This window comes from uncultured Alsobacter sp. (genome assembly GCF_945952055.1).
Lineage (GTDB): Bacteria > Pseudomonadota > Alphaproteobacteria > Rhizobiales > Beijerinckiaceae > Alsobacter.
This window is the reverse complement of the sequence record NZ_CAMFHB010000048.1, coordinates 1-47540: the sequence shown is the minus strand read 5'-3', so window position 1 is coordinate 47540 and position 47540 is coordinate 1. Positions and strand designations below refer to the sequence as shown.

44 protein-coding genes are annotated in these 47540 nt (G+C 68.1%); 17 read left to right on the top strand and 27 right to left on the bottom strand.

All coding sequences use genetic code 11. From position 1 onward, the window contains the following. The 4 genes from Q0Q47_RS25520 to rimP form a co-directional block, all read right to left on the bottom strand. Positions 1-195: translation initiation factor IF-2 associated domain-containing protein (locus Q0Q47_RS25520; protein ID WP_293866862.1), on the bottom strand; the 195-nt coding region annotated here is incomplete at its 3' end. Beyond that, a complete protein-coding gene (locus Q0Q47_RS25515; protein WP_293866859.1) occupies positions 192-902 on the bottom strand; it encodes an RNA-binding protein in 711 nt (236 codons plus the stop codon). The genes Q0Q47_RS25520 and Q0Q47_RS25515, both read right to left, overlap by 4 nt. Positions 903-924: 22 nt before the next feature. After that, positions 925-2508 carry a transcription termination factor NusA gene (gene nusA / locus Q0Q47_RS25510; protein ID WP_293866856.1) on the bottom strand — a complete coding sequence of 528 codons (1584 nt, stop codon included), beginning with the start codon at positions 2506-2508 and terminating at the stop codon, positions 925-927. Positions 2509-2513: 5 nt separating this feature from the next. Next, positions 2514-3221, bottom strand: coding sequence for a ribosome maturation factor RimP (gene rimP / locus Q0Q47_RS25505; protein WP_293866853.1), 708 nt, complete (start codon positions 3219-3221; stop codon positions 2514-2516). A gap of 214 nt (positions 3222-3435) precedes the next feature. Here rimP and Q0Q47_RS25500 point away from each other — a divergent pair, with 214 nt between their 5' ends. Continuing rightward, on the top strand, positions 3436-4533 hold the full coding sequence (locus Q0Q47_RS25500; RefSeq protein ID WP_293866849.1) for a DUF2336 domain-containing protein: 1098 nt from the start codon (positions 3436-3438) through the stop codon (positions 4531-4533). A 120-nt stretch (positions 4534-4653) separates the two neighbouring features. After that, the gene (locus Q0Q47_RS25495; protein WP_293866846.1) at positions 4654-5775 is read left to right on the top strand and encodes a DUF2336 domain-containing protein; all 1122 of its coding nucleotides are present in this window, start codon (positions 4654-4656) and stop codon (positions 5773-5775) included. Positions 5776-5786: 11 nt separating this feature from the next. Here the strand turns inward: Q0Q47_RS25495 and Q0Q47_RS25490 are convergent, their stop codons facing one another. The 13 genes from Q0Q47_RS25490 to Q0Q47_RS25430 all read right to left on the bottom strand — a co-directional run bounded on the left by Q0Q47_RS25490 (position 5787) and on the right by Q0Q47_RS25430 (position 17580). Beyond that, entirely contained in the window at positions 5787-6476 is a 690-nt protein-coding gene (locus Q0Q47_RS25490) for a tRNA (guanosine(46)-N(7))-methyltransferase TrmB (RefSeq protein WP_293866843.1), read from the bottom strand. 11 nt (positions 6477-6487) lie between these two features. After that, positions 6488-7678, bottom strand: coding sequence for a methionine adenosyltransferase (gene metK, locus Q0Q47_RS25485; RefSeq protein WP_293866840.1), 1191 nt, complete (start codon positions 7676-7678; stop codon positions 6488-6490). Positions 7679-7807: 129 nt separating this feature from the next. Beyond that, the gene (locus Q0Q47_RS25480) at positions 7808-8269 is read right to left on the bottom strand and encodes a helix-turn-helix transcriptional regulator (RefSeq protein WP_293866871.1); all 462 of its coding nucleotides are present in this window, start codon (positions 8267-8269) and stop codon (positions 7808-7810) included. Positions 8270-8422: 153 nt separating this feature from the next. Next, a complete protein-coding gene (gene lnt / locus Q0Q47_RS25475) occupies positions 8423-10015 on the bottom strand; it encodes an apolipoprotein N-acyltransferase (protein ID WP_293866837.1) in 1593 nt (530 codons plus the stop codon). Next, a complete protein-coding gene (locus Q0Q47_RS25470) occupies positions 10012-11007 on the bottom strand; it encodes a hemolysin family protein (protein ID WP_293866834.1) in 996 nt (331 codons plus the stop codon). The genes lnt and Q0Q47_RS25470 overlap by 4 nt, the downstream gene beginning before the upstream one ends. Before the next feature lie 132 nt (positions 11008-11139). Beyond that, a complete protein-coding gene (gene ybeY / locus Q0Q47_RS25465) occupies positions 11140-11655 on the bottom strand; it encodes an rRNA maturation RNase YbeY (RefSeq protein WP_293866831.1) in 516 nt (171 codons plus the stop codon). After that, positions 11652-12677, bottom strand: coding sequence for a PhoH family protein (locus Q0Q47_RS25460; protein ID WP_293866868.1), 1026 nt, complete (start codon positions 12675-12677; stop codon positions 11652-11654). The genes ybeY and Q0Q47_RS25460 overlap by 4 nt, the downstream gene beginning before the upstream one ends. Before the next feature lie 76 nt (positions 12678-12753). Continuing rightward, complete coding sequence (gene miaB, locus Q0Q47_RS25455) at positions 12754-14181, bottom strand: tRNA (N6-isopentenyl adenosine(37)-C2)-methylthiotransferase MiaB (RefSeq protein ID WP_293866865.1); 1428 nt, start codon at positions 14179-14181, stop codon at positions 12754-12756. A gap of 108 nt (positions 14182-14289) precedes the next feature. Continuing rightward, positions 14290-15108: a 1-acyl-sn-glycerol-3-phosphate acyltransferase gene (locus tag Q0Q47_RS25450; RefSeq protein WP_293866828.1), complete on the bottom strand. Its 819-nt coding sequence runs from the start codon at positions 15106-15108 to the stop codon at positions 14290-14292. Beyond that, entirely contained in the window at positions 15105-15602 is a 498-nt protein-coding gene (locus Q0Q47_RS25445; RefSeq protein WP_293866826.1) for a GNAT family N-acetyltransferase, read from the bottom strand. Before Q0Q47_RS25445 ends, Q0Q47_RS25450 begins: the two co-directional genes overlap by 4 nt. A 7-nt stretch (positions 15603-15609) precedes the next feature. Next, on the bottom strand, positions 15610-16293 hold the full coding sequence (gene tsaB, locus Q0Q47_RS25440; RefSeq protein WP_293866824.1) for a tRNA (adenosine(37)-N6)-threonylcarbamoyltransferase complex dimerization subunit type 1 TsaB: 684 nt from the start codon (positions 16291-16293) through the stop codon (positions 15610-15612). Positions 16294-16331: 38 nt separating this feature from the next. After that, positions 16332-16937, bottom strand: coding sequence for a malonic semialdehyde reductase (locus Q0Q47_RS25435; RefSeq protein ID WP_293866821.1), 606 nt, complete (start codon positions 16935-16937; stop codon positions 16332-16334). Between the two features lie 76 nt (positions 16938-17013). Beyond that, a complete protein-coding gene (locus Q0Q47_RS25430) occupies positions 17014-17580 on the bottom strand; it encodes a NifU family protein (protein ID WP_293866818.1) in 567 nt (188 codons plus the stop codon). A gap of 156 nt (positions 17581-17736) precedes the next feature. Between Q0Q47_RS25430 and Q0Q47_RS25425 the strand changes: the two genes are divergently transcribed. Further along, positions 17737-18363, top strand: a complete 627-nt coding sequence (locus tag Q0Q47_RS25425; protein WP_293866815.1) for a glutathione S-transferase family protein — start codon at positions 17737-17739, stop codon at positions 18361-18363. A gap of 29 nt (positions 18364-18392) precedes the next feature. Here the strand turns inward: Q0Q47_RS25425 and mgrA are convergent, their stop codons facing one another. From mgrA to Q0Q47_RS25410, 3 genes are all read right to left on the bottom strand, one after another. After that, positions 18393-19436 carry an L-glyceraldehyde 3-phosphate reductase gene (mgrA, locus tag Q0Q47_RS25420; protein ID WP_293866812.1) on the bottom strand — a complete coding sequence of 348 codons (1044 nt, stop codon included), beginning with the start codon at positions 19434-19436 and terminating at the stop codon, positions 18393-18395. Positions 19437-19524: 88 nt separating this feature from the next. Then, positions 19525-20250 (bottom strand): anti-sigma factor, encoded by a 726-nt coding sequence (locus tag Q0Q47_RS25415; RefSeq protein ID WP_293866809.1) that lies wholly within the window; start codon positions 20248-20250, stop codon positions 19525-19527. Further along, positions 20247-20813 carry a sigma-70 family RNA polymerase sigma factor gene (locus Q0Q47_RS25410; RefSeq protein WP_293866806.1) on the bottom strand — a complete coding sequence of 189 codons (567 nt, stop codon included), beginning with the start codon at positions 20811-20813 and terminating at the stop codon, positions 20247-20249. Before Q0Q47_RS25410 ends, Q0Q47_RS25415 begins: the two co-directional genes overlap by 4 nt. A 152-nt stretch (positions 20814-20965) precedes the next feature. Here Q0Q47_RS25410 and Q0Q47_RS25405 point away from each other — a divergent pair, with 152 nt between their 5' ends. The 6 genes from Q0Q47_RS25405 (at position 20966) to Q0Q47_RS25380 (ending at position 27750) form a co-directional block, all read left to right on the top strand. Next, positions 20966-21742 (top strand): DUF4394 domain-containing protein, encoded by a 777-nt coding sequence (locus tag Q0Q47_RS25405; RefSeq protein WP_293866803.1) that lies wholly within the window; start codon positions 20966-20968, stop codon positions 21740-21742. A 152-nt stretch (positions 21743-21894) separates the two neighbouring features. Next, positions 21895-22830 carry a 5-dehydro-4-deoxyglucarate dehydratase gene (kdgD, locus tag Q0Q47_RS25400; RefSeq protein ID WP_293866801.1) on the top strand — a complete coding sequence of 312 codons (936 nt, stop codon included), beginning with the start codon at positions 21895-21897 and terminating at the stop codon, positions 22828-22830. 109 nt (positions 22831-22939) lie between these two features. Then, positions 22940-24874: an ABC transporter substrate-binding protein gene (locus Q0Q47_RS25395; protein WP_293866799.1), complete on the top strand. Its 1935-nt coding sequence runs from the start codon at positions 22940-22942 to the stop codon at positions 24872-24874. Positions 24875-24945: 71 nt separating this feature from the next. After that, positions 24946-26103, top strand: a complete 1158-nt coding sequence (locus Q0Q47_RS25390; RefSeq protein WP_293866796.1) for an enolase C-terminal domain-like protein — start codon at positions 24946-24948, stop codon at positions 26101-26103. Between the two features lie 49 nt (positions 26104-26152). Then, positions 26153-26905, top strand: a complete 753-nt coding sequence (locus tag Q0Q47_RS25385; RefSeq protein WP_293866793.1) for a FadR/GntR family transcriptional regulator — start codon at positions 26153-26155, stop codon at positions 26903-26905. 350 nt (positions 26906-27255) lie between these two features. Next, positions 27256-27750: an RNA pyrophosphohydrolase gene (locus tag Q0Q47_RS25380; protein WP_293866790.1), complete on the top strand. Its 495-nt coding sequence runs from the start codon at positions 27256-27258 to the stop codon at positions 27748-27750. A 235-nt stretch (positions 27751-27985) separates the two neighbouring features. On the opposite strand, the gene Q0Q47_RS25375 is transcribed toward Q0Q47_RS25380, so the two are convergent. The 6 genes from Q0Q47_RS25375 to Q0Q47_RS25350 form a co-directional block, all read right to left on the bottom strand. Beyond that, positions 27986-30472, bottom strand: coding sequence for a hypothetical protein (locus Q0Q47_RS25375; protein ID WP_293866787.1), 2487 nt, complete (start codon positions 30470-30472; stop codon positions 27986-27988). A 1204-nt stretch (positions 30473-31676) separates the two neighbouring features. Beyond that, a complete protein-coding gene (locus tag Q0Q47_RS25370; protein ID WP_293866785.1) occupies positions 31677-32093 on the bottom strand; it encodes a F0F1 ATP synthase subunit epsilon in 417 nt (138 codons plus the stop codon). 66 nt (positions 32094-32159) lie between these two features. Beyond that, positions 32160-33599 (bottom strand): F0F1 ATP synthase subunit beta, encoded by a 1440-nt coding sequence (gene atpD / locus Q0Q47_RS25365; protein ID WP_293866782.1) that lies wholly within the window; start codon positions 33597-33599, stop codon positions 32160-32162. A 20-nt stretch (positions 33600-33619) separates the two neighbouring features. Continuing rightward, positions 33620-34498: a F0F1 ATP synthase subunit gamma gene (locus Q0Q47_RS25360; RefSeq protein ID WP_293866779.1), complete on the bottom strand. Its 879-nt coding sequence runs from the start codon at positions 34496-34498 to the stop codon at positions 33620-33622. Between the two features lie 39 nt (positions 34499-34537). Then, positions 34538-36067 (bottom strand): F0F1 ATP synthase subunit alpha, encoded by a 1530-nt coding sequence (gene atpA / locus Q0Q47_RS25355; protein WP_293866776.1) that lies wholly within the window; start codon positions 36065-36067, stop codon positions 34538-34540. Beyond that, complete coding sequence (locus Q0Q47_RS25350) at positions 36067-36627, bottom strand: F0F1 ATP synthase subunit delta (protein WP_293866773.1); 561 nt, start codon at positions 36625-36627, stop codon at positions 36067-36069. The genes atpA and Q0Q47_RS25350 overlap by 1 nt, the downstream gene beginning before the upstream one ends. Positions 36628-36947: 320 nt before the next feature. Here Q0Q47_RS25350 and Q0Q47_RS25345 point away from each other — a divergent pair, with 320 nt between their 5' ends. Both Q0Q47_RS25345 and Q0Q47_RS25340 read left to right on the top strand, forming a co-directional pair. Next, positions 36948-37157, top strand: a complete 210-nt coding sequence (locus tag Q0Q47_RS25345; protein ID WP_293866770.1) for a hypothetical protein — start codon at positions 36948-36950, stop codon at positions 37155-37157. Further along, the gene (locus Q0Q47_RS25340; RefSeq protein WP_293866767.1) at positions 37144-37470 is read left to right on the top strand and encodes a type II toxin-antitoxin system PemK/MazF family toxin; all 327 of its coding nucleotides are present in this window, start codon (positions 37144-37146) and stop codon (positions 37468-37470) included. The genes Q0Q47_RS25345 and Q0Q47_RS25340 overlap by 14 nt, the downstream gene beginning before the upstream one ends. Positions 37471-37487: 17 nt before the next feature. Here the strand turns inward: Q0Q47_RS25340 and Q0Q47_RS25335 are convergent, their stop codons facing one another. Further along, complete coding sequence (locus Q0Q47_RS25335; protein WP_293866764.1) at positions 37488-39704, bottom strand: primosomal protein N'; 2217 nt, start codon at positions 39702-39704, stop codon at positions 37488-37490. 423 nt (positions 39705-40127) lie between these two features. Here Q0Q47_RS25335 and mdh point away from each other — a divergent pair, with 423 nt between their 5' ends. From mdh to Q0Q47_RS25305, 6 genes are all read left to right on the top strand, one after another. Further along, positions 40128-41090, top strand: a complete 963-nt coding sequence (mdh, locus tag Q0Q47_RS25330) for a malate dehydrogenase (protein ID WP_293866761.1) — start codon at positions 40128-40130, stop codon at positions 41088-41090. A gap of 105 nt (positions 41091-41195) precedes the next feature. After that, on the top strand, positions 41196-42389 hold the full coding sequence (sucC, locus tag Q0Q47_RS25325) for an ADP-forming succinate--CoA ligase subunit beta (RefSeq protein WP_293866758.1): 1194 nt from the start codon (positions 41196-41198) through the stop codon (positions 42387-42389). A 1-nt stretch (position 42390) separates the two neighbouring features. Further along, positions 42391-42597: a 4-oxalocrotonate tautomerase family protein gene (locus Q0Q47_RS25320; protein WP_293866755.1), complete on the top strand. Its 207-nt coding sequence runs from the start codon at positions 42391-42393 to the stop codon at positions 42595-42597. Further along, entirely contained in the window at positions 42597-43481 is an 885-nt protein-coding gene (gene sucD / locus Q0Q47_RS25315) for a succinate--CoA ligase subunit alpha (protein ID WP_293866752.1), read from the top strand. Before Q0Q47_RS25320 ends, sucD begins: the two co-directional genes overlap by 1 nt. A 155-nt stretch (positions 43482-43636) precedes the next feature. Beyond that, positions 43637-46609, top strand: coding sequence for a 2-oxoglutarate dehydrogenase E1 component (locus Q0Q47_RS25310; RefSeq protein ID WP_293866749.1), 2973 nt, complete (start codon positions 43637-43639; stop codon positions 46607-46609). Between the two features lie 134 nt (positions 46610-46743). After that, the coding region (locus Q0Q47_RS25305) for a biotin/lipoyl-containing protein (RefSeq protein ID WP_293866746.1) at positions 46744-47540 on the top strand (797 nt) is incomplete at its 3' end.

Below are 47540 nucleotides of genomic sequence, written 5' to 3'. Positions count from 1 at the left end.
CGCCGGGGCCGGCTCGGGCTTGCCCTCGCCACCCGGTCCGATGACACGGCGCTTCACCTTCTCGACGACGACGGCCTTGGTGCGCCCGTGCGAGAAGCTCTGACGCACGACGCCAGACTCGACCGGGCGCTTCAGGCTCAACGTCTTCGAAGGGACGTGAAGCGTCTTGTCGCCGCTATTCTTCGTATCGCTCATTCCGCTCTTGTCCTGCGGGTTCCCGGGTCGTCGGTCGCTGATGTGGCACCCGCGTCGGCCACCAGAGGCGGCGAAGGATCGCGGTAGCGCTCCAAGGCCCGCATCCGCGCGATCGCCGCGCGGGATGCAGGCCCGTCCAGAAGCGCAGCATGTATCACATGTGACCGCCCCAATGCCAAATCCAAATCCGCGGAATCGAGCGCGGCGATGACCGGAATTGCTTCGGCTGCATCGCCGAAGCGCCTCCGGAGCGCCTGCCCGACCTTCCGCACCCCGTCCGGGGCCGCATCCGCCGCGTGGACGACGCCCGCCAGAGGCCCCCGACCGATCGCGGCCTCAACCTTCGAGAAGCCCGTGACGACGAGCCCCGCCTTGTTGGCGAGGCTCGCAGCCTCCCGCGCCGCGCGCCGGAGGAGGGCTTCGATGTCGTCCGGCAGCGTGGCCGAGACCTTCACGGCCGCCTTCAGGCCGCGGGCGAACGCCTTCTTGCGCATCGCCTCGGCCACGGCCTGCCGGCTGGCGGTCACCCAGACGCCTCGCCCCGGCAGCTTGTGCCGCAGGTCCGGGGCCAGCGTGTCGTCGGGCGCGACCACGAAGCGGATGAGCTCGTCGATCGGGCGAACCGTCCGCGTGGCGACGCAGGTCCGCAAGGGGCCGTCGCCCTCCGGATCGTCGATCGCGCTCGCCTGCTCGGCCCGACTGCCCACTCCGTCTCCTTCCGCCCTGCGCTCAGGCCTCTGCCGGCTCTTCGTCCTCGACCGGAGCCGGGGCCTCGATCCAGCCAGCCTTGACGCGGGCCGCCATGATCATGGCCTCCGCCTCTTCGCGCGACAGCTCGATGCCGTCCAGGAAGCCGGCGTGACGGACGGTTTCGCCGCCCTTGCGCTCGGTCCAGCCCACCAGGTCGTCGGTGGCGCAGCCGGCGAGATCCTCGACGCTCTTCACGTCGTTCTCGCCGAACTTCACCAGCATCGGGGTGGTGACGCCGTCGACTTCCTTCAGCTCGTCCGCGACGCCCAGTTCCACGCGACGCGCGTCGAACTCGGCCTCGATGCGGGCGAGGTAATCCTGGGCACGCGCCTGGATCTCCTGCGCGGTGTCGTCGTCGAAGCCCTCGATGCCGGCCAGTTCCGCCGGCTCGACATAGGCCAGTTCCTCGACGGAGCAGAAGCCTTCCGAGGCGAGCAGCTGGCCGACGACCTCGTCAACGTCCAGGGCCTCCATGAAGATCCGCGTGCGCTCCAGGAACTCCTTCTGGCGGCGCTCGGACTCCTCGGCCTCGGTCAGGATGTCGATGTCCCAGCCGGTGAGCTGCGAGGCCAGGCGGACGTTCTGGCCGCGGCGGCCGATGGCCAGGCTGAGCTGGTCGTCGGGAACCACGACCTCGATGCGCTCGGCGTCCTCGTCGAGCACCACCTTGGCCACTTCGGCCGGCTGCAGCGCGTTGACGATGAAGGTCGCGACGTCGGGCGACCAGGGAATGATGTCGATCTTCTCGCCCTGGAGTTCACCCACCACGGCCTGCACGCGCGAACCGCGCATGCCCACGCAGGCGCCGACCGGGTCGATCGAGCTGTCGCGCGAGATCACGGCGATCTTGGCGCGCGAGCCGGGGTCGCGGGCGACCGCCTTCACCTCGATGATGCCGTCGTAGATCTCGGGCACTTCCTGGGCGAAGAGCTTCGCCATGAACTGCGGATGGGTGCGCGACAGGAAGATCTGCGGGCCGCGCTGCTCGCGGCGCACGTCGTAGACATAGGCGCGGACGCGGTCGCCGTAGCGCATGGTTTCGCGCGGGATCATCTCGTCGCGGCGGATGATGCCTTCGCCGCGGCCGAGATCGACGATGACGTTGCCGTATTCGACGCGCTTCACGGTGCCGTTGACGATTTCGCCGACACGGTCCTTGAACTCGTCATACTGGCGGTCACGCTCGGCTTCGCGCACCTTCTGCACGATGACCTGCTTGGCCGACTGGGCGGCGATGCGGCCGAAGTCGAACGGGGGCAGCGTATCGGCGATGGTGTCGCCGACCTGCGCGGCCGGGTTGAAGCGCTGCGCGTCGGGCAGCGCGATCTCGATGGCCGGGTTCTCGACCCGCTCCACCACGTGGAGATAGCGGGACAGACGCAGTTCGCCGGTGCGCGGGTTGATCTCGGCATGGACTTCCGTCTCGGTGCCGTAGCGCGAGCGGGCCGCCTTGGCGATGGCGTCCTCCATCGCGGTGAGCACGATCTGACGATCGATCACCTTCTCGCGGGCCACCGCGTCGGCGATCTGCAGCAGTTCCAGCCTGTTGGCGCTGACGGCCATGCGCGTCACTCCTCTTCGGGTCTCGGGCGGGCCTTGCCGGCAGCCTTGCCGCCGGGCGTCCCACGTCCGGCGGGGCCGGGCTTCCTGGGTTTGGGTTGGGGGGCGGCGTCCGCGGCCGGCTCGTCGTCCGGCTCGTCTTCGCCGCCATCGTCGCCGACGGCCGCCTTCTTGGCGGCCTTGTCCCGGCGCAGGGACTCTCGGATCAGCTCGTCGGTCAGCACCAGCCGGGCATCGGCGAGATCGCGCAGCGGGATGGTGATGCGACGGTCCTCGTCGGCCTTGGCGTCGCCGCGCTCGAGCTGCACGGCGCCGTCTTCGACGCCGACGATCATGCCGCGCCACCGCTTGCGTCCGCCGATCGGAAGCGTGGCTTCGATCTTGGCCTCGTGCCCGGCCCAGCGCGCGAAATCGGTGGCGCGGACGAGCGGCCGGTCGATGCCCGGCGACGAGACCTCGAGGTGGTAGGCCCGGTCGATCGGATCGTCCACGTCCAGCGCGGGCGACACGGCGCGGCTCACCGCCTCGCAATCGTCGACGGTGAACGTCCCGTCGGGACGCTCGGCCATGATCTGCACGGTGCAACCGTTGAGAGCCGTGACACGCACGCGCACCAGCCGGAATCCGAGGTCGTGCAGCACCGGCTCGACGATGGCGCCCACGCGGGCGGCCACGCCTCCATCTGCGATCAGCCTGGGTTCTTCGAGTGCGTCCACGCGGGCTCCTGCGGCGAAAGCGATGCGGCTAAGCAAAAAAGAGCGGGTCCCGGGGGCCCCACTCTCTCAATGCGATGTCATATCGCTCTGAGATGTATCGGATGGCGCGCACTATACGCAGCGGCGCCCCGGATGCAAGCGCAATCGCCGGTCCATCAAGGTGAACCTTTTGGTAGAATTTCCGTGCCACACTCCCAGCGACAGGGGAATGTGCATGCAGCCTTTGAATTCACTCGTGCAGGACGTGGAGGACGCGATCGCCAGCGGCGAGGACGCGCGCCGTGCCGACACGCTCCGTCGCCTGACCGGCCTGTTCGTCGACATGTCCCCGCAGTTGAACGAGTCCCATGTGGACGTCTTCGACGAGGTGATCTCGCGCCTCGCCAAGGAAATCGAATTCCGCGCCCGCGTCGAGCTGGCCGAGCGTCTCGCCGACGTCGGCAACGCTCCGCGCCGCACCGTGCGCGACCTCGCCTTCGACGCCTCGATCGAGATCGCCCGGCCCGTCCTCGAGCGGTCCACCCGCCTGGACGAGAAGGATCTCGTCGAGATCGCCCAGCAGAAGGGCCAGGACCATCTGCTCGCGCTGTCCGTGCGCCGCAACCTCACCGAGGCCGTCACCGACGTGCTGGTGGTGCGCGGCGACCAGACGGTCGTGCGCTCGGTGGCCGGCAACCAGACCGCGGCCTTCTCCGACCAGGGTCTCGGCACGCTCGTGGACCGCGCCATGGCGGATCCGCGCCTGAAGGGGATCCTGGACACCCGCAGCGACATTTCGGCCGAGCGCATGTCGGCGCTGGTCGAGGCCGCGAAGGAACGCGCCCGGCGCGGACTGATCGGGACCAGCGGCGGCTCCGACGAGGCGATCGCCGACGCCCTGAACGCCGGCGCCGACATGGTGATGGCGGAGGGGTCCTCGCTGATCCTCGTCGAGGACATCGTCGCGGCCAAGCCGCGCATCGACAAGATGGAGGCCGAGGGCCGGCTGGTCGAGGACGAGGTTCAAAAGCTCATCCGCGACGACAAGATGGCCGACGCCCTCATGGCCCTGGGCCGCCTGGCTAACCTGCCGCCGGAGGTGATGGCGCACGCCTACAGCGCGCCGCACTTCGACCCGCTCCTCTTCGTCGTGCGCGGCATCAAGTTCGGCTGGCCCACCTTCAAGCTGCTGCTGACGGTGAAGTCCGGCCGCAACCCGCCGCAGACGCTGCTCAAGAGCGCCTTCGCCGGCTACGAGGCGCTCTCCATCCCGACGGCGCAGCGCGTCATGCGCTTCGTGCTCGCCAAGCAGAAGATGGCAACCACCCAGTGACCACGACGGGGTCGGAGCGGGCGCCGCGGACCGATCCGTCGCATTCGAACGATCCGTTTCAGCACCCGACAAGCGGCCGCCGTGTAGCTCTGGTCGCCGATTGATTCAGGTGTACAGGACATGGCCGCCCGGCTCGGAACCCAGGATCTTCTCGGGGCTGCGGCCTCGACCGATACGGATCGGAATGCCGAGGCCGTCAAGCGCATCACGGATCTGTTCCTGCGCGATTGCGAGCGGCTGCGCGACGAGCACGTCGCCGTGTTCGATGAAGTCATCGGCATGCTCGCGGCCCGGATCGAGGCGCATGCGCGCGCCGAGCTGGCCGAGCGCCTCGCCGACGTGCCCAACGCTCCGCCCAACCTCATCCGCAAGCTGGCGCGCGACGAGATCCTCGTGGCCCGTCCCGTCCTGTCGCGCTCGGCCCGCCTGACCGACGACGACCTCGTGGACGTGGCCCTCACGCGCGGCCGCAACCACATGATCGCCATCACCGAGCGGCCGACCCTGAGCGAGACGGTCACCGACGTCCTGGTGGAGCACGGCGACCAGGTCGTCGTCCATGCCGCGGCCCGCAACCTGCAGGCCCGTTTCTCGGACCACGGCTTCGGGCGGCTGGTGGAGCGCTCCCGTGGGGACGAATCCCTGCAGCTCACCCTCGGCGACCGGCCCGACCTGCCTCTGGCGCGCCTCAAGGATCTCGTCGGGCACGCCAAGGCGGCGGCCAAGCAGCGTCTTCTGGCGGCCCTGGGGACCCGTTCGGCCGCGCTGGTCGAGGAGGCGGTGGAGAACGGGGCCGCCCAGGTGGATGCGGACGCCTACCAGGCGCTGTGGAACCGGCTGGGATCGGGCGAGGACACCGGCGAGGCCGTGCGCCGCTTCGAGCGCGGCGAGCTGGGCGAGACGGACGTCTACGGCTTCGCCCTGGCCGGGCAGGCGATCGAGGCCGAGTCGGCGCTCAACCTGCTGGCTCGCATGCCCGAGTCCTTCGGCGTACGCGTGCTCGTGGAGCCCCAGGACGACCTGCTGCTCATCGTCTGCAAGTCGCTGGATTTCGGCTGGGACACGGTCGAGGCCCTGCGGCGGCTGAAGGTGCGCGACGGCAGGACCCAGCCGCCCGCAGCCAAGCTGAAGAGCAGCTACGAGACGCTGAGCCGGGTGACGGCCGACCGCGTGGTGCGCTTCCTGCGCGCCCGCGATCCGGCCTCCACGAGCAACGTCCTGGGTGTCGTGACGGAGCGCTGAGGCTGCGCTTCTCAGCCGGCCTTCCGGGCCGTGATGTAGCTCGCCACCCGTCCCTCGCGGATCGCCTTCGCCTCGTAACGGGTGCCGGGCCAGCCCGGAAACGGCGTCCGCCAGTCGCCGGGGCGCGCGGCCGTCCACGTCAGGTCGGGCGAGCGCAGGATCCGCGCCAGCGTCCAGCCGACATAATGGTCGATGTCGCTGGCGAACAGGAAATGCCCGCCGGGACGCAGAACCCGGGCGATCTGGGCGAGGCGTGCATCCGACACGAAACGCCGCTTGTTGTGGCGACGCTTGGGCCAGGGGTCGGGATAGAGCAGATAGACGGTCGAGACGCTCGCGTCCGGCAGGCCGGCGAGCACCTCTTCGGCGTCGCCGTCCCACAGCCTGACGTTGCCGAGATCCTCGGCGGCGATCGCCGCCAGCATCTTCGCCATGCCGTTCACGAACGGCTCGCAGCCGATGAAGCCGGTCGTCGGCGCGGATCGCGCGCGGCTCAGCAGGTGCTCTCCCCCGCCGAAGCCGATCTCGAGCCGCACCTCCTCGACCGAGGTGGCGAACAGCGAGGCCGGGTCGGCGAGCGCCTGCGGATCGATGCGCAGGCGAGGCAGCAGGTCGGAGACGAGCCCGGCCTGCCCGAGGCGCAGCTTGTGTCCCTTGCGGCGGCCGAAGAAGGCGCCGCCCTGGTCCGCGGCGTCGGTCACCGCCCGGTCGCTCAGATCAGGCCGCGGATCTGGTCGACGAGATCCGTGCGCTCCCAGCTGAAGCCGCCATCGGCCTCCGGGGCGCGCCCGAAATGTCCGTAGGCGGCCGTGCGGGCGTAGATCGGCTTGTTGAGGCCGAGATGCTCGCGGATGCCGCGCGGCGACAGGTCCATCGCCTTCATCAGCGCGGACTCGAGCTTGCCCTCGTCGACCTTCCCCGTGCCGTGCAGATCCGCGTAGATCGACAGCGGCTGGGCGACGCCGATGGCGTAGGACAGCTGGATCGTGCAGCGGTCGGCGAGGCCGGCCGCGACGACGTTCTTGGCGAGGTAGCGGGCAGCATAGGCGGCCGAACGGTCGACCTTGGTCGGGTCCTTGCCCGAGAAGGCGCCGCCGCCGTGCGGCGCGGCACCGCCGTAGGTGTCGACGATGATCTTGCGGCCGGTGAGCCCGCTGTCGCCGTCCGGACCGCCGATCACGAACTTGCCGGTCGGGTTCACGTGCCACACCGTCGCGTCGGAGATCCAGCCTGCCGGCAGGGCCTGCCGGACATAGGGCTCGACGATGGCGCGCACGTCGCGCGAGGACAGCGCCTCGTCGAGGTGCTGGGTCGAGACGACGATCTGCGTGACGCCGACGGGCTTGCCGTTTTCGTAGCGCACCGTGACCTGGCTCTTGGCGTCGGGGCCGAGAACCTTGCTCTCGCCGGAGCGGCGGGCCTGGGACAGGCGCTTGAGGATTTCGTGCGCGTAGTAGAGCGGAGCGGGCATCAGCTCCGGGGTCTCGCGGCAGGCGTAGCCGAACATGATGCCCTGGTCGCCGGCGCCTTCGTCCTTGTTGCCCGCCGAATCCACGCCCTGGGCAATGTCGACGGACTGGGCGTGCAGCAGCACCTCGATGTCGCAGGTCTCCCAGTGGAAGCCCGCCTGCTCGTAGCCGATGTCACGGATCGCCAGCCGTGCGATGTGGGAGACGAAATCGCGGGTGAGGGAGGCCGGACCACGGGTCTCGCCGGCGATCACCACGCGGTTGGTCGTGGCCAGCGTCTCGCAGGCGACACGCACCTGGCTCGGGTCCCAGCCTTCGGCCGCGGCGGCCCGGAAGAACGCGTCGACCACTTCGTCCGAGATCCGGTCGCAAACCTTGTCGGGATGGCCTTCGGAAACCGACTCACTGGTGAACAGGTAATTGGAGCGCGCCACGGACCACCTCTCGACGGAAAGGGCCCGGCCCTTGCGAGCCGGGTGACCAAGTTGTGCCGTGTCTGTGACAGGGTCCGTTCGTCGGGTCAAGCCGCAACGCCGGAAACGTTCGTTTTGACGAACGATGCCTTAAGCTTCGACCGGCGGCGCCGCCGGAACCGCGGCCGCCTGGGCGATTTCGTCTTCGCCGGCAATGGCGTTGACCAGGTCGACCACGCGGCGGCGAAGCTTGGGATCCCTGATCCGCAGGAACGCGCGGTTCAGCTGGACGCCCTCGTTCGAGGCCAGGAAGTCGGCGACGTAGGGCGTGTCGGCCGGCTCGCGGAGGCCCTCGCCGAGCGGCTGCGCCGTTTCGCCCACCGGCGCCCCGTCGAAGAAGAACTCGACCGGCATGCCGAGGATGTTGGAGATCTGCTGAAGGCGGCTGGCACCGATCCGGTTGGTGCCCTTTTCGTACTTCTGGACCTGCTGGAAGGTGAGGCCGAGGGCCTCTCCGAGCTTTTCCTGGCTCATTCCGATCAGAACGCGACGCATCCGGACACGACTGCCTACGTGCTTGTCGATCGGATTCGGAGACTTCTTCGTCAACATGTTCAAAGTGACCCCCAATGAATGGCCGCTCCCTGGGAAGCGGGAAAAACCTGAAATGACCCAAATCGCCACGTATCTAAAATCGCTGTGGCTCTGCACCGAGAAAAACGACCCTCGGTTGAACGCGAGTTTTCGGGGAAACGCAGATGCTTGTCAAACGTTACGCCGACGGATCTGGGAGCAGCTCAAAAAAACGCTTAATTCGATCCAATAAAGAAAGGGCCAGCGGCTGAAAGGGGTTGGCGGCGTGGCGACGGGCAGGCTCGCGTCGAGAACGCCCTCCACGCCGAGCGTCAGCATCCCCGTGATTCGACCGTATGGGTCGACCACGGCGGAGATTCCGGAGTTGGCGGCGCGCACCAGCGGCAGGCCCTCCTCGATGGTCCTCAGCCGCGCCTGCGCGAAGTGCTGCCAGGGGCCCGGCGTGGTGCCGAACCAGGCATCGTTGGTCACGTTCAACAGCAGGCCCGGCTCGCCCTCGGCGGGGCGGACCTCCCCGGGGAAGATGGCCTCGTAGCACACGAGCGGGGAAACCGGCGGAAGGCCGGGCACGCGCAGCATCTTGCGGCGCACCCCCGCCTCGAAGCCGCCCGGTGCGTTGACGAACTGGCGCAGGCCGAGGCTGGTGAGGAGGCCCGACAGCGGCAGGTATTCGCCGAACGGGACGAGGTGCACCTTGTCGGAACTGTCGACGATGACGCCGTCATGCCCGACGACCTGGATGGCGTTGTAGAACCGGCGCCCCTTCTCGCCCGGCAAAGGCTCGGTCATGCGCACGGCGCCGGTCACCAGCACGCCCGAGGGCGGCAGCAGCCGGCCGATCTGGGCGAGCGCCGCGGGCTCGCGCGCCAGCACGAAGGGAAAGGCGGATTCCGGCCAGACGAGATGGGTCACGTCGGCGATGCCGGTGCGCTGCGGCGAGGTCGCCCTGTCCGACAGCGACAGATACCGGCTCATGATCGCCGGGGCGTTTTCCGGCCTGAACTTGTCGTCCTGGGGCACGTTCGGCTGGACGATCCTCAGCTTCACGCCGGGCACGGTGGCAACGGCGGGGCCCGACAACCGCCACAGGCCGAACCCCGCGAGGCCGGCGAGGCACACCAGCCCGAGCGCCGGGGCGAGCCACCGCCCGCGCCCGTCACGCCCGGTGCCCAGCGTGGCCGGCGTGGCGCAGACGAGTACGGCCAGCGCCGTCAGGCCCTGCAGGCCCACGACGCTTGCGCCCTGCGCGAGGACCAGGTGGGCGCCCAGCGCCATCCCGAACTCGTTCCAGGGAAAGCCGGTGAGGATGGTGCCGCGCAGCCATTCCGAAACGCCGAGACCGACCGCGAGGGCGAACAGGCGCGCCGCGCCCGGCGTCCACAGGAGCCGGGCCAGCACGAAGCCGATGGCCGGGAAGAGCGCGAGCCCGGCCGGGAGGCCGAGCACGCCGAGCGGCATCAGCAGCGCGAACTGGTCGGGCTCGACGAGAAAGGCCGCGCCGAGCCACCACAGCCCCGCGACGAAATAGCCGAAGCCGAAGGACCAGCCGATCCAGGCAGCCGCCGCGAGGGTGCCCCGGGAGAACCGGCCGCCGCCCTCGGCGGCACCGTCCAGCAGCCAGACCGCGACCGGCAGCGACACGGCGAGCGCCGGCAGCACGCCGAACGGAGGCATGGCGAGGGCGCCGAGGGCGCCTGCGGCCACCGCGATCAGAAAACGTGCCCACCCGGACGACAGGATGACACGGTGGGCCAATGCCTTCATGCGGCGGCGCCCGACTCGGGCGGCGGTTCGTCTCGCGCGGCCTGGGGCGCGGGCTGCGGCGAAGGCGTGGGCTGGGGCGTGGGGGGAGGCAGCGCCTTCTGCGCAGGGGCGCCGCCGGCGCCGGTATGCACCCGCAGACGCCGGATGCGCCGCGGATCGGCTTCCAGGACCTCGAACTCCAGACCCGCGGGATGGGCGATGATCTCGCCCCGCACCGGCAGCCGGCCGGCGATGGTCGCCACCAGGCCGCCGACCGTCTCCACGTCCTCGGCGGACTCGCCCTGGACCAGGTCGACGCCGAACGCGGCCGAGGCCTCCTCCAGCGTGGTGCGGGCATCCAGCAGGAAGCTGCCGTCCGCGGTGCGCGAGATGGCGGGCGTCTCCTCCTCGTCGTGCTCGTCCTCGATGTTGCCGAGCACGATCTCGACGAGATCCTCCATGGAAACGAGGCCGTCCGTCCCGCCATACTCGTCGATGACGAGCGCCATGTGGGTCCGGAGCGTCTGCATCTTCACCAGCAGGTCCAGCGCGGGCATGGACGGGGGCACGAACAGGACCGGCCGCAGGATCTTGGCGCCGGACAGCGGGGCGGAGAGATCGACCTTGCCGAGATCCGGCGCCCCGGCGGGCACCTTGCGGCGGCGCTTGCCCGGCTCCGTCTCGGCCCTGCTGGCCAGATAGTCGAGGAAGTCGCGGATGTGGACCATGCCGCGCGGGTCGTCGAGCGTCTCGGCATAGACCGGCAGGCGCGAATGGCCGGCCGTGCGGAAGACGCGCAGCAGTTCGCCCATGCTGATCTCGATGGGCACGGCCACGATGTCGGCGCGCGGCACCATGACGTCGTCGACCCTGTTGCTGCGCAGGTCGAGGACGTTCTTGAGCATCGTCCGTTCTTGCGGCGAGAACTCGTCCGTCTCTCCGGTCTCGGAGAGCGCGTCCTCGAGGTCGTCGCGGATGGAGGCCGGCTGCTTGAGGCCGAGGCGAACCAGCATCCGCTCGAGGAAGCCGTCGCCGTTGTCACGCGGTTTGTCCGCCGCGGGCGTTACCCGCGCGGAAGAGGAACCTTGTTGGCTGTCGTTCGAAGTCATGGCGTGGAAAACATCCTGCCGTGCGGTCTTTCCGCGTCAAGAGGCCGCGCGAACCGGGCCGGAGGACTCCGGAACGGTGTCGGCGTAGGGGTTGGCAATTCCAAGATCCGCGAGGATCGCGATTTCACGGCCTTCCATGGCATCGGCCTCGGCATCCGTCATGTGGTCGAACCCGACGAGATGCAGAAATCCATGGACCGCGAGATGGGCCAGATGGTCGTGGACCGCCTTGCCCTCGTCCCGCGCCTCGCGCTCGACGGTCTCGAACGCGATGGCGATGTCCCCCAGGAAGGGCGACGACGCGATGCGCCGCGGCTCCACGGCCGGGAAGGAGAGCACGTTGGTGGGCTTGTCCTGCTTGCGCCAGTCGCGGTTGATCTCCCGCATGTGCGCGTCGTCGGTGAGCAGCACCGACACGCCGGCGCCGGCCTGCAGCGCCGTCTGGCACCCAGCGGCCGCCGCCTCGAGGGCGCGCGAGACCACCGTCTCGGCCTCGGGCAAACCGTCCCAGAGGGGACTGTCCTGCTCGATATCGGGGACGATGCGCGTCACGGCCTGGGCTTCTCCTGCCCCGCGCGCGAGTCTGCCCCCGCTCGCAAGTCGGCGCCCGCGCGGACATCTGCCTCGTAGGCGCCCACGATGCGCCGGACGAGGTCGTGGCGCACCACGTCGCCCTCGGCGAAGGTGACGCGGCCGATGCCCTCGACGCCGTCGAGGATGCGCACGGCCTCCACCAGGCCGGATTTCTGGCCGGGCGGAAGGTCGATCTGGCTCGGATCGCCCGTGACCACCATGCGCGAACCCTCGCCAAGACGCGTCAGGAACATTTTCATCTGCATGGTGGTGGTGTTCTGGGCTTCGTCCAGCAGCACGACCGCGTTGGTGAGCGTGCGCCCGCGCATGAAGGCGAGCGGCGCGATCTCGATCATGCCGGTCTGCAGCCCGCGTTCGACGTGCCGCGCCTCCATGAAGTCGTAGAGCGCGTCGTAGATAGGCCGCAGGTACGGATCGACCTTTTCCTTCATGTCGCCCGGGAGGAACCCGAGCCGCTCGCCGGCCTCGACCGCCGGCCGAGACAGCACCAGCCGCTCCACCGCGCCCTGCTCCAGCAGGGACACCGCATGGCCGACGGCGAGCCAGGTCTTGCCGGTTCCCGCCGGCCCTTCGGCGAAGACGAGCTCGTGGCGCTTGAGCAGGCGCATATAGGCGTGCTGGGCGACGTTGCGGGCCCGGACGCGGCGTTTGCGCGTGCCGATTTCCTCGAACGCGCTGGACGCCTGGTCCGCGACCGGGAACAGGCTGCCCTGCAGCGCGGTCTCCTGGATCGCACCGTCGACGTCGCCGACGGTCAGCGGCGTGCCGTCGCGGACGCGCTCGTAGAGCCGCTCGAGCACCCGCCGGGTGCGCTCGACGATCTCCGGGTTGCCGCGGATGACGACGTGGTTGCCGTTGGCGTTGGCCACGATGCCGAGGCGGCGCTCGAGATGGGCGATGTTCTGGTCGTACTGACCGAACACCAGGCTCGCGAGCCGGTTGTCCTCGAAGGTGAGCTTGATCTCGGCAGCTTCGACCACGCCCTGCGGGGCCTGCTGCCGCGTGAAACGCCCGACGCCTTCAGGTCTCAAGGACATTCCTCCCTGCGCCGCCCCCTCATGCGGTGGCCCTGTGCGGCGGGGTGTCGGCCCGCTCGCCGAACAGACTGTTGGGCCCTGTGGCCGTGATGCGAACGGACACGATGTCGCCCACCGCGGCGCCGTCGCCGTCCAGATGCACGGCCTGCAGATAGGGCGACTTGCCGGCGATCTGGCCGGGGTGGCGCCCCGGCTTCTCGAGCAGCACGTCCACCGTGCGCCCGACCGTGGCGGCGTTGAACGCCTTGGCCTGCCTGTCGAGCGCCGCCTGCAGCGCGGCGAGGCGCTCGGACTTCACGCTCTCGGGGAGCTGCCGCTCGGCGTCGGCGGCCGGCGTGCCCGGCCGCGGCGAATACTTGAACGAGAACGAGGCGGCAAAGCCGACCTGGGCGATCAGGTCCATCGTGTCGGCGAAGTCGGCGTCGCTCTCGCCGGGGAACCCGACGATGAAGTCCGACGACAGGGCGATGTCCGGCCGCGCCCGCCGGATGCGGTCGACGAGCCTGAAATAGTCATCCCGCGTGTGCTTGCGGTTCATGGCATCGAGAATCGCGTCCGATCCCGACTGCACCGGAAGATGCAGATACGGCATCAATTGCGGCAAATCCCGATGGGCGGCGATGAGTTCCGCATCCATGTCGCGGGGATGGCTCGTTGTGAAGCGCAGCCGTTCGATGCCGGGGACCTCGGCGAGGCGCTGGAGCAGGCGCGCCAGCCCCCAGTCGCCGCCCTGCGGGCCCGCGCCGTGATAGGCGTTCACGTTCTGCCCGAGCAGGGTCAGTTCCCGTACGCCCGAGGAGGCGAGCCGCTCGGCCTCGCTCACGATGGCTGCCGCGGGTCGGGACGCTTCTGCGCCGCGGGTGTAGGGCACCACGCAGAAGCTGCAGAACTTGTCGCAGCCTTCCTGGACGGTCAGGAACGCCGTCACGCCGCGCGCCAGCGTCTTGTCGCGCGAGGGGGCGGGAAGCGCGTCGAACTTGGTCTCGGCGGGGAAATCCGTGTCGACGACGCCCGGCGTCCGCCTGGCTTCGGCCAGCAGCGCCGGAAGGCGATGGTAGCTTTGCGGGCCGACGACGAGATCCACGTCGCGGGCGCGGCGCAGGATCTCGCCCCCTTCGGCCTGGGCCACGCAGCCGGCGACCACGACCTGGGTCTCATGCCCGGCCGCGGCACGCTCGCGCTTCAGCTCACGGACGCGCCCGAGCTCGGAATAGACCTTGTCGGCCGCCTTCTCGCGGATGTGGCAGGTGTTGAGGACGACGAGGTCGGCCTCCTCGATCGAGGCCGTTTGGCTCCACCCTTCCGGCGCCAGGACATCGGCCATGCGCTGAGCGTCATAGACGTTCATCTGGCAGCCGTAGGACTTGACGTAGACCTTCTTCTCCAAGGCGTTCCCGCGTTCGTCGCTCGTCGTGTCAAGGCGACGCCCGCCCCGGGCGCCGTGCATGCGAATCAAGGGGGCGACGATCCTTCGACGATCGCCGGCCCATCACGCTGTTTAGACGGTTCCGGGCTTCAAGAGAACTGGATTCCCAGCAATCGGGGCCGCGGCGGATCAGTCCGCCCCGCCCCGCCCATGCGTCAATCGCCGATACATGGCCCTGATTTCACCCTGTAGCCAGCGCGTGACCTCCTTGCGATCGGTCCCAGTGTCGAAGGCCAACGGCTCGCCCCACGACACGACCGCGTCGAGCGGGGGGCCGGCCATGATGGCGGACAGGTGGGGCAGCAGGTCCATGTCGCCGTACCATGCGATCTCAGGCCTTTCGCGCCGGGTGAGCGGCAGTCCTCCGCGCCGCCGGTAGGCCACGGTCAGCGGCTGGACCAGCACGTGGCCGGTATGCCCGGCCTCGGCGATGGCGTCGCGGGCCGCGCCGATGACGGCCGAGCGGAAGGGCAGCACCCGGTTGCCGTCGCTCGTGGTGCCTTCCGCGAAGAGCACCATGGCGTCGCCGTCGGCCAGGCGGCTCGCCACCTGCCGGTTGGCCTCCGCGGCGCCCTTGCGGCGGGTGCGGTCGATGAACACGGTCCGTTGCAGGCGCGCGAAGGTCCCGAAGACCGGCCACCCCGCGACCTCGGACTTGGCGATGAAGGAGAGCGGCATCGTGGTCGACAGGACCGTGATGTCCAGCCAGCTGACGTGGTTGGACACCACGAGCAGGGGGCGGCCCCGCGCCGGCCGTCCCTCGACGGTGACGCGCACCCGCAGGAGCGCGCAGGCCACGCGGTGGAACAGCGTCGGCAGGCGATGCTGGAGGCGCCACCCCAGGCGCAGGGACAGCGCCTGCAGGCCCATGAGCGCCAGGGTGGCGGGCACCAGCACGAGGAGAACCGCGGCGATCCGCATCCGGCCCCGCACCCCGGGAGCGCTCATCCCAAGGCTCGCCGCAGGATCAGCGCCGTCCCGCGGGACCCGTCCGGCCGGGCATAGTACGCCTTCCGCCGCCCCACCTCGGCGAAGGCTTCCCGGGCGTAGAGGGCCCGCGCCGGCGCATTGGCTTCGTCGACCTCCAGGAACACGTCGCGCACGCCGGCGGTCGCGAGTTGCCCCAGATGGCCCTCGATCAGCAGGCGGCCGATGCCCTGCCCGCGCGCCCGCCGCGACACCGCGATGGTCAGGATCTCCGCCTCGCCGGCCGCGACCCGCGACAGCACGAAGCCGTCCAGCACGGTCGCGAAGCGTCCGTGACCGGCACCGAGGCCGAAGACCACGCGGTCCGCCAGGAGGGCCTCGATCTCGGCGACGGACCAGCCCCGGTGGAAGCCGTCCGCATGCAGGGCGGCCACGGCAGGGGCATCGGCCTGCGTGAGTGCGCGAAGGGCCGGGATGCGCCTGCGGCGGAACCAGGAGCGCAGCGAGCCGAGCATCGCAAGCCTAGCGGCGGGGAACGCGGACGTGGTCCTGCGGCTTGGCGTCCGGCGGTCGCAGGTAGAACGGCTTGGGCGTGGCCTGGGCGGGGTTGGCGGCGTAGCCCAGCCTGGCGACCCACCGGATGTCGGCGGCCGGATCGACCGTCTCGACCACGGCGTCGAGCCCGATCGCCCGGGCCTCGGCCGCCAGCAGGGCGGCGCCGGATCCCACCATGCGCACGCTGCCGGTGCCCAGCTGACGGGCGGCATCGCGCAGGGGGATGATCCGCGGCGTGACGATGGTGCGGCCCGCCGGCGCGAAGACCTGGAAATAGATCGAGCCGTGGCGGGCATCGATGGCCGCGGCGACGAGCGTGCCCACCCCGGAGGCGATCACGGGGGCGGCGAGCGCGGCGAGGGTGGTCACGCCGACGCAGGGCACGCCGGTGGCCAGCGCGATGGCCCGCCCCGCTGAAATCGCGACCCTGAGGCCGGTGAAGCTGCCGGGGCCGATCGCCACCGCGATGCGGCCGAGATCCTGGAAACCGCCGCCGCTCGCCGCGACGACGCGGTCGATCATCGGCACCAGGGCCTCGGCATGGCCGCGCAGCATGGGCACGGACTCGAGCGCGAGCGATTCGCCGGTGTCGGTTTCGAGGACGCAGGCCGAACAGGCCTCGAGCGCGGTGTCGATGGCTAGGACGCGCACGATGCAAAGGCCCCTGGTCTCTCCCGCGCCCCCGCGGGTCAGTCGATGCGGCAGAATTCGTCGAAATCGAGCCGCGGCAGGCGCGGCATCAGCTTCGCCGGGTCACCATAGCCGAGGTTGCACAGGAAGTTCGACCGGATTTGCGTGCCCTCGAAGAAGGTTTTGTCGACCCCCTCCTTGCTGAAGCCGCCCATGGGGCCGGTGTCGAGGCCGAGCGCTCGGGCCGCAAGGATCAGGTAAGCGCCCTGCAACGACGAGTTGCGGAAGGCGTTCTCCTCGACCGAGGACGTCTTGCCCTTGAACCAGTTGATGGCATCGGGATTGTGCGGGAACAGCTTCGGCATGTGTTCGTAGAAGGCGAGATCCATGCCCACGATCACGGTCACGGGCGCGGCCATGGTCTTGGCCCGGTTGCCCTCCGACAGATGGGGAGACAGCCGCGCCTTGGCCTCGGCCGACTTCACGAAGACCAGCCGGGCGGGGCAGGTGTTGGCGCTCGTCGGCCCCAGCCGGACCAGATCGGCGAGGCGATGCAGCAGTTCGTCCGGGACCGGCCTGTCGAGCCAGCCATTGTGGGTCCGGGCGTCGAGGAAGATCCGGCGCAGCGCGTCCTGGGAGACGGCGCCTTCAGAGGCATCGGTCATGCGCAAACTCTCGGGTCGGCGCGATCGCCACGGATCGCCGCCGATCAGGCTGGTGGGAAGGATCGTCGGCGGCCGCTCAGACCGCCTGGACCTCGCGCACGTCCGGCAGGAAGTGGCGCAGGAGGTTCTGGATGCCGTGCTTCAGCGTCGCCGTCGAGGAGGGACAACCGGAGCAGGATCCCTTCATCGTGAGATAGACGATCCCGTCGCGGAATCCCTTGAAGGTGATGTCTCCGCCGTCACCGGCCACGGCCGGGCGGACCCGCGTCTCGAGCAGTTCCTTGATCGTCGCCACGGTCGCCGCGTCGTTGGCCTCGAAGAACTCGTCGCCCTCCTCGGCGGCCTGCTCGGCCGAGCCGTCACCCTCGAACAGCGGATCGCCGGCGAGGTAGTGCTCCATGATGGCGCCGAGAATGGCCGGCTTCAGGTGCTGCCACTCGCCCTCGGCCTTGGTCACGGTGACGAAGTCGCCGCCGAAGAACACGCCTGTGACGCCCGGAACGGCGAACAGCCGGCGCGCCAGCGGCGAGCGCTCGGCCGCCCGCGCGTCGCGGATGTCGAGCGTGCCTTCGGCCAGCACGGTGCGGCCGGGCAGGAACTTGAGGGTCGCCGGGTTCGGCGTGGCTTCCGTCTGGATGAACATGTCCGTCTCCTCACGCGTCCGGTTCAAGGCCGGCGGTCGGAATCTCCTGATCCCCCTATGTGGAGCGGAAAGCGCTGCGAATCAATCGGCGGATGGGCGAGGCTTGCGTGTTCGCGTTGCGGACATGTCCACCCCTGACGGATGAGGAGCCTCGCCTTGGCCGACCATGAACTCATCGGATCGAAGGGCTGCGGTTCGGCCATCGTCGAGATGGCCTTCGACATCGCCGGGATCCCCTGCCGGGTCACCGACCTGCCCTACCTGGAGCCCGGCGCCGGGCGCGACCGGCTGCTCGCGCTCAACCCTTTGGGACAGGTTCCCACGCTCGTTCTGCCCGACGGCACGGTGCTGACCGAAAGCGCGGCCATGATCCTCCATGCCGCCGAGTCCGCGCCGGACTGCGGGCTGGCGCCGCCGCCGGCCAGCGCTGCGAGAAGCCGCTTCCTGAACGAACTGATCGTGCTGGTCGCCGCCGTCTACCCGACCTTCACCTTCGCCGACGACCCGGGCAAGTTCGGCCTGGACGGCGACGCGGCCGTGGACTTCAAGGCGCAGGCCGACGGCCGCCGCCTCGACATCTTCCGGCAGATCGACGCCCGCATCACCGGCCCGTACTGGCTGGGAGAATCGCTGTCGGCGCTCGACCTGTACCTCGTCGCGCTCACGCGGTGGCGGCCGGGGCGGCCCTGGTTCGAGGCCAACGTGCCGCGGGTCGTCGCCGCCGCACGGGCAGCCGAACGCCACCCCAAGGTCGCGGCCGTCGTAGCGCGCCACTTCGACTGACGGCCACTCGTCGGCGCGCGTCCCTCCGCTCAGCCCTGCTGCGCCGCCCTCTCCATCGCGGCCGCCCAGAGGTTGACCCCGTCCTTCACGAGATGGCCGTCGATCTCGGCGAGTTCCTCGGGAGAGAAGGCCAGGTTCTTCAGCGCCGCGACGCAGTCGTCCACCTGCTCGGGGCGGCTGGCGCCGATGAGCGCGGTGGTCACGCGGCCGCCACGCAGCACCCAGGCCAGCGCCATCTGCGCCAGGGTCTGGCCGCGCCGGCGAGCGATGGCGTCGAGGGCCCGCAAGCGCGTCACGTTGTCCGCGTTGAGGGAGGCGAGCCGCAGCGACTTGCCCGCCGCCGCGCGGCTGTCGTCGGGAATCCCGGCGAGATACTTGTTCGTGAGCTGCCCCTGGCCGAGCGGCGAGAAGGCGATCGAACCGATGCCTTCCGCGTCCAGCACGTCGAGCAGGCCGTCGTCCTCGATCCAGCGGTCGATCAGCGAGTAGCGCGGCTGATGGATCAGGCACGGCGTCCCCATGGAGCGCAGGATCGCGGCCGCCTCGCGCGTGCGCGCGCCGGTGTACTGGGAGATGCCGGCATAGAGCGCCTTGCCCTGGCGCACGGCCGCGTCGAGCGCCCCCATGGTCTCCTCGAGCGGCGTGTTGGGGTCGGGACGGTGCGAATAGAAGATGTCGACATAGTCGAGCTTCATCCGCTTCAGGCTCTGGTCGAGGCTCGACAGCAGGTATTTGCGGCTGCCCCACTCGCCATACGGCCCGGGCCACATGCGATGGCCGGCCTTGGTGGAGATGACGAGCTCGTCCCTGAGCCCCGAGAAGTCGGTGCGCAGGATCTCCCCGAACGCCTCCTCGGCCGAGCCGGGCGGGGGGCCGTAATTGTTGGCGAGGTCGAAATGGGTGATGCCGAGGTCGAAGGCGCGCCGGCAGATCTCGCGTCCGACGGCCGCCGGCTTGTCATGGCCGAAATTGTGCCACAGCCCCAGCGAAATGGCGGGCAGCATGAGGCCGCTGCGGCCGCAGCGGTTGTAGAGCATCCGCTCGTAGCGGTTCTCGGCGGGCACATAGGTCATGGGCGCTCTCCCTTTTGGAGCGCACAGTCGCCGCGCGATGTCCGCCTGTCGAGCCCTCGCGACCTTCGCCAGCGCGGGTCGGCTCTGTTCAGAGCGCCGTGCTCGCCGTGCCCTTCATCAGGACGGGACCCGTCGGACGGCCCGTCGGGGAGCCCTTGGCATCCTCGAGCGTGATCTCGAAGAGCTGGTCGGGCCCGGGGCGCGGCAAGCCGTCGAGACGCAGGGGAACGCTGCGGGCCTGGCCGATCAGCCCGACCGAGACCGGGCCGCGCGCCCGATCCCACAAGGTCCAGATCTCCAGGGCCTTGCCCGGCGGAACGGCGATGGACTCCAGCGGGACCAGCTCGGTGCGCCCGTCGGCGAAGGCATTGACGATGGCCGCGGGCTTCGACGTGTCGGTCACGAGCACCGCGACCAGCACGGGGGTCCGGGCCGCACGGTTCAGCGCCGCGACGAGCCCGGTGGCCAGCATGACCGCCGCAAGCCCCGCGGCCAGCGCGGCGGGGCGCCAGAACCCCAGGCTGCTCCACAACGACGGACGGGCCTGGCGCACCGGCCGCGGCACCGCGCGGCTGTGCACGACCGCCGCCGGAAGGCTGGCGACGCTGGCCTCGATCGACGGCCAGAGCGCGGCGGACGGGGTGATGGCTGGCGCGCTGAGGTCCAGTTCCGCGAACCGGTCCTGCCAATCGCGGTAAAGTCGCCCGTAGGCGGGATCGTTGTCGAGCATCTGCTCCGCGCGGTCTCGCTCGGCCCCGTCGAGAAGGCCCATGACATGTTCGGCGGCCAGCCGATCGTCGTCGCCGGCGCTCATGCCATGCACTCCTTGAGCGCCAGGACGCCGCGCCGGATCCAGGTCTTGACGGTGCCCAGCGGCAGGCCGAGCCGGCCTGCGATCTCGCCATGGGTGAGGCCGTTCACATAGGCCAGGAGGATCGCGTTGCGGCGCACCGGATTGAGCTTCTCCAGGCAGCGGCGCAGCGCCCCCGTATCGGACAACCGCTCGACGGCCTGCTCGGGCGTCTCGCCATCGTCCTCCAGCCCCATCGGCTCGAAATCGTCGACCAGATCCGTGCGGCCCTCGCCGCGCAGGATGTCCAGCGCGCGGTTGCGGAGCACCGCGTAGAGCCAGGAGCGGGCATCGCCGCGGGTCGGATCGAAGCTCGCGGCCCGCTGCCAGACCTTCACGAAACAGTCGTGGACGGCTTCCTCGGCGATGTCGCGGCGGCGCAGGAGCCGGATCGCGACGCCGAGCATCCGGGCCGCCTCGCTTTCGTAGATGAGGCGCAGCCCACGCCGGTCGCCGGCCGCGCACAGCCGCAGCGCCTCGGTGAGTTCCTTGGGCCCGGCCAAGCCGGCAGAGGTGATGGCCGTCACGAGAGGGTTCCGCGTGTCATCCGGACGATACTGTCCCGGCAGCGGTCCGGATGCATCCTTGAAAAAAGAAAATTTTGCTGCATCCGGGGGCGGGTCCGTGGCGGTAGCCGCCCTGCAAGCCGGCTCGACCGGCGCCAGAACGGAGACCTTTCATGTCACGCATCGCGCTTGCCTGCCTCGCCACCGTGCTCTCCGCCGGCACGGCCTTCGCCCAGCCCGTGGCCGCCCTCGTGGGTGGGGACACGCTCGCCATCGTCGACGCCTCGGCCCGCAAGGTGAGCAAGACCATGAAGATCGCCGGACTGCCGGCACCCCTGGTCGGCATCGACGTGCGGCCGGCCGACGGCCAGCTCTACGGTCTGTCGGCGGACGGAAGCGTCGTGACGATCGACGCCATGGCGGGCAAGGCCACTGTCAAGGTCAAGCTCGAGACGATGCTGCCGGCCGGGACCGGCGCGACGGTGGACTTCAATCCCGTCGCGGACCGCCTGCGCATCATCGGCGAGGACGGCACGAACCTGCGCGCCAACGTCGACGACGGCAAGGTGGTCACCGACGGCAAGCTGCGCTTCGCCGAGACGGACATGCACAAGGGCGAGAAGCCGCGCATCGTGGCCGGCGCCTACACCAACTCCATGAAGGGTGCGAAGGAGACCGCCCTCTTCGACGTCGACGCCACCATCGGCGCCCTGATCAAGCAGGCTCCGCCGAACGACGGCGTGCTCAACGCCGTGGGCAAGTTCGGACCCAAGGGCATGCACTACGCCTTCGACATCGTCACCAAGGCGGACGGCACCAACGAGGGCTGGCTGATGATCGACGACACGCTGCACGCGGTCGATCTGGCCACCGGCAAGGCCACGGCCGCCGGCAAGATCTCTGGCCTGACCGGGCCGGTGCGCGACATCGCCGCCCTCCCGGCCATGTAAGCGAGCCAAGGCAAGCCCTGCCGACGCGCCGGGGTCGCCTGCATGGCTGCCCCGGCGTCACGGCACGGCCGCTCCATTGACGCCCCCTCGATTGGTTGTACGATGACCGTATGACTAGGACGCGCATCCACGCGCGTCATCGAGGACCGTTCATGACCTTCACTCCCACTGCGCTGCGGACGGCCGTCGGCAGCGGTCTGCTCTCCTTCCCGGTCACCCATTTCGATCAGGAAGGCCGGTTCGACGAAGCCCCCTATCGCCGGCACGTCGCCTGGATGGCGGGTTACGCCCCCGCGGCCCTGTTCGCCGCCGGCGGCACCGGCGAGTTCTTCTCCCTCACCCTCGACGAGTACCCCGCCATCATCCGGGCGGCCGCGGAGTCCGTGCCGGCGACGATGCCCCTGATCGCGGGGGTCGGCTACGGGACCGCCATGGCCGTGCAGTTCGCCCGCGCCGCGGAGAAGGCGGGCGCCCACGGCGTCCTCGCCCTGCCGCAATACCTGGTCGGGGCCGAGCAGGAAGGCCTCTACCGCCACGTCAAGGCGATCTGCGACAGCGTCGGCATCGGCGTCATCGTCTACAACCGCGACAACTGCGTCCTGACCGCCGACACCGTGGCGCGGCTTGCCGACGCCTGCCCCAACCTGATCGGCTTCAAGGACGGGGTCGGCAACGTCGAACTGCTGATGGCCGTGCGCCACAAGCTCGGCGACCGCCTCACCTATGTCGGCGGCATGCCGACGGCCGAAGTGCACGCGCTGGCCGGGCAGGCCATGGGCATCACGACCTATTCGTCGGCCGTGTTCAACTTCATCCCCGAGTTCGCGGCGAGCTTCTTCAAGGCTCTGCGCGGCCACGACCAGCCGGCGCTGGACAGGATGATCCAGGACTTCTTCCTGCCCTACCTCGACATCCGCAACCGGCGGCCGGGATACGCGGTGAGCATCATCAAGGCCGGCCTGCGCCTGACCGGCCGTCCGGCGGGCCCGGTGCGGACCCCCTTGATCGACCTGACCCCGAAGGACGAAGCTGATCTCGCATCGCTTCTCGATCGCTGCTTCGGCAGCCGGGCGATCGCCGCCGAGTGACACGCATGCCGCGGGGCCCCGCCAGTCGGGGCTCCGCACACGTCCCGCGCAGACGCCGCCAGAGCATCGCGCGCACCCTTCAACGAAGCTGATCCATGGGAGGATCGCCATGAAAGACGGCACCACCGGCGGGCTCGACCGCCGTCACGTTCTGATGGGGCTTGCGGGCGGCGCCACGCTCGCGCTTGCCGGCCCCTCGCTCGCCCAGGCCGCCAAGGAATCGGCGGACCTCGCCAAGCTGGTTTCCGAAGGCAAGCTGCCGGCCCTGGCCGAGCGTCTTCCGGCCAATCCCCTCGTGATGACCCCGGTCGACGGCATCGGCAAGCACGGCGGCACCCTGCGCCGCGGCCTGCGCGGCTCGGCCGACCACAACGGCATCCTGCGCCTCGTCGGACACCAGGGCCTGGTGCGCTGGAACCCGCAGTTCACCGAGGTGGGACCCAACGTTGCGGAGAAGTGGACCGTCAACGACAACGCCACCGAATTCGTCTTCACCCTGCGCAAGGGCATGAAGTGGTCGGATGGCCATCCCTTCACGGCCGACGACGTCGTCTTCGCGATCGAGGACTGCGCCAAGAACACCGACCTTTTCAAGTCCGTGCCCTCGCAGCTCGTGATCAACGGCAAGCCGGCGACCGCCAGCAAGGTCGACGACGTCACGGTGAAGATCACCTTCGAGAGCCCCTACGGCACCTTCCTCGACCAGCTCGCCACGCCGCTCGGCCAGCACCCGACGCTGTTCGCCAAGCACTACTGCTCGCAGTTCCACCCCAAGTACAATCCGAAGGTCGCCGATCTCGTGAAGGCGGCCAACCTCTCCGACTGGCCGACCCTGTTCCGCAACAAGTGCGGCGATATCGAGATCCCGCAGCGCTGGGCCAATCCCGAGCGGCCCACCCTCGATGCCTGGGTGATCGAGGAGCCCTACACCGGCGGCGCCACCCGGGTGACGATGAAGCGCAACCCGTACTTCTGGCAGGTCGACCCGTCGGGCAACCAGCTGCCCTACATCGACCGGGTCAACTTCAACATCTACCAGGACACGGAAGCGCTGATGCTCGACGTGGTCTCGGGCCGCATCGACCTGCAGGACCGCCACATCGACAACATCCAGAACAAGCCGACCCTGTCGCAGAACATCCAGAAGGGCGGTTACCGGCTGTTCGACCTGGTCAACGCCGACAGCCAGATGGTTCAGATCTACCTGAACATCACCCACAAGGACCCGAAGGTCCGCGAGCTCTTCGCCAACAAGGAGTTCCGGCAGGCGCTGTCCATGGGCATCGACCGGCGCGAGATCATCGAGCTCGTGTTCCTGGGCCAGAGCCAGCCCTGGCAGTTCGGGCCGCGGCCCGAGCACCCCTGGTACCACGAGAAGGCCTCGCGCCAGTTCACCGAGCACGATCCCGCCAAGGCCAATGCCGCGCTGGACAAGCTCGGCCTGACGAAGAAGGACGGCAACGGCATGCGGCTTCGCGCCGACGGCCAGAAGGTCTTCATCGCGGTCGACGTCATCACCGCCAACCCCTACCAGATCGACGCCCTCGAGCTCGTGAAGCGCCACTGGGCGGCGATCGGCATCGACATGAAGGTCAACGTCATCGAGCGCGCGCTCTACTACACGCGCGGCGACAACAACGACCATGACGCGGCGGTGTGGGGCGGCCCGGGCGGGCTGGATCCCATGCTCGACCCCCGCGACTTCTTCGCCCAGCATCCCCAGGGCACGCGCTACGCGATCCCGTGGGCCAACTGGTACGTGTCGGGGGGCAAGTCCGGGCAGGAGCCGCCGGATCACCAGAAGAAGCGCATGCAGCTCTTCGCCGAGGCGAGCGGCACGACCGACCTGAAGAAGCGCGGCGCGCTGATGAAGGAGATCTTCGACATCGCCGCCGACCAGTTCGAGATGATCGGGCTGTGCCTGTCGGTGAACGCCGATGGCGTCGCCCGCAACGCGCTCAAGAACGTGCCGAAGAAAGTGCCGAACTCCTGGAGCTTCGGCAGTCCCGGCACCGCCGGCACCCAGCTGATGTATTTCGGCTGAACCCTCGACCGGGGGCCGCCTCCGGGCGGCCCCGCCCGCATCGACGCCCCTCCTGCAGAAAGCCTCGTCCCGTGAAGATCACCGACGTCAGCACCAAGACCTTCGTCTACACGACGAACCAGATGAAGGATTCCGACGGCCACTCGCATCCGGGCCCGCCCCGCGAGGCGAAGATGACGCTGTTCACGATCACCACGGACGACGGCACGCAGGGCTGCACGGTGGTGAGCCCGCGCGACGCCCGGGAGGACCTCCTGGCGAACTACGTCCGGCCGGTGCTGATCGGCGCCGACCCGATGCGCACCGAGAAGATCTGGTACGCCCTCTACAAGTGGCAGCGCGGCAGCGGCTTCGCCCTCGACGACCGCACGCTGACCACCGTCGATCTCGCGCTGTGGGACCTCGTCGGCAAGATCACGAGGCAGCCGGTATGGAAGCTGCTCGGCGGCTATCGCGACAAGATCCTGGCCTACGGCTCGACCATGTGCGGTGACGACCTGGAGAACGGGCTCGCGACGCCGCAGGATTACGCCCGCTTCGCCGAGTGGCTGGTGAAGGAGCGCGGCTACAAGGCGGTGAAGCTGCACACCTGGATGCCGCCCATCCCCGGCGCGCCCAACGTCAAGTCGGACTACCTGGCCTGCGCCGCCGTGCGCGAGGCCGTGGGCCCGGACATCCCGCTGATGCTCGACCCCAACCACTGGTACAGCCGCGCCGACACGCTCTGGCTGGGCCAGAAGCTCGAGGAACTCGGCTACCTGTGGATGGAGGAGCCGATGGAGGAAGCGTCGATCTCCTCCTACCAGTGGCTGTCGGGCAACCTGCAGAAGCTCAACATCCTCGGGCCCGAGACCATGCTCGGCAAGCACTGGACCCGCGCCGAGTGGGTGGCGAAGAATGCCTGCGACATGGTGCGGACCGGCGTCTGGGACGTCGGCGGCATCGGCCCGTCGATGAAGGTGGCGCGCCTGGCCGAAAGCTTCGGCATGAGCTGCGAGGTGCACGGCACCGGCGCCGGCAACCTCGCCGTCTGTGCCGCGATCCAGAACACGACCTACTACGAGCGGGGCCTGCTCCACCCGTTCATCGACTACGACAAGCCCCCGGGCTACCTGAAGCGGATCGACGACGAGATGGACGCCGACGGCTACGTCCATTTGCGGGAGGACGCGGGTCTCGGCCAGGACATCGATTTCGACTATATCGAAGGCCATCTCGTCACGAAGTGACGGTGCGATTCCCGGCGCCACGGCGCCGGTCACCCACGGCGGGGAGCCCATGCTGACCACGAAGTCCGGACACCTGGCTCCCTCGCCCAGCCTGACCGCGCGGCTCGTTTCGCAGATCCGGTCCGAGATCGTGGGCGGCAAGCTCGCCGTGGGCGACCAGTTGCCCACGGAAGCCCAGCTGATGCAGACCTTCGGCGTCAGCCGCACCGTGGTGCGCGAGGCGGTGGCGGCACTGCGGGCCGAGGGGCTCGTCACCACCCGCCAGGGTCGCGGCGCGTTCGTGGCCGCGGCCGGCACCGGCGTGCCCTTCCAGGTGACGCCGGAGGAAGCCTCCTCGCTCACCGACATCCTCATGATCCTGGAGCTGCGCGCCACGCTCGAGGTCGAGGCGGCGGGCCTCGCCGCCGAACGGCGCACGCCGGCGGACCTGGAGCGCATCTCGAAGGCGCTGGCGGAGCTGGAGCGCCAGATCGAGGCCGGCGCCGATTCGATCGAGGCCGACTTCGATTTCCACATCGCCGTCGCGGATGCCGGCGGCAACCCCTATTTCGGTCGTGTCCTGCAGTCGCTCGGCGCCGCGCTCATCCCGCGCCGCCGCGTCGAGTTCGAGACGCCGGCCCTGCGCCGCGCCTATCTCGACCGTGTCCAGGCCGAGCACCGGGCCATCGAGACCGCCGTGGCCAAGGGCAACGTCGGCGCCGCCCGCAAGGCCATGGAAAAGCACCTCAGCGGCTCCCGCTACCGCTTCCGGCTCCGCCTCGGCATCGAAGGCGACACCGCCGTGGCAGGCGTGGCGGACTGATCGATCGTACGTCCTTCGACACGCCTGCTTCGCAGGCTGCTCAGCGATGTGAATCCATCTCCAGCGCCGCATTGCACCTGACGTTCCGCGTGCGCGACCACCTCTCAGCCGTCGTGCCCGGGCTCGGCCCGGGCATCCACGACTTTGCCGGGGCCATTCTGAAGTCGTGGATGGCCGGGCCGAGCCCGGCCAGGACGCGGAGAGGGACATGCGAGCTGGACAACGAACGCTTCACAACCTCTCCGGATGGGGACGTTGGGGTCACAGAACCTTACAATGGTCCTCATCCTGAGCACGCCGCGCAGCGGCCGTGTCGAAGGACGCACGACACTCCAACTTCGGACCTGCCGATGACACTCCCCTACCGCCCGAACGTCGGCATCGCGCTTTTCAATGCCGAAGGTCTCGTCTTCGCCGGCCGCTCCCATGCGGCGGGCCCGGAACGCATTGAGCCCGGCTTCGAGTGGCAGATGCCGCAGGGTGGCATCGAGCCAGACGAGGAGATCGTCGCCGCCGCGCGCAGGGAACTGGCGGAGGAGACCCGCGTGACCAGCGTGTCGTTGCTCGCGGCGACCGATGAATGGTGGGCCTACGATTTCCCGCCCTATGACGGGCCGCCCCACAAGCTCAGCGCCTTCCGCGGCCAGCGCCAGCGCTGGGTGGCGTTCCGGTTCGAAGGGCCGGACAGCGAGATCGACGTGCTCGATCCCGGCGGACCGGAGATCCCCGAGTTTTCGGAATGGGGCTGGTTTCGGCTGTCGGCGTTGCCGACGATGGTGGTTCCGTTCAAGCGCGAGGTCTATGCCCGCGTCGTCACGGCCTTCGCGGCCCACGCCGCCCCCTGAAACGCAAAACGCCCGGCGTGAGCCGGGCGCGGTCGTCGGTCGCGGGACCGAACGCTGTCCAACCCCCGAGCCACGTACAGACCAGAAAGTGAAGTGTTGGCGAATAGCGCCAAATACTCGCGAGTGTAGTCGTCGACAATAGCCGACACCCGTGCGGCACGATGGGCCCGTCTCAGTTGGCGTACAGGGACTGACGTAAAGCGCAAGGTGATTGATGCGTTCCTCGGCGACCCGTTCAGATCCCGATGGCCTTCACCGCGGAGTGTCCACTATCGAGCATGTCGCAATCGGCCAATCGCAAACGATGCCCTGTCGTTTGGTAGAAGCGTTTCGCCTCCAGAATCATCTCCTCCCTAAGCCCCGACCCGGCGACCTCGGCTTGCAAGAGCCGAAACTCGTTCGCGAGGATGAAGTGGTGCGAGCGTTCGCACTCGTCGACCAGCCGACGAAGCTTTGCTCTCGATTCATCCTCCAAAGTATCTGATCGGATGGCGAGGCGAAAACGCTCGAGCTGCAGTTCCAACGACGCGATGAAGGTGCATTCGTTCCGCGTCACATACGGATGGTTCAGGAGTTGCGCCAATTTCTCTCGAGCAACGTCCAAGTTCCCTTCGCAGCGAAGCACCGCCACTTCCATGGTAAGAAACGGAATGATGTCGTTCGACACGCGGCCGCCTCGCTTCGCCGCAAATTCTTCCATCGACTGAAGGTTCTCGACCACGATTCCACGCGCCCGTCGCAGCTTCGCCATATCGGCGGCGGCGCCGCGCATCAACGCGACCGCCAGCTTCCTCGCAGCCTCACCATCGAGCGACCGGCCTCTGATCGCCCGCTGCAGCGCATCGGCAAGCTCAAACTGGGACAACGCAGTATCCAGATCGCCGGCATGCATCTCCAGCTCCGCAGATCGACTGAGGATGCGCACTGCGCCGCTTTCCAGCGATGGAGCAAAGGTTCGGCCGCCGATTGAGTCCCTCGGGCTGCCCGTGGCGATCCGGGTCGCAGCCATCGCGAATGGTTCCAGCAATGTACGGATGTCGTCGACCTGCCTACCTTGGCGCAACTTGATGATGCTTTCGATGCTCTTGGCATCGCACAGCTGCCGCCATCGTTCCGACGTTGCGCTGTCCGCCCCAGTTCCGATCGCTTGCGTAAACTTCGTGAAGTTGGGCTCTAACCGCCTGAGAACCGCGAGGCCACGATAGGAAAGCTCCTCGGCAGACAGGAGGCGTCCAGTATGCATCCAGCATAGCGCCGTCTCCTTGTACAATTCAGCCAACGGGATATCCGCCAGCGGTATGCCTCGTTCGACGGAGTCAATAAGCCGCTCCAGGATTCGAGCTTTTGCGTGATACTGGCCATGGAGCCGCGTAGCTTGGAACGCCCGATCCAACAGGAAGGGGCGCGCGGCCCGCTCGTAGGCGATCGACCAGAGATGGTAGTCGTTAAGGCTGTCGTGGCGTGCCTCGAAGCGCCCAATGATTTCATCGGATAGGGGCGTCTGTTTCTTTTTTTGCCGCCTGTTGCTGGGCAGCAGCATTATGAGCCGCGTTACGTGGTGGACGAATGCATCCACGGCCTCGATGGTGATCCCGTCAGTGGCTGAGGCCCTCTTGATCATTCGCCAACTGAGGAGAGCGCTGCGCCAACTTATTCTCTCAAGTTCGTCGCGGCTCGTGTTTTCATCGTAGCCTCCGATCGCGACAATCCGATCAATCTCGGATGACAGGAACCCGCGAACCAGTCCATGGAGGTCGTAGGACTGCTCCGTCTCGACGACGAACGGCAGTGCCTTAACGGCGTTCTGAAGATCGGCGGATCTGCCGATCCGCTTGATGGCCGTTTCTCGGACCAACTCCATGAGATGGACCTTAGAGACGGGCCCAGGCATCAACGCAAGCAGCCTGAGGAACGCGTGAGGGTGAACGTAGCTTGCCTCATAACGCGCGGACGGCGTCAGTTCCTCTGTTTCCTCTAGGCGATTTAAATACTTAAGGATGAAGTTGCCTGATCGAGCGACGGCGCTCTCGCCTGAATCGGAACCCCGCTTCAGGTCATCGATGTATCGTTCGACCTGTATCGCGCTCAATTGGCGTATCTCCTCGGCCACGACGGACAGCGCCATCGGCATTCCGTAGAAGTACTCTGCGATTTGGCCTGCGAGATGATCAGATAGCTTGTCGGCGCCGACGCTCCGTAAGAACGATATGGCCTCTTCGCGGACCAGTGGCCCGATCTGCTCTCGAATGAAGCTCACGTCCGACGGCAGCTGATCGACAAATCGGCCGTCGGCGATCGCTTCGCCGTTGTTCTCCATTACCAGGATAACGGAAGTCGGGCTATCGCGTCCGGTTAGCCCAGCGACCACCGCCATGAGGTCACTGACCGACAGCCTTCGACCGGGTGCCGCCCCCAGCATCCGCGGCCCCTCGCGAAATTGATCGTAGCGGAGACCGTCAAGCACCACCATGTCGTGCTTGGCAGCGGCGCGGGCTATGCGCTTCGGGGACTTGTCGTTGACCAGGAAACCCTGGCGTTGAAGCTCTGGCTTGATCTGGTCGACAGTCAGCTTCGCGCAGTTGAGGTACACTAGTTGCGCAAAATTGGCCCGGAGGACGGAACGGTAGAGATGACCTACGAAGAAGCTCTTGCCGACTGATGTCGGCCCTTCGATGAGCACCACGAAGCGATTGGTCCGAGACGCCAGCAGCCTGTCAGCCACGGAGCGTGAGAGTCTCATACGGCTCTGTGGTATAGGGTCGGAGTCGTAGACCCGCGGAAACTCGTCCAATTTGGACGGCCGTGTCTTCGCCAACAGATAGGCCTGATTTATGGCCTCGAAAGACTCGAAGCGATCCGAGAAAAAGCCACTAGGTAGCCCGAAGGCCCGCGCCAGGACCGAGAGCTCGTATGTCGTGACTAAGTTTGTGAGGTCGTTCTCCAACTTCGCAATCTTCTGGCGGGCGTATGCGTCGTCCGGAACGTCCTTGAAACGTCGCCGACCAGCGGGCGGGTCGCCCGTCTCGATCTCACTGCACCTCCTGTAGAGCGACGTCTGGCTGAACCGCGGCCGACGACTCTCGTCCATGTCCAATTGACGCCTGACGTACTTTATCGCCTGACCGACTGGAACGACGTTGGAAGAGATGGAGTTGGACGCACCGCTCATAGGCAACCCGCGGAGACAAACATAGGTAGTTTCGTGGGTACAATGACAGGCGGCACGCGTTCCGCAAGGGCGAGTCGAATAGGTAAGCCGGAGGCACTCGCGTGGCGCGCTCGAAGTCGATCCAACAGGGAATTAGCGGTAGATGGCCGGTCCGCAGAAACTGAAGTTGCCTAGGGGCAAATCGGCGATCGAAGGCAGCGGGAGAATGACTAAACTGCCCAGGAGCCTAAAAATAGAATGAAATCCTACCAAAAAGGGAGGATCTCATGAATTGGTCGGATCTAGTTCTCGGTAGCAGCTACGTGGGCATCGCCGCACTCGAGTACAGGCTTATGCATCGTCAGAGTAATCCCATGCTGGCGATCATGGAGCGTACCAAGCAGCTGTTTATGTGCACCGTTGGGGCATCGTACATTGCACACGCCGGCTTCGTGGAAGAGCTCGCGGCGGCCTTCGTTCGATAGCGCGCATTCACGTCATGGCCGTCGAATTACATCGGCGGCCATGACGTTTGCCCCAGTGTACGCGCTAAGACACGGCGAACGGCCGGATAAACAGTTCCGGTGATTCCAGAACAGGATAAATTCTAGCGATGTGGACGGCTCGTGCACTGTTGTAGTCGGACGCGCTCGCATGGGTGTTGCCGGCGGCGAGCGCGTTGCCGGATCGAGGCGACAGTCCTCTCCGAGCCGCGGGTGATAGGAACCACTAGCCCAGCGGCAAGAGTGTCCGGAGCGGCCCGGGATCTGAAGGACGATCAGTGCAGGTGCGTGCGCGACAGGAAGGCGTCACGAACTTCGAGGAGCTGCGCGAGCTTCTCGGCGGCGACGCGGCGGCCTTCGTCGGTCGTCGCGTCGGCGAATTCCTTCTCGGCGGCCTTCACCTCGGCGGCGATGACCTCGTCGGTCACCTCTTCCACCGGCACGGCCTGCTCGGCGAGGATCGTCAGGCCGTTCGCCGACACCTCGGCGAAGCCCCCGCGCACGAAGAGCCGCTGCGTGGCGCCCTTCTCGTCGGTGACGACGGCCACGCCGGGGCGCAGCGTCGCCATGACGGGCGCGTGATCCTTGAGCACGGCGAAGTCACCCTCGGTGCCCGGAACCACGACCTGCTGAACCGGGCCCGAGAAGAGCAGGCGCTCCGGCGAGACGAGTTCGAAATTGAAAGTGGCCATCGCCCTGTACCTCGTAGTCCCTCAGCCCGGCCGGCCCATGCCGCCCGGGCGTCTGGACGTTGGACCTTACGCGGCCTCGGCGGCCAGGCGCTGGGCCTTCTCGATGGCTTCCTCGATGGTGCCGACCATGTAGAAGGCCGCCTCGGGAAGATGATCGTACTTGCCTTCCACCAGGCCCTTGAAGCCCTTGATGGTGTCGGCGAGCGACACGAGCTTGCCCGGGGCGCCGGTGAACACTTCCGCCACGAAGAAGGGCTGCGACAGGAAGCGCTCGACCTTGCGGGCGCGGGCCACCGTCGTCTTGTCCTCTTCCGAGAGCTCGTCCATGCCCAGGATCGCGATGATGTCCTGGAGCGCCTTGTAGCGCTGCAGCGTCTGCTGCACCTGGCGGGCGACGGCGTAGTGCTCCTCGCCCACGACCAGCGGCGACAGCATGCGCGACGTGGAGTCGAGCGGGTCCACGGCCGGGTAGATGCCCTTTTCCGCGATCGAGCGCGACAGCACGGTCGTGGCGTCGAGATGGGCGAAGGAGGTGGCCGGAGCCGGGTCGGTCAGGTCGTCGGCCGGCACGTAGATGGCCTGCACCGAGGTGATCGAGCCCTTGGTCGTGGTGGTGATGCGCTCCTGCAGGGCACCCATGTCGGTGGCCAGCGTCGGCTGGTAGCCCACCGCGGACGGGATGCGGCCCAGGAGAGCGGACACTTCCGAGCCGGCCTGCGTGAAGCGGAAGATGTTGTCGACGAAGAACAGCACGTCCTGGCCTTCGGCATCGCGGAAGTACTCGGCGACGGTGAGGCCCGACAGCGCCACGCGGGCGCGGGCGCCCGGCGGCTCGTTCATCTGGCCGTACACCAGCGCCACCTTCGAGCCCGGACCGTCGAGCTTGATGACGCCGCCCTCGATCATCTCGTGATAGAGGTCGTTGCCCTCACGGGTACGCTCGCCGACGCCGGCGAACACCGACACGCCGCCGTGCGCCTTCGCGACGTTGTTGATCAGCTCCATGATCGTCACGGTCTTGCCCACGCCGGCGCCGCCGAACAGGCCGATCTTGCCGCCCTTGGCGTAGGGAGCGAGCAGGTCCACGACCTTGATGCCCGTCTCGAGGATCTGCGCCTCGGTGGACTGGTCGGCGTAGGAGGGCGCCGGAGCGTGGATGGGGCGCAGGCCTTCCATCTCGACCGGGCCGGCCTCGTCGATCGGCTCGCCGATGACGTTGATGATGCGGCCGAGCGTACCGTCGCCCACCGGCACCTGGATCGGGCGGCCGGTGTCGGTGACCGCCTGGCCGCGGACCAGGCCTTCGGTGGTGTCCATCGAGATGCAGCGCACCGAGGACTCGCCGAGGTGCTGGGCGACCTCGAGCACCAGGCGCTGACCGTTGTTGGTGGTCTCGAGCGCGTTCAGGATCTCGGGAAGGTGGCCGTCGAACTGGACGTCGACGACGGCGCCGATCACCTGAGTGACGCGTCCCGTAGCGACGCCTGCCTGAAAGGTGGTGGCCATGGATGTGTCCTCGGTCTGGCTCAGAGCGCTTCCGCGCCCGAAATGATTTCGATCAGTTCCTTGGTGATCATCGCCTGACGAGTCCTGTTGTAGGTCATCGTCTGCTTCTTGATCATCTCGCCGGCATTGCGCGTCGCGCTGTCCATGGCGCTCATGCGAGCGCCCTGTTCGGATGCGGCATTCTCGAGCAGGGCCCGGAAGACCTGCACCGCGATGTTGCGCGGCAGCAGGCTGGCGAGGATCTCCTCCTCGCCGGGCTCGTAGTCATAGGCAGCCTGCGCCCCGGTCGCCGCCGCCTGGGCGGGGATTTCGGCCGGGATCACCTGCTGGGCGGTCGGGATCTGCGCGATGACGCTGCGGAACCGCGAGAAGAAGATCGTGGCGACGTCGAACTCGCCCGCCTCGAACATCGTGATAATCTTGCGGGCGATCGGGTCGGCCGTGCCGAAGCCCAGCGTGCGAACCGCGCGCAGATCGATGAAGTCGATGATCTGCTTGGCGAACTGGCGACGCAGGAGGTCGTAGCCCTTCTTGCCGACGCAGATGATCTTGACCGTCTTGCCCTGGGACAGGAGCAGGTTGGCCCGGTCGCGCGCCAGACGGGCGATCGACGAGTTGAACGCGCCGCACAGGCCACGCTCGGCCGTGAACACGACGAGCAGGTGCACGTCGCTGCGGCCGTTCCCGGCGAGCAGCGCCGGAGCGCCGGGCGAGCCTGCGACGCCGGCCGCCACGTTCGCCAGCACGGCGCTCATCCGCTCGGCGAACGGGCGCGCGGCCTCGGCCGCCGTCTGGGCACGGCGGAGCTTCGCCGCCGCGACCATCTGCATGGCCTTGGTGATCTTCTGCGTCGCCTTGACCGAGGCGATGCGGTTGCGCAGGTCCTTCAGCGAAGCCATGGCTCGCGCCTACCTCTCAGGTTCGGGCCGCTCGCGGGCTCAGCTGAACGACTTGGCGAACGCGTCGACCACGTCCTTGAGCTTCTTGGCGGTGTCGTCCGACAGGTCCTTCGACGTGCGGATGGCCTCCAGGATGCCGGAGTGCGTGGTCTTCAGCGTGCCGAGCAGACCGTCCTGGAACGCGCGGACGCGGTTCACGGGCAGCGGATCGAGATAGCCGTTCACGCCGGCGTAGATCACCGCGACCTGCTCTTCCATCTGCAGCGGCGAGAACTGCGGCTGCTTCAGGAGCTCGGTCAGGCGGGCGCCGCGGTTGAGCAGGCGCTGCGTGGTGGCGTCGAGGTCGCCGCCGAACTGGGCGAAGGCGGCCATCTCGCGGTACTGGGCGAGCTCGCCCTTGATCTTGCCCGCGACCTTCTTCATCGCCTTCGTCTGGGCCGAGGAGCCCACGCGCGACACCGAGAGGCCGACGTTCACCGCCGGGCGGATGCCCTGGTAGAACAGGTCCGTCTCCAGGAAGATCTGGCCGTCGGTGATCGAGATCACGTTCGTCGGGATGTAGGCCGACACGTCGTTGGCCTGCGTCTCGATGACCGGCAGCGCCGTGAGCGAGCCCGAGCCTTCGGTCTTGTTCAGCTTGGCGGCGCGCTCGAGCAGGCGGCTGTGCAGGTAGAACACGTCGCCGGGATAGGCTTCGCGGCCCGGCGGGCGGCGCAGCAGCAGCGACATCTGGCGGTACGCGACGGCCTGCTTCGACAGGTCGTCATAGATGATGACGGCATGCATGCCGTTGTCGCGGAAATACTCGCCCATGGTGCAGCCGGTGAACGGCGCCAGGAACTGCATCGGGGCCGGGTCGGAAGCCGTGGCCGCCACGATGATCGAGTATTCCAGGGCGCCCTGCTCCTCGAGCACCTTCACGAACTGCGCGACCGTGGAGCGCTTCTGGCCGATGGCGACGTAGACGCAGTAGAGCTTGGCGCTCTCGTCGCCCGACTGGTTGATCGCCTTCTGGTTCAGGATCGTGTCGAGCGCGATCGCGGTCTTGCCGGTCTGGCGGTCGCCGATGATCAGCTCGCGCTGGCCGCGGCCGATCGGGATCAGCGCGTCGACGGCCTTGAGGCCGGTCGACATCGGCTCGTGCACCGACTGGCGCGGAATGATGCCGGGCGCCTTGACGTCCACGCGCATGCGCTTCTCGGCGACGATCGGGCCCTTGCCGTCGATCGGGTTGCCGAGGGCGTCGACGACGCGGCCGAGCAGGCCCTTGCCGACGGGGGCGTCCACGATGGCGCCCGTGCGCTTCACCGTCTGGCCTTCCTTGATGTCTCGGTCGGAGCCGAAGATCACGATACCGACGTTGTCGGTCTCGAGGTTCAGCGCCATGCCGCGGACGCCGTTCTCGAACTCGACCATCTCGCCCGCCTGGACGTTGTCGAGCCCGTAGGCGCGGGCGATGCCGTCACCGACGGACAGCACCTGGCCAACTTCGGTGACCTCGGCCTCGGACCCGAAATTCTTGATCTGGTCCTTGAGGATCGCGGAGATTTCTGCGGCGCGGATGTCCATCAGCCGACCTCTTTCATCGCGGTACGAATGCCGTTGAGTTTGGTACGCAGCGAAGCGTCGACCATCTTGGAGCCGAGCTTCACCACAAGTCCGCCGATGATCGCAGGATCGACCTTCACGTCGATCTCCACGCCTTCACCGGCCACGTCCTTCAGAGCCTGCTTGATCTCGCCCAGCACCCTCTCGGAGGGCTGGTCGGCGACCGTCACCTGGGCGCGAACCACGCCGCGGGAGCTGTCGACGAGCGCGCCATAGGCCCGCACCATGTCGCTCACCGCGAAGAGGCGCCGCTTGGCCGCCACGAGTCGCAGGAAATTGGCGGCGAGCCCGCCGATGCCCAGCTTCTCCAGGATCGGGCCGAGCGCCTTCGTCTGCTCCTCGGCGGTGAACACCGGGCTGCGCACGAAGCGCTCGACGTCGGGCTGCGTCGCGATGACCTGGGCGAAGCGATCGAGGTCCGCCTTCACCGCGTCGATCGAACCGGCCTCCTGGGCCAGTTCGAACAGCGCCGTGGCGTAACGCCCCGCTACTCCCGAAACGATCGTGTTCTCTTGAGCCACCGGCCGTCTCTCGAATGATTGTCCCGACTTCGGTGCCAAGACGCCGCACCCGCAAGCGGGAAGGCCGGTCGTGACGCCACCGTCTGGAGTGGAACCGAACCTCGCCGAAACACCCCACGCACGCGTGGAAAGTCCCTTGCAGAAGGTCCGAAAGGCGGGGGTGACCTAGCATGAGTGTTACAGCCGCGCAACCCGAACGGACCCGCCGAAGGAGCGACTTTAGGTGGGCGGCGGAGCGGGTGTGACTTGCCCGACGCCAACCCTGCCCCTACACTCTGTATGCATAGCTGTATGCATTGGAGGTTGTGGTGCAGAAGCGCATGACCATCAGCATAGACGCCGAGGTGTACGATGGGCTCGTCAGGGTCATCGGTCGCCGCAGGATCAGCGGCTTTCTCGAAGACCTTGCGCGACCCTACGTGGTCCAGGGATCCCTCGAGACGGCCTATGCCGAGATGGCTCGCGACGAGCAGAGAGAAGCCGAGGCGCTGGAATGGGCGGAAGGCCTGATCGGCGATGCGGCGAGGTGAAGTCTGGTGGGTTGATTTCGAGCCCGCCCGCGGTGGAGAAATCCGCAAGACCCGCCCTGCGGTCATCGTCAGCAATGATGCTTCCAATACGGCGCTCAACCGCGTTCAGGTCGTCCTACTGACGAGCAACACGAGCCGGATTTATCCCTGCGAAGCTCTCGTCAGCATTCAGGGAAAGCCAAGCAAGGCTTTGGCCGATCAGCTGACGACCGCCGCGAAGGAGCGATTCTCGAGCAGGCTCGGGGCTCTCTCGGCATCCGATCTCGCCGGGGTCGAGCGCGCGATCCGAACGCAGCTTGGTCTGATCGAATGACGTAGCGGTAGCAGTCCTTACAAAAAGCTCATCGGGTCCACGTCCACGGCCACGCGCACGCTCCCCGTCGTCTTCGGCGCCCGCGCGAGCCAGCCGCGCAGCCAGTCCTGGAGGGGAAACTCGCGGGCCGTCTTCACCAGGAGGCGGAACCGGTGCCGGCCCCTGACCACCGCGAGCGGTGCTTCGGCGGGGCCGAGCACCATGACGTCGGGATGCTCGCCGGCGCAGCGGGCCAGGGCCCGCGCATGGCTCTCGGCGGAGGGGCGGTCGGTCGCCGAGACGATCAGCGCCGCGAGCCGGCCGAAGGGCGGCAGGCCGGCGCTTTCGCGCAGCCGCGTCTCCTCATTGTAGAAGCGCTCCACGTCGCCGGAGATCAGCGCCTTCATCACCGGGTGGTCCGGCTGGTGCGTCTGGATCAGGGCCCGGCCGGCCGTGTTGCCGCGCCCCGCGCGTCCCGTCACCTGCTGCAGCACCTGGAAGGTACGCTCGGCGGCGCGCGGATCGCCGGAGGCGAGGCCGATGTCGCCGTCGACCACGCCCACGAGCGACAGGAACGGGAAATTGTGCCCCTTGGCGACCAGTTGGGTGCCGATGACGATGCGGAACTCGCCGGCCGCCACCGCGTCCAGTTCGCGCCTCAGCCGCTCGGTACCGCCAGGAAAGTCGGACGACAGCACGAGCGCGCGGTGGCCGGGAAAGCGCTCGGCCACCTCCTCGGCCAGGCGCTCCACGCCGGGGCCGCAGGCCGCGAGGCTGTCGGCGGCGCCGCATTCCGGGCAGGTCTCGGGCCGACGCTCGATGTGGCCGCAGTGGTGGCACACCAGAGCGCGGCGGAAGCGGTGCTCGACGAGCCAGGCGGTGCAGTTCGGGCACTGGAACCGATGGCCGCAGGCCTTGCACAGCGTCAGCGGCGCATAGCCGCGCCTGTTGAGATAGAGCAGGGCCTGCTCGCCGGCCTCCAGCGTCCGGGTCACCTCCTGCACCAGCCTGGGGGCAAGCCACTGGCCGCGCTCCGGCCCCGCCGTCCTGAGGTCGATGGCCGAGATGGAGGGAAGCGCACGCCCGCCGAAGCGCGATTCGAGTCGCACGTGCCGGTAGCGGCCGCGCTGCGCGTTCACACGGCTTTCGATCGAGGGGGTCGCCGAGGCGAGCACCACCGGCGCGCCTTCGATCTGGCCGCGCACGACCGCCATGTCCCGGGCGTGGTAGTGCACGCCGTCTTCCTGCTTGTAGGCCGCCTCGTGCTCCTCGTCGACCACCACGAGCCCGAGGTCTCGGAACGGCAGGAACAGGGCCGACCGCGCCCCGGCGACGACGAGCGCCTCGCCCGAGGCCACGGCCGCATGGGTGCGCTCGCGCCGCCGGCCCGCCACGCCCGAATGCCACTCCGCCGGCCGCACGCCGAAACGGCGCGTGAATCGATCCAGGAACTGCCCCGTCAAGGCGATTTCCGGCATCAGGATGAGCGACTGGCGCCCCATCCTCACCGCTTCGGCCACCGCCTCGAAATAGACCTCGGTCTTGCCCGAGCCGGTCACGCCTTCCAAAAGCGTCACCCCGAAGCGGCGGGCGGCGACCGCCTGCGAGAGCACCGAGGCGGCCTCGGCCTGCCCGGCCTCCAGCGCGGTGACGGCGTAGGCGGGGTCCGGACGCGCGGCGATCGGGGGCGGCGGGATCCCGACGGGTTCCAGCGTTCCCTCGTCGACCAGGGCGTCGACGACGCCGACGCTCACGACCGCGGCCTCCGCCAGCGCGCGCTTGGAGAAGGCGACGCCGCCCTCCGCCGCCGCGATGACCCTGGCGCGGGCGGGCGTCATGCGGGCTGGCGGTGGACCGGCCAGCCGCACGCCGACCTGGATCCGCTCGGGCTCGTCGTTGGTGGGGCCGCGCAGGGCCATGCGCAGGACCATCCCGCGGGGAGCCAGCGTGTAGCGGGCCACCCATTCGACGAAGCGCCTCAGGTTCGCCGAGAGCGCGGGGCTGTCCACCCGCCCCGCGATCGCCTTCAGGTTCGACGCGCCGGCGGAGCTCTGTTCCCGGACCTCCCAGACCACGCCGGGCCACTCGCGCGGGCCGAACGGCACACGGACGACGTCGCCGGGGTCCACCGACAGGTGGGCTGGCACCGTATAGCTATAGGTCTGGTCGAGGCCCGTGGGGACGAGCACTTCTGCCACCGTCGGCCCGGCGCCCGGGATCGGGGTCGGCGCATCGTGCTCGTCATGCCTCTCCATGGGCATCGACTAGCAAAGATTCGGACGAGGCTCCACGGCGGAACCGACGGGCCTCGAAATCGTCACCGAGGCATGAACGGGATGGCTCGAATGCTCCCGCATGCGGCGAGGCGCAATGAAGCAAAGCTCCAGAATGCACTCCAGAAAGACGTTACAACTGACAGATTTCGTTTTTTGTAATGCCGCTTTCCAGGTCCGGAATGAGCGGCCGGCACGCCGCGCTCGCCACGAATATTTAAGTCCTTGCAAGGGCTTGCGAAGCGCCTGCGACGAAAGGCAAACGCTCGCGCAACGCTCCGCTTACGTCTTTCGCTCGACTTGCTGTGGTCACATCTTGGGGCTAAGGGGGGTCCGTTTCGGGGCGGGCGGTCCGTCCGGCCCGGCCCACTGACGAACCCGGACCCAATAGGAAAGCCTGGACCCATGGCGCGCAAGAAGATCGCTCTGATCGGTTCCGGCCAGATCGGCGGCACCCTCGCCCATCTCGCCGGATTGAAGGAACTCGGCGACATCGTTCTCTTCGACATCGCGGAAGGCGTGCCCCAGGGCAAGGGCCTCGACATTGCCGAGTCCTCCCCGGTCGACGGCTTCGACGCGAAGTTCTCCGGCGCCAACGGCTACGAGGCGATCGCCGGAGCCGACGTCGTGATCGTCACCGCCGGCGTGCCGCGCAAGCCCGGCATGAGCCGCGACGACCTGCTCGGCATCAACCTCAAGGTCATGGACCAGGTCGGCGCCGGTCTGAAGCAGTATGCTCCCAATGCCTTCGTCATCTGCATCACCAACCCGCTCGACGCGATGGTGTGGGCGCTGCAGAAGGCTTCGGGCCTGCCCAAGCACAAGGTCGTCGGCATGGCCGGCGTGCTCGACTCGGCCCGCTTCCGCTACTTCCTCGCCGAAGAGCTCGGCGTCTCCGTGCGCGACGTGCACGCCATGACGCTCGGCGGCCACGGCGACGACATGGTCCCGCTGGTCCGTCACTCCACCGTCGGTGGCGTGCCGTTGCCCGACCTCGTGAAGATGGGCTGGCTCACTCAGGCCAAGCTCGACGCCATCGTCGAGCGCACCCGCAAGGGCGGTGGCGAGATCGTCGCGCTGCTGAAGACCGGTTCGGCCTTCTACGCTCCGGCAGCCTCCGCCATCGCCATGGCCGAGAGCTACCTGAAGGACCAGAAGCGCATCCTGCCCTGCGCCGCCTACCTCAACGGCGAGTACGGCGTGAAGGACATGTATGTCGGCGTGCCGGTCCTCATCGGCGAGAACGGCGTCGAGAAGATCGTCGAGGTCGCCTTCGACGATGCCGAGAAGGCGATGTTCGCCAAGTCGGTCGAGGCCGTGAAGGGCCTCGTCGACGCCTGCAAGCAGATCAATCCCGCGTTCGCCTGAGACGGTGAGTAGCGAGTAGGGCGTAGCGAACAAGGGCGTCCGCGCCCGCCTGACCGCCCCCTACTCGCCATTCGCTACTCGCCAATCGCTCATAGCGAGGTTCCCATGAACATCCACGAATACCAGGGCAAGGCCGTCCTCAAGGAGTTCGGCGTGCCGGTCTCCAATGGCCGCGCCATCTTCAAGGCCGACGAGGCCGAGCAGGCGGCCAAGGACCTCGGCGGCCCGCTGTGGGTCGTGAAGTCCCAGATCCATGCCGGCGGTCGCGGCAAGGGCAAGTTCAAGGAAGCCTCGGCCGGCGAAAAGGGCGGCGTGCGCCTCGCCAAGTCGATCGACGAGGTGAAGCAGTTCGCCCGCGAGATGCTCGGCGCCACGCTGGTGACGATCCAGACGGGCCCGTCCGGCAAGCAGGTCAACCGCCTCTACATCGAGGACGGCTCCGACATCGCCAAGGAATTCTACCTGTCGATGCTGGTCGACCGCGTCACCTCGCGCATCTCCTTCGTGGTTTCCACCGAAGGCGGCATGAACATCGAGGACGTGGCCCACGACACGCCCGAGAAGATCATCACCTTCTCGGTCGACCCGGCCACCGGCGTCATGGCGCATCACGGCCGCCGCGTTGCCCAGGCGCTGGGCCTGTCCGGCGACCTCGCCAAGCAGGCCGAGAGCCTCGTGGCGAAGCTCTACACGGCGTTCGTGTCCAAGGACATGAGCATGCTGGAGATCAACCCGCTGATCGTCACCACCGACGGCAAGCTGCGCGCGCTCGACGCCAAGATCTCCTTCGACTCCAACGCCCTCTACCGGCACCCGGACGTCCTGGCGCTCCGCGACGAGACCGAAGAGGACGCCAAGGAGATCGAGGCCTCCAAGTACGACCTCAACTACATCACGCTCGACGGCACGATCGGCTGCATGGTCAACGGCGCCGGCCTCGCCATGGCGACGATGGACATCATCAAGCTCTACGGCGAGGCGCCTGCGAACTTCCTCGACGTCGGCGGCGGCGCCAGCAAGGAGAAGGTCACCGCGGCCTTCAAGATCATCACCGCCGATCCGAACGTGAAGGGCATCCTCATCAACATCTTCGGCGGCATCATGCGCTGCGACGTCATCGCCGAGGGCGTGATCGCCGCGGTGAAGGAAGTCGGCCTGAAGGTGCCGCTGGTGGTGCGCCTCGAGGGCACGAACGTCGATCTCGGCAAGAAGATCATCAGCGAGTCCGGCCTGAACGTCATCCCGGCCGACGACCTCGACGATGCCGCGCAGAAGATCGTGAAGGCGGTGAGGGGCTGACATGCCCTTCGTCAACATCAAGACGACGAAAACCAACCTCACCCGGGAAACCAAGGCGCAGATCGTGAAGGAGTTCAGCGAAACTCTCGTTCGCGTTCTGGGAAAGAAGCCCGAGAACATCCACATCGTCATCGACGTCGTCGACGACGAGGACTGGGGACACTCGGGCAAGCTGGTCGCCGAGACACGAAAGATTGCGAGGGGCTAATGTCCGTCCTCATCGACGCCAACACCAAGGTCATCTGCCAGGGCTTCACCGGCAAGAACGGGACCTTCCACTCCGAGCAGGCGCTCGCCTACGGCACCAAGATGGTCGGCGGCACGTCGCCGGGGAAGGGTGGCTCCACCCATCTCGGCCTGCCCGTCTTCGACACGGTCGCCGAGGCCCGCGACAAGACCGGGGCTGACGCCTCCGTCATCTACGTGCCCCCGGCGGGCGCGGCGGATGCGATCTGCGAGGCGATCCAGGCGGAGATCCCGCTCATCGTCTGCATCACCGAGGGCATCCCGGTCACCGACATGATCAAGGTGAAGCGGGCTCTGTCGGGCTCGAAGTCGCGCCTGATCGGCCCCAACTGCCCCGGCGTCATGACCGCCGGCGAGTGCAAGATCGGCATCATGCCGGGCAACATCTTCAAGAAGGGCTCGGTGGGCATCGTGTCGCGCTCCGGCACGCTGACCTACGAGGCGGTGTTCCAGACCACCCGCGAGGGCCTGGGCCAGACGACGGCCGTGGGCATCGGCGGCGATCCGGTGAAGGGCACCGAGTTCATCGAGGTGCTGGAGCTGTTCCTCGCCGACCCCAAGACCGAGTCGATCATCATGATCGGCGAGATCGGCGGCTCGGCCGAGGAAGACGCGGCCCAGTTCATCGCCGACGAGGCCAAGCGCGGCCGCAAGAAGCCGATGGTCGGCTTCATCGCCGGGCGCACGGCCCCTCCCGGCCGCCGCATGGGCCATGCCGGCGCCATCATCTCGGGCGGCAAGGGCGGTGCCGAGGACAAGATCGCGGCCATGGAGGCGGCGGGCATCCGCGTGTCGCCCTCCCCGGCCCGCCTCGGCAAGACGCTGGCCGAAGTGCTCAAGGGTTGAGAGCCCGAGCGAATAGCGAGTAGCGAATAGCGAGTGGTTCAGGGCGCCAGCGGGAAGCAGTTCGGACAGGAACGAGGCATCAAGACTTTTGCCTTATCCTGTTTGCTACTCGCTACTCGCTGGCCGCAACTAATCCCCGGCCGAGGACACGCCACATGGCACGCCAGGACCAGAACGACGCCTTCCTGCAGACCTCCTTCCTGTATGGCGCGAACGCCGCCTACATCGAGGACCTCTACGCGCGCTACCAGGAGAACCCCTCCTCGGTCGATGCCGAGTGGCAGGCCTTCTTCGGAGCGCTCAAGGACGACGGCGCCGCCATCGCCAAGAGCGCCAAGGGTGCCTCCTGGAAGAAGCCGAACTGGCCGGTCGCGGCCAACGGGGAACTCGTCTCCGCCCTCGACGGCAACTGGGGCCAGGTCGAAGAGATCGTCGCCGACAAGATCAAGGGCAAGGCCGAGGTCCTGCAGGCCAAGGGCGCCCCGGGCCTCTCGGACGCCGACATCCAGCGTGCGACCCGTGACTCGGTCCGCGCGTTGATGATGATCCGCGCCTATCGCATGCGCGGCCATCTGCATGCCCAGCTCGACCCGCTCGAGATCGAGCCGCTGAAGGACCATGAGGAGTTGCATCCCTCCTCCTACGGCTTCACCGAGGCCGACTGGGACCGCAAGATCTTCATCGACAACGTGCTGGGCCTGGAGCACGCCACGATCCGCGAGATGCTCGCGATCCTGAAGCGCACCTACTGCTCCACCATCGGCTACGAGTTCATGCACATCTCCAATCCGGCCGAGAAGGCCTGGATCCAGGAGCGCATCGAGGGGCCGGACAAGGAGATCGCCTTCACCCGCGAGGGCAAGCGCGCCATCCTCAACAAGCTCGTCGAGGCCGAGGGCTTCGAGAAGTTCATCGACGTCAAGTACACGGGCACGAAGCGCTTCGGCCTGGACGGCGCCGAGTCGCTGATCCCCGCGCTCGAGCAGATCATCAAGCGCGGCGGCAATCTCGGCGTGAAGGAGATCGTGTTCGGCATGGCCCATCGCGGCCGCCTGAACGTGCTCACCCAGGTGATGGCCAAGCCCCACCGCGCCCTGTTCCACGAGTTCAAGGGCGGCTCCTACGCCCCCTCGGACGTGGAGGGCTCGGGCGACGTGAAGTACCATCTCGGCGCGTCCTCGGACCGCACCTTCGACGGCAACAACGTCCACCTGTCGCTGACCGCCAACCCGTCGCACCTGGAGATCGTCGATCCCGTCGTGCTCGGCAAGGTGCGCGCCAAGCAGGACCAGCTCGGCGACATCGTCGAGCGCGCCAAGGTGATGCCGCTGCTGATCCACGGCGACGCGGCCTTCGCCGGCCAGGGCGTCGTGGCGGAGTGCCTGGGCCTCTCGGGCCTGAAGGGCCACCGGACCGGCGGCTCGGTGCACTTCATCATCAACAACCAGATCGGCTTCACGACCTATCCGCGCTATTCGCGGTCGTCGCCCTATCCGTCGGACGTGGCGAAGATGATCGAGGCGCCGATCTTCCACGTGAACGGTGACGATCCCGAAGCGGTGGTCTTCGCGGCCAAGGTCGCGACCGAGTTCCGTCAGAAGTTCCACAAGCCGGTCGTCATCGACATGTTCTGCTACCGGCGGTTCGGGCACAACGAGGGCGACGAGCCCGGCTTCACCCAGCCGCTGATGTACAAGAAGATCAAGTCGCAGCCGACGACGCTGGAGCTCTATTCCCGCAAGCTCGTCAGCGAGGCCGTGGTCACCGAGGGCGAGGTCGAGAAGATGCGCGCCGACTGGCGCCAGCGTCTCGAGGCCGAGTTCGAGGCCGGCCAGGCCTACAAGCCCAACAAGGCCGACTGGCTCGACGGTCGCTGGGCCGGCCTGAAGGCGATCAAGGAGAGCGAGGACGACGCGCGTCGCGGCCAGACCGGCATCGCGCTCGAGCGCCTGCGCCAGATCGGCGAGCGGATCACCAGGGCGCCCGATGGCTTCAACGTCCACCGCACGATCCAGCGCTTCCTCGACAACCGCCGCAAGGCGATCGAGACCGGCGAGGGCATCGACTGGGCGACCGGCGAGGCGCTGGCCTTCGGCTCGCTGCTCACGGAAGGCCACCCCGTGCGCCTGTCCGGCCAGGACTGCGAGCGCGGCACCTTCTCGCAGCGCCACTCGGTGCTGATCGACCAGGAGACCGAGGCCCGCTACACCCCGCTGAACAACATCGGCGAGGGCCAGTCCCGCTACGAGGTCATCAACTCGATGCTCTCGGAAGAGGCGGTGCTGGGCTTCGAGTACGGCTACTCGCTGTCGGAGCCGAACGCGCTCACCGCGTGGGAAGCCCAGTTCGGCGACTTCGCCAACGGCGCGCAGGTCGTGTTCGACCAGTTCGTGTCGTCTGGCGAGCGCAAGTGGCTGCGCATGTCGGGCCTCGTCTGCCTGCTGCCGCACGGCTACGAGGGGCAGGGTCCCGAGCACTCCTCGGCCCGTCTCGAGCGCTTCCTGCAGATGTGCGCCGAAGACAACATGCAGGTCGCCAACTGCACGACGCCGGCCAACTACTTCCACGTCCTGCGCCGGCAGCTGAAGCGCGACTTCCGCAAGCCCCTGATCCTGATGACGCCGAAGTCGCTGCTGCGCCACAAGCGCGCCGTGTCGCGGCTCGAGGAGATAGGCCCGGGCACCACGTTCCACCGCGTGTTGTGGGACGACGCCCAGCTGCTCAAGGGCGAGAAGATCAAGCTCGCCAAGGACAACAAGATCCGTCGCGTCGTCCTGTGCTCGGGCAAGGTCTACTACGACCTCTACGAGGAGCGGGAGAAGCGCGGCATCGACGACGTCTACCTCCTGCGCGTCGAGCAGCTCTATCCCTTCCCGGTGAAGGCGCTCGCCACCGAACTCGCCCGCTTCAAGAACGCGGACGTGGTGTGGTGCCAGGAAGAGCCCAAGAACATGGGGTCCTGGAGCTTCGTCGAGCCGTACCTGCGCTGGGTGCTGCAGCACGCCGGCACCAAGACGAAGGAACCGATCTACGCGGGACGGCCGGCCTCGGCCGCGACCGCGACCGGCCTGATGTCCAAGCATCTGGCCCAGCTGGCGGCCTTCCTCGAGGAGGTCTACGCCGCCTGATCCCGACCCGCCGGCGGCCCTGAAGCCAGGGCCGCCTGCCGACCGAGCCCCGAACTCCCGCCAGGCTCTCCGCCGCCGCGCAGGCTCCCCTGCCGCCGGAACGGCCCGGCTCCAGACGAGAGGTCCAAACGACCATGTCGACCGAAATCCGCGTCCCCACCCTCGGCGAATCCGTGACCGAGGCCACTATCGGCAAGTGGTTCAAGAAGCCCGGCGACGCCGTGAAGGCCGACGAGCCCCTGCTGGAGCTCGAGACCGACAAGGTCACGCTCGAGGTGAACGCGCCGGCTGCAGGCGTGCTCGCCGAGATCGTCGCGAAGGACGGGGACACGGTCGGCGTGGGCGCCCTGCTGGGCTCCATCGGCGCCGGTTCCGGCGCCGCCGCTCCCGCCCCGGCCGCCAAGGCCGAGGCACCCAAGGCCGCGCCCGCGCCGGCCCCCGCCGCCGCTCCCGCCAAGGCTCTGCCCGCCGACACGCCCCAGGCCCCCTCGGTGCAGCGCATCGCCTCGGAGACCGGCGTCGACCCGGCGTCCGTCGCGGGCTCCGGCAAGGACGGCCGCGTGACGAAGGGCGACATGTTGGCCGCGGTGGCGACCGCCGCTTCGGCGCCGGCAGCCGCCCCGGCTCCCGCGCCCGCCCAGGTGCGCGCGCCGTCGGTGGCCGAGGACGCCACCCGCGAGGAGCGGGTGCGCATGACCAAGCTGCGCCAGACCATCGCCCGCCGCCTGAAGGACGCCCAGAACACCGCCGCCATGCTGACGACCTTCAACGAGGTCGACATGGGCGCGGTGATGGCGCTGCGCGCCACCTACAAGGACGTGTTCGAGAAGAAGCACGGCACCAAGCTCGGCTTCATGGGCTTCTTCGTGAAGGCCTGCGTGCAGGCGCTGAAGGAGATCCCGGCCGTCAACGCCGAGATCGACGGCACCGA

Bases quoted from the DNA above. Each gene is read 5' to 3' on its own strand.
- Q0Q47_RS25405 (WP_293866803.1), top strand. From the start codon at position 20,966: ATGTCACGCATCGCGCTTGCCTGCCTCGCCACCGTGCTCTCCGCCGGC.
- Q0Q47_RS25435 (WP_293866821.1), bottom strand. From the start codon at position 16,937: ATGACCGATGCCTCTGAAGGCGCCGTCTCCCAGGACGCGCTGCGCCGG.
- Q0Q47_RS25480 (WP_293866871.1), bottom strand. From the start codon at position 8,269: ATGTTGACGAAGAAGTCTCCGAATCCGATCGACAAGCACGTAGGCAGT.
- kdgD (WP_293866801.1), top strand. From the start codon at position 21,895: ATGACCTTCACTCCCACTGCGCTGCGGACGGCCGTCGGCAGCGGTCTG.
- Q0Q47_RS25380 (WP_293866790.1), top strand. From the start codon at position 27,256: ATGACACTCCCCTACCGCCCGAACGTCGGCATCGCGCTTTTCAATGCC.
- Q0Q47_RS25335 (WP_293866764.1), bottom strand. From the start codon at position 39,704: ATGGAGAGGCATGACGAGCACGATGCGCCGACCCCGATCCCGGGCGCC.
- Q0Q47_RS25430 (WP_293866818.1), bottom strand. From the start codon at position 17,580: ATGTTCATCCAGACGGAAGCCACGCCGAACCCGGCGACCCTCAAGTTC.
- miaB (WP_293866865.1), bottom strand. From the start codon at position 14,181: ATGCACGGCGCCCGGGGCGGGCGTCGCCTTGACACGACGAGCGACGAA.
- sucC (WP_293866758.1), top strand. From the start codon at position 41,196: ATGAACATCCACGAATACCAGGGCAAGGCCGTCCTCAAGGAGTTCGGC.
- mgrA (WP_293866812.1), bottom strand. From the start codon at position 19,436: ATGACCTATGTGCCCGCCGAGAACCGCTACGAGCGGATGCTCTACAAC.
- Q0Q47_RS25340 (WP_293866767.1), top strand. From the start codon at position 37,144: ATGCGGCGAGGTGAAGTCTGGTGGGTTGATTTCGAGCCCGCCCGCGGT.
- Q0Q47_RS25415 (WP_293866809.1), bottom strand. From the start codon at position 20,250: ATGAGCGCCGGCGACGACGATCGGCTGGCCGCCGAACATGTCATGGGC.
- Q0Q47_RS25360 (WP_293866779.1), bottom strand. From the start codon at position 34,498: ATGGCTTCGCTGAAGGACCTGCGCAACCGCATCGCCTCGGTCAAGGCG.
- mdh (WP_293866761.1), top strand. From the start codon at position 40,128: ATGGCGCGCAAGAAGATCGCTCTGATCGGTTCCGGCCAGATCGGCGGC.
- Q0Q47_RS25450 (WP_293866828.1), bottom strand. From the start codon at position 15,108: ATGAGCGCTCCCGGGGTGCGGGGCCGGATGCGGATCGCCGCGGTTCTC.
- Q0Q47_RS25500 (WP_293866849.1), top strand. From the start codon at position 3,436: ATGCAGCCTTTGAATTCACTCGTGCAGGACGTGGAGGACGCGATCGCC.
- lnt (WP_293866837.1), bottom strand. From the start codon at position 10,015: ATGAAGGCATTGGCCCACCGTGTCATCCTGTCGTCCGGGTGGGCACGT.
- nusA (WP_293866856.1), bottom strand. From the start codon at position 2,508: ATGGCCGTCAGCGCCAACAGGCTGGAACTGCTGCAGATCGCCGACGCG.
- Q0Q47_RS25445 (WP_293866826.1), bottom strand. From the start codon at position 15,602: ATGCTCGGCTCGCTGCGCTCCTGGTTCCGCCGCAGGCGCATCCCGGCC.
- Q0Q47_RS25345 (WP_293866770.1), top strand. From the start codon at position 36,948: ATGACCATCAGCATAGACGCCGAGGTGTACGATGGGCTCGTCAGGGTC.
- Q0Q47_RS25320 (WP_293866755.1), top strand. From the start codon at position 42,391: ATGCCCTTCGTCAACATCAAGACGACGAAAACCAACCTCACCCGGGAA.
- atpA (WP_293866776.1), bottom strand. From the start codon at position 36,067: ATGGACATCCGCGCCGCAGAAATCTCCGCGATCCTCAAGGACCAGATC.
- Q0Q47_RS25395 (WP_293866799.1), top strand. From the start codon at position 22,940: ATGAAAGACGGCACCACCGGCGGGCTCGACCGCCGTCACGTTCTGATG.
- atpD (WP_293866782.1), bottom strand. From the start codon at position 33,599: ATGGCCACCACCTTTCAGGCAGGCGTCGCTACGGGACGCGTCACTCAG.
- Q0Q47_RS25370 (WP_293866785.1), bottom strand. From the start codon at position 32,093: ATGGCCACTTTCAATTTCGAACTCGTCTCGCCGGAGCGCCTGCTCTTC.
- Q0Q47_RS25310 (WP_293866749.1), top strand. From the start codon at position 43,637: ATGGCACGCCAGGACCAGAACGACGCCTTCCTGCAGACCTCCTTCCTG.
- Q0Q47_RS25385 (WP_293866793.1), top strand. From the start codon at position 26,153: ATGCTGACCACGAAGTCCGGACACCTGGCTCCCTCGCCCAGCCTGACC.
- Q0Q47_RS25495 (WP_293866846.1), top strand. From the start codon at position 4,654: ATGGCCGCCCGGCTCGGAACCCAGGATCTTCTCGGGGCTGCGGCCTCG.
- sucD (WP_293866752.1), top strand. From the start codon at position 42,597: ATGTCCGTCCTCATCGACGCCAACACCAAGGTCATCTGCCAGGGCTTC.
- Q0Q47_RS25470 (WP_293866834.1), bottom strand. From the start codon at position 11,007: ATGCTGGTTCGCCTCGGCCTCAAGCAGCCGGCCTCCATCCGCGACGAC.